At 43.1% G+C, this 57,671-nt stretch carries 53 protein-coding genes, 2 pseudogenes, 1 CRISPR repeat array and 1 other annotated feature (1 of these 57 running past the window's edge); of the genes and pseudogenes, 34 read left to right on the top strand and 21 right to left on the bottom strand.

All coding sequences use genetic code 11. The annotated features are described in order from the left end of the window. The 5 genes from Xedl_RS05470 to Xedl_RS05450 form a co-directional block, all read left to right on the top strand. Positions 1-820, top strand: partial view of a PTS transporter subunit EIIC gene (locus Xedl_RS05470; protein ID WP_074022821.1) — the 3' portion only. The gene continues 425 nt to the left of window position 1, outside the view; only the last 820 of its 1,245 coding nucleotides appear in the window; the start codon falls outside the window, past its left edge; its stop codon occupies positions 818-820. A 29-nt stretch (positions 821-849) separates the two neighbouring features. Beyond that, positions 850-1,191 carry a PTS sugar transporter subunit IIA gene (locus tag Xedl_RS05465; protein WP_074022820.1) on the top strand — a complete coding sequence of 114 codons (342 nt, stop codon included), beginning with the start codon at positions 850-852 and terminating at the stop codon, positions 1,189-1,191. A gap of 11 nt (positions 1,192-1,202) precedes the next feature. Next, positions 1,203-2,642, top strand: a complete 1,440-nt coding sequence (locus Xedl_RS05460; RefSeq protein ID WP_074022819.1) for a glycoside hydrolase family 1 protein — start codon at positions 1,203-1,205, stop codon at positions 2,640-2,642. Between the two features lie 72 nt (positions 2,643-2,714). Next, positions 2,715-2,975: an HPr family phosphocarrier protein gene (locus tag Xedl_RS05455; RefSeq protein ID WP_074022818.1), complete on the top strand. Its 261-nt coding sequence runs from the start codon at positions 2,715-2,717 to the stop codon at positions 2,973-2,975. A 46-nt stretch (positions 2,976-3,021) separates the two neighbouring features. Then, positions 3,022-3,411, top strand: coding sequence for a cytidine deaminase family protein (locus Xedl_RS05450; protein WP_208605027.1), 390 nt, complete (start codon positions 3,022-3,024; stop codon positions 3,409-3,411). A gap of 64 nt (positions 3,412-3,475) precedes the next feature. Here Xedl_RS05450 and exbD read toward each other — a convergent pair whose 3' ends face one another. Continuing rightward, positions 3,476-3,901, bottom strand: coding sequence for a TonB system transport protein ExbD (gene exbD / locus Xedl_RS05445; protein ID WP_074022817.1), 426 nt, complete (start codon positions 3,899-3,901; stop codon positions 3,476-3,478). A gap of 6 nt (positions 3,902-3,907) precedes the next feature. Continuing rightward, on the bottom strand, positions 3,908-4,918 hold the full coding sequence (exbB, locus tag Xedl_RS05440; protein WP_074022816.1) for a tonB-system energizer ExbB: 1,011 nt from the start codon (positions 4,916-4,918) through the stop codon (positions 3,908-3,910). Between the two features lie 357 nt (positions 4,919-5,275). Here exbB and metC point away from each other — a divergent pair, with 357 nt between their 5' ends. The 4 genes from metC to Xedl_RS05420 all read left to right on the top strand — a co-directional run bounded on the left by metC (position 5,276) and on the right by Xedl_RS05420 (position 8,993). Continuing rightward, entirely contained in the window at positions 5,276-6,469 is a 1,194-nt protein-coding gene (metC, locus tag Xedl_RS05435; RefSeq protein WP_074022815.1) for a cystathionine beta-lyase, read from the top strand. Between the two features lie 184 nt (positions 6,470-6,653). Beyond that, on the top strand, positions 6,654-7,325 hold the full coding sequence (locus Xedl_RS05430; protein ID WP_074022814.1) for a DedA family protein: 672 nt from the start codon (positions 6,654-6,656) through the stop codon (positions 7,323-7,325). 218 nt (positions 7,326-7,543) lie between these two features. Then, on the top strand, positions 7,544-8,374 hold the full coding sequence (dkgA, locus tag Xedl_RS05425; protein ID WP_074022813.1) for a 2,5-didehydrogluconate reductase DkgA: 831 nt from the start codon (positions 7,544-7,546) through the stop codon (positions 8,372-8,374). 301 nt (positions 8,375-8,675) lie between these two features. Next, the gene (locus Xedl_RS05420) at positions 8,676-8,993 is read left to right on the top strand and encodes a hypothetical protein (protein ID WP_074021224.1); all 318 of its coding nucleotides are present in this window, start codon (positions 8,676-8,678) and stop codon (positions 8,991-8,993) included. A 9-nt stretch (positions 8,994-9,002) separates the two neighbouring features. On the opposite strand, the gene Xedl_RS05415 is transcribed toward Xedl_RS05420, so the two are convergent. Further along, positions 9,003-9,668, bottom strand: a complete 666-nt coding sequence (locus Xedl_RS05415; protein WP_074022812.1) for a YtjB family periplasmic protein — start codon at positions 9,666-9,668, stop codon at positions 9,003-9,005. A gap of 116 nt (positions 9,669-9,784) precedes the next feature. Here Xedl_RS05415 and serB point away from each other — a divergent pair, with 116 nt between their 5' ends. From serB to Xedl_RS05395, 4 genes are all read left to right on the top strand, one after another. Next, on the top strand, positions 9,785-10,762 hold the full coding sequence (serB, locus tag Xedl_RS05410; protein ID WP_074022811.1) for a phosphoserine phosphatase: 978 nt from the start codon (positions 9,785-9,787) through the stop codon (positions 10,760-10,762). A 39-nt stretch (positions 10,763-10,801) separates the two neighbouring features. Beyond that, complete coding sequence (gene radA / locus Xedl_RS05405) at positions 10,802-12,184, top strand: DNA repair protein RadA (protein ID WP_074022810.1); 1,383 nt, start codon at positions 10,802-10,804, stop codon at positions 12,182-12,184. Between the two features lie 562 nt (positions 12,185-12,746). After that, a complete protein-coding gene (gene nadR / locus Xedl_RS05400) occupies positions 12,747-13,973 on the top strand; it encodes a multifunctional transcriptional regulator/nicotinamide-nucleotide adenylyltransferase/ribosylnicotinamide kinase NadR (RefSeq protein WP_074022809.1) in 1,227 nt (408 codons plus the stop codon). A gap of 669 nt (positions 13,974-14,642) precedes the next feature. After that, positions 14,643-15,371 (top strand): ATP-binding cassette domain-containing protein, encoded by a 729-nt coding sequence (locus Xedl_RS05395; RefSeq protein ID WP_074022808.1) that lies wholly within the window; start codon positions 14,643-14,645, stop codon positions 15,369-15,371. 89 nt (positions 15,372-15,460) lie between these two features. On the opposite strand, the gene ettA is transcribed toward Xedl_RS05395, so the two are convergent. Beyond that, complete coding sequence (ettA, locus tag Xedl_RS05390; RefSeq protein ID WP_074022807.1) at positions 15,461-17,128, bottom strand: energy-dependent translational throttle protein EttA; 1,668 nt, start codon at positions 17,126-17,128, stop codon at positions 15,461-15,463. A gap of 262 nt (positions 17,129-17,390) precedes the next feature. Here ettA and sltY point away from each other — a divergent pair, with 262 nt between their 5' ends. Then, positions 17,391-19,316: a murein transglycosylase gene (gene sltY / locus Xedl_RS05385; protein WP_074022806.1), complete on the top strand. Its 1,926-nt coding sequence runs from the start codon at positions 17,391-17,393 to the stop codon at positions 19,314-19,316. A 54-nt stretch (positions 19,317-19,370) separates the two neighbouring features. Further along, on the top strand, positions 19,371-19,694 hold the full coding sequence (trpR, locus tag Xedl_RS05380) for a trp operon repressor (protein WP_074022805.1): 324 nt from the start codon (positions 19,371-19,373) through the stop codon (positions 19,692-19,694). An 83-nt stretch (positions 19,695-19,777) separates the two neighbouring features. Here the strand turns inward: trpR and yjjX are convergent, their stop codons facing one another. Next, positions 19,778-20,305, bottom strand: a complete 528-nt coding sequence (gene yjjX / locus Xedl_RS05375) for an inosine/xanthosine triphosphatase (RefSeq protein ID WP_074022804.1) — start codon at positions 20,303-20,305, stop codon at positions 19,778-19,780. 54 nt (positions 20,306-20,359) lie between these two features. On the opposite strand from yjjX, the gene gpmB reads away from it, so the two are divergent. Next, positions 20,360-21,007, top strand: coding sequence for a 2,3-diphosphoglycerate-dependent phosphoglycerate mutase GpmB (gene gpmB / locus Xedl_RS05370; RefSeq protein WP_074022803.1), 648 nt, complete (start codon positions 20,360-20,362; stop codon positions 21,005-21,007). Here gpmB and robA read toward each other — a convergent pair. Further along, on the bottom strand, positions 21,004-21,885 hold the full coding sequence (robA, locus tag Xedl_RS05365) for an MDR efflux pump AcrAB transcriptional activator RobA (RefSeq protein ID WP_074022802.1): 882 nt from the start codon (positions 21,883-21,885) through the stop codon (positions 21,004-21,006). The genes gpmB and robA overlap by 4 nt on opposite strands. Before the next feature lie 436 nt (positions 21,886-22,321). On the opposite strand from robA, the gene creA reads away from it, so the two are divergent. Then, entirely contained in the window at positions 22,322-22,798 is a 477-nt protein-coding gene (gene creA, locus Xedl_RS05360; RefSeq protein WP_074022801.1) for a protein CreA, read from the top strand. A 111-nt stretch (positions 22,799-22,909) separates the two neighbouring features. On the opposite strand, the gene arcA is transcribed toward creA, so the two are convergent. Both arcA and Xedl_RS25075 read right to left on the bottom strand, forming a co-directional pair. Continuing rightward, complete coding sequence (arcA, locus tag Xedl_RS05355) at positions 22,910-23,626, bottom strand: two-component system response regulator ArcA (protein ID WP_074022800.1); 717 nt, start codon at positions 23,624-23,626, stop codon at positions 22,910-22,912. Between the two features lie 611 nt (positions 23,627-24,237). Next, positions 24,238-24,486: a hypothetical protein gene (locus Xedl_RS25075; RefSeq protein WP_143187386.1), complete on the bottom strand. Its 249-nt coding sequence runs from the start codon at positions 24,484-24,486 to the stop codon at positions 24,238-24,240. After that, positions 24,344-24,459, top strand: a sequence feature (Thr leader region). It overlaps the preceding gene by 116 nt. On the opposite strand from Xedl_RS25075, the gene thrA reads away from it, so the two are divergent. From thrA to thrC, 3 genes are read left to right on the top strand one after another with little or no spacing between them, the layout of a single operon-like run. Further along, the gene (gene thrA, locus Xedl_RS05350) at positions 24,485-26,959 is read left to right on the top strand and encodes a bifunctional aspartate kinase/homoserine dehydrogenase I (RefSeq protein ID WP_074022799.1); all 2,475 of its coding nucleotides are present in this window, start codon (positions 24,485-24,487) and stop codon (positions 26,957-26,959) included. The genes Xedl_RS25075 and thrA overlap by 2 nt on opposite strands. Beyond that, positions 26,941-27,891 carry a homoserine kinase gene (gene thrB / locus Xedl_RS05345; RefSeq protein ID WP_074022798.1) on the top strand — a complete coding sequence of 317 codons (951 nt, stop codon included), beginning with the start codon at positions 26,941-26,943 and terminating at the stop codon, positions 27,889-27,891. Before thrA ends, thrB begins: the two co-directional genes overlap by 19 nt. Positions 27,892-27,893: 2 nt before the next feature. Further along, the gene (thrC, locus tag Xedl_RS05340) at positions 27,894-29,186 is read left to right on the top strand and encodes a threonine synthase (RefSeq protein ID WP_074022797.1); all 1,293 of its coding nucleotides are present in this window, start codon (positions 27,894-27,896) and stop codon (positions 29,184-29,186) included. 24 nt (positions 29,187-29,210) lie between these two features. Here thrC and yaaA read toward each other — a convergent pair whose 3' ends face one another. Next, a complete protein-coding gene (gene yaaA / locus Xedl_RS05335) occupies positions 29,211-29,993 on the bottom strand; it encodes a peroxide stress protein YaaA (RefSeq protein WP_074022796.1) in 783 nt (260 codons plus the stop codon). 171 nt (positions 29,994-30,164) lie between these two features. On the opposite strand from yaaA, the gene tal reads away from it, so the two are divergent. Continuing rightward, on the top strand, positions 30,165-31,118 hold the full coding sequence (tal, locus tag Xedl_RS05330; RefSeq protein ID WP_074022795.1) for a transaldolase: 954 nt from the start codon (positions 30,165-30,167) through the stop codon (positions 31,116-31,118). Positions 31,119-31,288: 170 nt separating this feature from the next. Beyond that, positions 31,289-31,781: pseudogene (locus Xedl_RS05320) on the top strand (IS1 family transposase); the annotation flags it as partial. A 6-nt stretch (positions 31,782-31,787) separates the two neighbouring features. Here the strand turns inward: Xedl_RS05320 and Xedl_RS25070 are convergent. Next, entirely contained in the window at positions 31,788-32,039 is a 252-nt protein-coding gene (locus Xedl_RS25070) for an IS1 family transposase (protein WP_167366714.1), read from the bottom strand. 10 nt (positions 32,040-32,049) lie between these two features. On the opposite strand from Xedl_RS25070, the gene Xedl_RS05315 reads away from it, so the two are divergent. Then, positions 32,050-32,544, top strand: coding sequence for a TIGR00645 family protein (locus Xedl_RS05315; RefSeq protein ID WP_074020009.1), 495 nt, complete (start codon positions 32,050-32,052; stop codon positions 32,542-32,544). A gap of 65 nt (positions 32,545-32,609) precedes the next feature. Here the strand turns inward: Xedl_RS05315 and Xedl_RS05310 are convergent, their stop codons facing one another. The 5 genes from Xedl_RS05310 to Xedl_RS05290 form a co-directional block, all read right to left on the bottom strand. Continuing rightward, complete coding sequence (locus tag Xedl_RS05310) at positions 32,610-33,095, bottom strand: tellurium resistance protein TerW (RefSeq protein ID WP_074022792.1); 486 nt, start codon at positions 33,093-33,095, stop codon at positions 32,610-32,612. 141 nt (positions 33,096-33,236) lie between these two features. Then, positions 33,237-34,160: an HpcH/HpaI aldolase/citrate lyase family protein gene (locus tag Xedl_RS05305; RefSeq protein WP_074022791.1), complete on the bottom strand. Its 924-nt coding sequence runs from the start codon at positions 34,158-34,160 to the stop codon at positions 33,237-33,239. Beyond that, positions 34,160-35,239 carry a cysteine protease StiP family protein gene (locus tag Xedl_RS05300; RefSeq protein ID WP_074022790.1) on the bottom strand — a complete coding sequence of 360 codons (1,080 nt, stop codon included), beginning with the start codon at positions 35,237-35,239 and terminating at the stop codon, positions 34,160-34,162. The genes Xedl_RS05305 and Xedl_RS05300 overlap by 1 nt, the downstream gene beginning before the upstream one ends. Then, the gene (locus Xedl_RS05295; RefSeq protein WP_074022789.1) at positions 35,232-36,005 is read right to left on the bottom strand and encodes a hypothetical protein; all 774 of its coding nucleotides are present in this window, start codon (positions 36,003-36,005) and stop codon (positions 35,232-35,234) included. Before Xedl_RS05295 ends, Xedl_RS05300 begins: the two co-directional genes overlap by 8 nt. Further along, complete coding sequence (locus tag Xedl_RS05290) at positions 35,998-37,176, bottom strand: phosphoribosyltransferase domain-containing protein (protein WP_074022912.1); 1,179 nt, start codon at positions 37,174-37,176, stop codon at positions 35,998-36,000. Before Xedl_RS05290 ends, Xedl_RS05295 begins: the two co-directional genes overlap by 8 nt. 344 nt (positions 37,177-37,520) lie before the next feature. Between Xedl_RS05290 and Xedl_RS05285 the strand changes: the two genes are divergently transcribed. The 5 genes from Xedl_RS05285 to Xedl_RS05265 are packed head-to-tail and all read left to right on the top strand — an operon-like array spanning position 37,521 to position 41,439. Then, on the top strand, positions 37,521-38,108 hold the full coding sequence (locus Xedl_RS05285) for a TerD family protein (protein WP_074022788.1): 588 nt from the start codon (positions 37,521-37,523) through the stop codon (positions 38,106-38,108). After that, the gene (locus Xedl_RS05280) at positions 38,108-39,268 is read left to right on the top strand and encodes a TerD family protein (protein WP_074022787.1); all 1,161 of its coding nucleotides are present in this window, start codon (positions 38,108-38,110) and stop codon (positions 39,266-39,268) included. Before Xedl_RS05285 ends, Xedl_RS05280 begins: the two co-directional genes overlap by 1 nt. Positions 39,269-39,299: 31 nt before the next feature. Continuing rightward, positions 39,300-39,755 carry a tellurite resistance TerB family protein gene (locus Xedl_RS05275; RefSeq protein ID WP_074022786.1) on the top strand — a complete coding sequence of 152 codons (456 nt, stop codon included), beginning with the start codon at positions 39,300-39,302 and terminating at the stop codon, positions 39,753-39,755. 26 nt (positions 39,756-39,781) lie between these two features. Beyond that, positions 39,782-40,810, top strand: coding sequence for a TerC/Alx family metal homeostasis membrane protein (locus Xedl_RS05270; protein ID WP_074022785.1), 1,029 nt, complete (start codon positions 39,782-39,784; stop codon positions 40,808-40,810). A gap of 50 nt (positions 40,811-40,860) precedes the next feature. Further along, positions 40,861-41,439 carry a TerD family protein gene (locus Xedl_RS05265; protein WP_074022784.1) on the top strand — a complete coding sequence of 193 codons (579 nt, stop codon included), beginning with the start codon at positions 40,861-40,863 and terminating at the stop codon, positions 41,437-41,439. Between the two features lie 114 nt (positions 41,440-41,553). Here Xedl_RS05265 and tnaA read toward each other — a convergent pair whose 3' ends face one another. Further along, positions 41,554-42,960 (bottom strand): tryptophanase, encoded by a 1,407-nt coding sequence (tnaA, locus tag Xedl_RS05260; RefSeq protein WP_074022783.1) that lies wholly within the window; start codon positions 42,958-42,960, stop codon positions 41,554-41,556. Between the two features lie 520 nt (positions 42,961-43,480). On the opposite strand from tnaA, the gene Xedl_RS05255 reads away from it, so the two are divergent. Then, entirely contained in the window at positions 43,481-43,831 is a 351-nt protein-coding gene (locus Xedl_RS05255; protein WP_074022782.1) for a SymE family type I addiction module toxin, read from the top strand. Positions 43,832-43,958: 127 nt separating this feature from the next. Here Xedl_RS05255 and Xedl_RS05250 read toward each other — a convergent pair whose 3' ends face one another. Then, on the bottom strand, positions 43,959-44,708 hold the full coding sequence (locus Xedl_RS05250) for an SDR family oxidoreductase (protein WP_074022781.1): 750 nt from the start codon (positions 44,706-44,708) through the stop codon (positions 43,959-43,961). 124 nt (positions 44,709-44,832) lie between these two features. Between Xedl_RS05250 and Xedl_RS05245 the strand changes: the two genes are divergently transcribed. From Xedl_RS05245 to Xedl_RS05225, 5 genes are all read left to right on the top strand, one after another. Then, entirely contained in the window at positions 44,833-45,168 is a 336-nt protein-coding gene (locus Xedl_RS05245) for a DUF3761 domain-containing protein (RefSeq protein ID WP_244149670.1), read from the top strand. Positions 45,169-45,730: 562 nt separating this feature from the next. Then, positions 45,731-46,504, top strand: a complete 774-nt coding sequence (locus Xedl_RS05240; protein ID WP_074022779.1) for a protein bax — start codon at positions 45,731-45,733, stop codon at positions 46,502-46,504. Between the two features lie 159 nt (positions 46,505-46,663). Continuing rightward, positions 46,664-48,085: an MBOAT family O-acyltransferase gene (locus Xedl_RS05235; RefSeq protein WP_074022778.1), complete on the top strand. Its 1,422-nt coding sequence runs from the start codon at positions 46,664-46,666 to the stop codon at positions 48,083-48,085. Then, the gene (locus tag Xedl_RS05230; RefSeq protein ID WP_074022777.1) at positions 48,072-49,208 is read left to right on the top strand and encodes an SGNH/GDSL hydrolase family protein; all 1,137 of its coding nucleotides are present in this window, start codon (positions 48,072-48,074) and stop codon (positions 49,206-49,208) included. The genes Xedl_RS05235 and Xedl_RS05230 overlap by 14 nt, the downstream gene beginning before the upstream one ends. Then, positions 49,195-50,406, top strand: coding sequence for an SGNH/GDSL hydrolase family protein (locus tag Xedl_RS05225; protein WP_074022776.1), 1,212 nt, complete (start codon positions 49,195-49,197; stop codon positions 50,404-50,406). The genes Xedl_RS05230 and Xedl_RS05225 overlap by 14 nt, the downstream gene beginning before the upstream one ends. Before the next feature lie 73 nt (positions 50,407-50,479). Here the strand turns inward: Xedl_RS05225 and gntU are convergent. From gntU to Xedl_RS05205, 4 genes and pseudogenes are all read right to left on the bottom strand, one after another. Next, positions 50,480-51,818: pseudogene (gntU, locus tag Xedl_RS05220) on the bottom strand (gluconate transporter). Beyond that, complete coding sequence (gene gntK / locus Xedl_RS05215) at positions 51,815-52,372, bottom strand: gluconokinase (protein WP_074022775.1); 558 nt, start codon at positions 52,370-52,372, stop codon at positions 51,815-51,817. Before gntK ends, gntU begins: the two are co-directional and overlap by 4 nt. A 220-nt stretch (positions 52,373-52,592) precedes the next feature. Then, entirely contained in the window at positions 52,593-53,588 is a 996-nt protein-coding gene (gene gntR, locus Xedl_RS05210; RefSeq protein WP_074022774.1) for a gluconate operon transcriptional repressor GntR, read from the bottom strand. Positions 53,589-54,044: 456 nt separating this feature from the next. After that, positions 54,045-57,428: direct repeats of the CRISPR family, unit length 29 nt; unit sequence GTGTTCCCCGTGAGTGCGGGGATAAACCG. A gap of 6 nt (positions 57,429-57,434) precedes the next feature. Beyond that, positions 57,435-57,671, bottom strand: a 237-nt coding sequence (locus Xedl_RS05205; RefSeq protein ID WP_208605026.1) for a transposase, incomplete at its 5' end; no start/stop codon positions are given.

Raw genomic sequence — 57,671 nt, 5'->3', positions numbered from 1 at the left:
TCTCTTTCATTTATATACCAAGCTAGGATTATTGAAAGAGAGTGCTTTACCTGATTTCGTTGTCGGCTGGATACATGCGATTATTCCCATACTGATTTCCATTGGCAGCGGAACATTGTTGGTCTTCACTTTTGATATTGATGTTTTTTCCAAATTGTTATCGCTCTTTTCTCCCATCGCTGCATTCGGGCAAACCCTGCCCGGCTTTATTCTCATGGCGCTGATTCCTGCGATAGCCATGTCGATGGGCATTTCTGTCTGGACATTTACAGGTCTGCAAATGCCAATCTTCATGCTTGGGATCACTGCCAATATTGCGCTGGTCGCTGCTGGTCAACCAGCCACAAATATCGTGACTTACGAAACCCTATTTACCGCCGCGTTAATTACCATGGGAGGAACCGGTGCAACACTTGCATTGAATCTTTTAATGCTGTTTTCAAAATCCAGAGAACTAAAAACAACAGGCTATATCTGTATCGGCCCTTCTTTTTTCAATATTAACGAACCGTTGGTATTTGGTACGCCAATTGTCCTTAATCCACTCTTGATGCTACCAATGTGGATTAATGCAATTACCAGTCCAATTATCGTATGGATTTTCATGCGCTCAGATTGGCTGAATATACCGTCGAAAATGATTCAAGTTGGTCAAATACCAGCTCCATTTTCCAGTGTCATCATTACGGAAGACTGGCGAGCGATTATTTGCTATGTGGTACTTATGGCCGTTTTCCTTATTACCTGGTATCCCTTCTTTAAGGTTTATGAAAAAAAACGTATTGAGGAAGAAATTGCTAATACAAGTAAGCAAGATTGAATTGTTTAATTTCATCAGGAAGTTTAAAAATGAATCGTGAGGACAATATTTTAACCCCCGTTGCTCTGGAAATTATTCTCAATGCAGGTAATGCAAGAGAAAAAAGTGAAGAAGCCATTAAATATGCTCATATTGGTGATTTTAAGAATGCCTATTTATATCTGGAGAAAGCCAAAAAAATGATGCTCTCTGCTCATCATGCACAAACTGAGATTATTCAAAAAGAAACTCAAGGTGAAAATTTTTATTTAGATTTACTTTTTATTCATGCTCAGGATACGTTAATGACCATACGAAGTGAGCTTAATCTGCGAAAAGAGATAATTGGCCTTTATGAATTTATTCATAATATCACTAACAAAAGTCAATAAAGGAAAACACCATGATAAAAAATAATGAGTTATTTCCAGAGAATTTTCTTTGGGGCGCATCAACCAGTGCTTATCAGGTTGAAGGTGCTGCGGAAACATACGGTAAAAAACTTTCACAACAAGATGTCATTAATAATAATCCAGGCTTTGCCGATACCCATATAACCAGTGATCATTACCATCGCTATAAAGAAGACATTGCATTAATGAAAGAGCTTGGTTTGAAATCTTACCGTTTTTCTATTGCATGGTCGCGTATTTTCCCTGATGGTATCGGAAAAGTTAATGATAAGGGAGTGGAATTTTATCATAACCTTATCGATGAATTGTTAAAAAATGGAATAACGCCGATTCCAACACTATACCATTATGATATGCCGATGGCGCTGGTCGAGAAATATCATGGCTGGATTAATCGGCAAAGTGTAGCAGATTTTGCTTATTACGCGGAATTTGTGATCAAAGAATTTAGCAAGAAAGTTCAATATTGGTTAACCATCAATGAACAAAGTATTATTGTGCAATTCTGGACGAAAAAGTGTCTGATTCCAGAACACTTTCTGCATGATGAACAACTCAAATATCAGATTAATCATCATATGAATCTTGCCCATGCTATCGCCTGCAAATTGGTTCATCAATGGGTGCCCAACGGCCTGGTTGGTGCTGCCTTAGGATATTCCGCCATTTATCCACTCACCAGTAAACCGGAAGATAATTTAGCTGCTCAAAATGCCAATGATCTGCGTAATTACTACTTCACAGATATCTACCTGAAAGGGCACTATAATCAATCAGCCCTAATTTATCTAAAAAATCATGGCCTGGCACCGCATATCGAAGTCGGTGATATGGAGTTGATTAAAGAAGGTTATTCTGATTTTCTGGCAATTAATTACTATTGCAGTCATGCTGCTGCCGCCGCAGAAAAAGGTGCTCAACGACGCATGGATGGATTTAATCCAACAGGCATTAAAGGGCAAATAGATGGGCATGAAATTCAGCCGGATTTCTATCAAATCCATAAAAACCCACATCTTGATACAACAGACTGGGATTGGGCAGTTGACCCCATTGGATTGGAATATCTTTTGCGTGATTTATACACTCGTTATCAGAAGCCATTGATGATCACAGAAAATGGCTTTGGTGCCGATGATAAGCTGGAATCTGATGGCGCTATTCATGATGATTATCGCATTAATTATATTCAACAACATATTAATGCCATTAAGCGAGCAATGGATTATGGAGTTAAGGTGATTTCCTATAACCCGTGGAGCTTTATTGATTTGCTTTCCACCAGCAATGGTTATAAAAAAAGATATGGTTTTGTCTATGTTAATCGGACAGACAAAGACATTAAAGATCTCTCCCGCTATAAGAAAGATTCGTTTTACTGGTATCAGAATGCTATTCAAACCCGTGGTTGTTCGTTAAAAAAATCCTGATCTTATTTCTATACCTAATAAATTGCAAAATTATCGCTTGAAAGATAGAGAATATATAAACAGGTAATTTTTATGATTGAATATCCGGTGGTTGTTACTGCTCCTTCAGGGTTGCATACGCGGCCTTGTGCTCAACTCTGTAATTTTGTCAAAAATTACACTGGCAAAATTGAAATTATCAGAGGAGATAAAAGTGCGAATCTAAAAAGCATGTTTAAATTGATGTCGATGGGAATCAAAAGTGGTATGGAAGTGATTATTCGGGTTGAAGGTGATAATGAGGAGGCGATGGCACAATCAGTTATTGAGTTTATTCGTAATATAAAAGACTGAGCTATCTACTTTATTAATCCATTTAATCATAAGCAAGGAGTATTTTGTGATTTCTTTTGACAAAATGGAGCATATGGCACATCGCCTAATATCCCCAACTCAATTAAATAAATATATTAAATATGGTCATGTAGGTGCTGTTATTCAAAGTAAATCTGGTCATATTTATACTGGAATTAATATTGATACTGCTTGCTCTATGGGATTTTGTGCAGAGCACTGTGCCATCGCTGAGATGATAAAGCAGGGGGAAACACAGATAATCAGGATTATTGCTGTTAATCGGCATGGTAATATTATTCCTCCCTGCGGCCGGTGCCGAGAGTTTATCAGCCAGATAAATCCAGAGAATATCCATGCAGAAGTAAAAGTCTCGCAAGAAAAGGTTTTATCTCTTAGTGAACTATTACCTTTTGACTGGAAGAATCAATATTAGTGCTTTCCCAAAACTGCCCGATTAACAATTCGGGCAGTTCATATTTTGGGTAAGCAAAGAAAAGTTATTGTGCGGAAACTGATTCCATCCCCACTAATCCCACTTTGAGATAACCCGCCTTGCGTAGAGAATCCATGACACTCATCAGAGTTTCATAATCCACAGTTTTATCAGCCTGGAAGAAAATTGTCGTGTCTTTGTTGGATTGCGTGGTTTGATCCAATACCAGAGACAAGTTATCACGATCAATCGCCTGCTCTCCCACATACAACTGTTTATCTGCTTTCACCGTCAAAAATACCGGTTTTTCTGGTCGTGGTTGCGGTTTAGCGGTGGATGCTGGTAAATCAACTTTAATATCTACCGTGGCCAATGGTGCTGCTACCATGAAAATAATCAACAGCACTAACATCACGTCAATAAACGGCGTTACGTTAATTTCATGCAGCTCGCCGCTATCGTCCAAATCTTCATTAAGACGTATTGCCATAATTTATTACCTTGCTTCTGCTTTTTCTGTTTTGCTTTCAGCCAGATCAAGATCACGTCCCAGCAACAGGATTGCCTTAGCTGCCATGTCACCCACCTGACCACGGTATGATGAAATAACGCGAGCAAAGACGTTATAAATCACTACCGCAGGGATCGCAGCTACCAGCCCCAATGCTGTTGCTAACAAGGCTTCCGCAATCCCTGGTGCAACAACGGCCAGGTTAGTCGTTTGTGAATGAGCAATGCCGATAAAACTGTTCATGATCCCCCAAACAGTACCAAACAGTCCCACAAATGGAGAAATGGCACCAATGGTTGCCAGATAACCGTTACCACGCCCCATATGGCGGCTAATTGCTGCGACGGCACGTTCCATGCGGAACGAAGTTCGCTCTTTGGTTCCAACCTTGTCAATGCTTTCAGCAGACAGGACGCGCTCCGATTGTGCTTCACTCAACAACAGACGGCTGACACTGCGATTGCCAAAATCTGCGGCAATTTTCACTGCTGCATCCAGATTGGCAGCCTCAACCAAAGCCAGTTGCTCCTTACGTAAACGACGGCGAGCCATTAAGAGTTCTGTACCTTTGGAAAACAGCAGTGCCCATGTAATGACAGAAGCGATCACCAGTCCCACCATAACGGTTTTTACTACTACGTCTGCGTTTTGGTACATGCCCCAAACAGACAGATCCGTTGCAAAGCCACCGGACTGGTTGCCAGAAACATCTTCAATTGGTGCCACAACGGTTTCTTCAGTCGTTACGGTTTCTGTCGCCGTTACATTTTCTGTTGTATTAGCCGTTATGGTTTGTGCATCTGGCACTGATAGTGCATCAGTTTTCTGCTTGTCGGTTATGGATTCAACCGTTTGCGGAGCTGCGGAAGATGCTGGTGTTGCCGGAGCGGCTACCTGAGCAGCAGCCTGATTTTCTGGTGTGGCTGGTGTTGTATCAGCCCATGCTGAACTTGTTAATCCGAGTGCCAATAGAATAGAAGCTGTCAAATTACGCATCAGTTAGCCTTACTCTCTTTCTTATAAATTTGTTACTTAGCAGTGAATCACGTTTACTCATCTTGCTAATCCTAATAGTTCCATGCTTCTTACCTCAGGAGAGGAAAAAGTTCGCTACAAATGATATCAGACATTTGGCGATTTGATAGTAATTATCATTACTATTTAACAAAAAAGTACCACTTAATGATGTTCCTTCGTTAATCGATCCTGATTGACTCTCACCAGTTCACCTTGAATTTTCGTCAAGTTGCGCGAATCTCTTTGGTAAAACCGCGCTAAATCTTTTAACTTTCTAATCATTATTTGAGCGATTCTATTGAGATATAAGCAGGAAATAACTTGGGGAATGATGCCATGACAGAAAAAAAACTAGAAACTTTATTGGTTAGTGCCGGAAGACAAAAAAGATATACGCAAAGTGCCGTTAATCCACTGATTCAACGCACTTCATCTGTCATTTTCGATACCGTTGAAGACTTAAAGCAAGCTTTGAAGAACCGTGCTAAGGGCGAATTATTTTATGGACGCCGTGGCACACTGACTCATTTTTCCTTCCAGGAAGCGATGGCTGAGCTGGAAGGCGGCGCGGGTTGTGCTCTATATCCTTCCGGTACGGCAGCTATTACTCATTCAATTCTGGCGTTTGTAAAAACCGGTGATCATATTTTAATGACAGGTACAGCCTATGAACCCACACAGGAATTTTGTTATCACGTTCTGAAAAAAATGGGGATTTCCACCGATTATTTTGACCCCATGATCGGAGAAAACATCACTTCACTGATTCAACCCAATACCAAAGTTATCTTTCTTGAATCACCTGGTTCTTTGACGATGGAAGTGCAGGATATTCCTGCCATCGTGCGGGCTATTCGACAAGTCAATCCTGAGATTGTCATTATCATCGATAATACATGGGCGGCTGGCGTACTGTTTAAGGCTCTGGAGTTTGGTATCGATATCTCCATCCAATCTGCCACCAAATATATTATTGGCCATTCAGACGGAATGCTGGGTACAGCGGTTGCCAATGCACGATGTTGGGATCAGCTTAGGGAAGGATCTTACCTGCTAGGGCAGATTGCCGATCCTGATACGGTGTATATGGCAAACCGAGGGCTACGCACGTTAGCGGTTCGTTTAAAACAACACGAAGAAAACAGCATCAAAATTGCTAAATGGCTTGCGCAGCGACCGGAAGTTGCCGAAGTTTATCACCCAGCCCTGCCTTCTTGCCCAGGGCATCAGTTCTTTCAGCGCGATTTCACTGGCTCCTGTGGGTTATTTTCTTTTCTCCTGAATACCCAGCTTACATCTCAACAACTTGCTGATTATCTCGATAACCTGAACCATTTTAAGATGGCCTTCTCGTGGGGCGGTTTTGAGTCATTAATTTTAGGTATTCAACCAGAAATGCTGCAACGACTGCGTCAATACCCTGTGCCGCAAAAAACGGGCACCTTATTCCGTCTCCATATCGGGCTGGAAAATCTACAAGACTTGATTGATGATCTGGAAGCCAGTTTTGCACGTTTGGCAATTTGTTAACTTTCACCTTTAAAATTCGTTAACATCCACCTTCAAATTGTGGCTATCTCTTTATTGCAGATTGGCAGATAGCCACGGTTTCCCTTGATACTGAATCAAATCCCCCCCTATTTCATTATTTTGCGGTACACTGAGGCAGATCGGTTTGTTAATTATTTTACTCGCAAAAGTCACAGGATAAACAATGGAAACGTTAAGCGAGATCGTGCATGCACTCTGGCATCACGATTTTAACCAACTTGCCAATCCAGATGTCATCTGGGTTATTTATGGCGTTCTTTTTGTCACACTAGTGTTGGAAAATGGACTACTGCCAGCCGCCTTTTTACCCGGCGATACTCTGCTGGTGCTTTCCGGTGCTTTAATTGCCAAAGGCGTCATGAGTTTCATTCCCACGGTAATTCTGCTCACCATCGCAGCAAGCCTGGGTTGTTGGCTCGGTTATTTACAGGGACGCTGGCTCGGCCATACCCGTATTGTCAAAAACTGGCTGGCTCAACTTCCCTTGCAATATCGCCAACGTGCCGATACGTTATTCTCTAAACACGGTCTGTCTGCCCTGCTTATCGGACGCTTTTTAGCGTTTGTTCGCACTCTCCTGCCAACGTTTGCCGGTATTTCTGGCCTAAATAATAAACGCTTTCAATTTTTTAACTGGTTAAGTGGCTTCTTATGGGTCATTATTATCGTGGGTTTTGGCTATATCCTAAACCAAATCCCTTTCGTTAAAGCACATCAAGATATGGTCATGAACATTTTGGTGATTCTGCCTGTCATTTTGTTGATCAGTGGCTTGTCCGCTTCTCTGCTGATGTATTGGCGTCACAAGAAAGGAGTAGCAAAGAAAAACAAATAACGGGCTTATCGTTTTAACACGAACGTAAAAAACGCTATTTTTCTACTTACTTTTACTTGACTATCATCTGACTGGATTATCAACTCAATAATTGAACAACCAGAGTCCATTCCAACAGGCACTGTCACTACCAACTATTTAAGCTGTGCTCAATTTTTACATGCTGAATAACTTCCCCTGAATGGAATGGACAACCTCATTAACTAAAGGAGGTAATAATGGGTCAGCAGACAATTATTAAACTCGCTGATGGGAATCACATGCCACAATTGGGGCTTGGCGTTTGGAAAGCGAGTAATGAACAGGTTGTTAAGTCTATCCATACCGCATTAGAAGCCGGTTATCGCTCCATTGATACAGCAGCAATTTTTCATAACGAAGAAGGTGTGGGGAAAGCCTTGCAGGAAACTGATATCCCACGCGAAGAAATTTTCATCACTACCAAACTTTGGAATGATCGCCACCTGGATGCCCGTGCGGCATTACAAGAGAGCCTGAACAAACTACAGTTAGATTATGTTGATCTCTATCTCATTCAATGGCCAGTTCCCGAACAGGATCATTATGTTGATGCATGGGAGCAACTGGTTGAACTGAAAGAAACTGGCCTGACTCGCAGTATTGGAGTGTGTAATTTTCATATCGAGCATTTACAAAAAATAATCCAGGAAACCGGTGTCGTTCCTGTAATCAACCAAATTGAATTACATCCCTTACTGCAACAGCGACAACTTCACTCATGGAATGCTACCCATCATATTACAACCGAATCCTGGAGCCCGTTATCACGGGGCGGAAAAGGCGTTTTTAATTCTCCACTGGTTGAACGTCTGGCACTTAAATACGGCAAAACACCAGCGCAAATTGTCATTCGTTGGCATCTTGAATGCGGCATGATTGCCATTCCTAAATCTGTTACACCTGCCCATATTAAAGAAAATTTTGATGTATTTGATTTCCGGCTGGAAAAAGAGGATTTAACAGCCATAGCTGAACTGGATATTGGGAAACGGATAGGTCCAAATCCCGATACTTATAATCAATTTTAGTTAGGAAAATCATCCCATAGGTTCATCTATCCATTTCATTCAATCCATTTCAATGGGTCTGAACTCTGTGCTTCAGCAGGGTTCAGACCATGTACATAAAACACTATAATTTATCGGACAAATCAAAAATATAAATAATAACTATGTTTACTATTTATATATGAACTATGTTATAGACTTACTTCACAACGCTAAATAACAGGCATATTAGATAGATAATTGAAACACGCCACATGTTTATGGCAGCGTTCAATCTATCTATTTACATCAACATCCCAAATAAAAACTTAAGGAAATGATAATGGTTTACGTAGTTATTTCTTTATTAATGCTTATTCCTTTTTTCTTCACCTTAAAGTGGTTTCTGCTATCACCCCGAACCCACTACAACGCAGTGGGGATCTTACTTGCAATCGCAGCTATGGCTTTTCATATGTACATCTTTCGTTTTAATAATATTCCGATTGTACATATTAATGTTGCCCATCAACCGATTGTGTTTTATGGCGCAGTCATGATTACACTTCTACACGGCATACTCTATTCCATTTGTTTCAAGCGGTACTATGGAAAGAATATTGATAATGAGGAAAGTCATCTACACAACAACCAACGGTAATGTTTCTCATTACCGTTGGGAATCATCACCTTGCTCTTTATTTTCTGCTTCGCCAGAAGGTTTGGTATTGGCAGTCAGCAGATAAGGGGATTGTTGCCAGCGACTAGGGTACAGTTTCAGCAAGTTATGCGCCAGAATAAATCCAATCGCCAAAGATAGCAGGAGCATTATCCTAAGTAAGTTAGTTGTGTTATCGACCTGTTTGGCTTCAGTTGCCAATCGGTGTGTATCCAGTGTCAGACGAAGAAAACCTTTTGGATGATTTTTCCCTGGTATCGGCACAACAATTTGTTGGTTGAAATAACTACTGGATTTTTTGCCTTCCAACGATAATCGTTCACGAACAGAAATCGGTTCACCACTGCGTGCTATCTGTGTGCCATTCTCCAGATAGACACTGGCATCTAAAATGCGGCTGTTGTTAGTCAAGTAATCTAAATTAGCAACAATCTTTTTATTATTAAGATCTTTGCTACCATTCTCCATATAATCAGACAAGCTGAATGCGACTTGTTTTGCCAATGTTTGCGCCAAATCTTCGAATTGATCCATATGTGCCTGTTGTTGAGAACGGCTGAAATAGGAAACTCCCTGCATCAGCAACACCAGCAGTGCTATACATATTAATATAATCGCCGTCTTGTGCAGTCTAATTTTCAGCTTTGGTTTTATCATAGTTATCTCATCCCATGCTCAGAAAGCACATGTTGCCAGATGCAGTAATGATAGGATAGTTTGAAAAGCGTTTTTTGCCTGCACCAAATTATATGGAATTACAGGAGTCAATGTTCATGTCTAATAATCTGGCCTATCGTTACTTACCGGATGAGCTCCATAAATGGCCCGGATTACCCTTATCCCTCAGTGGTGATGAAGTCATGCCTCTGGATTACCGGGCAGGAGATAGCGGCTGGTTGCTGTATGGACGTGGTTTGGATAAACAGCGTATCAGCGAATTCCAGCACCGACTAGGAGCCGCCATTGTAGTCGTCTCTTCATGGCGGATCGATGATTATCAGGTTGTCCGCATTGCCGGTAGCCTTTCGCCTCGCATTAAACGTCAGGCAGATGAGTGCCGTTTGGATGTCGTTCCCTTGGGGCAAATTCCTCGCCTCCGTTCACCTGGCTTATTGGTGATGGATATGGATTCTACTGCTATCCAGATTGAATGCATTGATGAAATTGCCCGCCTGGCCGGAGTTGGGGATAAAGTGGCGGAAATCACCGAACGGGCGATGCAGGGCGAACTGGATTTTTCAGAAAGTCTGCGCGAGCGGGTTGCTCAGTTGGCAGGTGCCGATGTATCAATCTTGCAGCAAGTGATGGAAACACTGCCGCTTATGCCAGGGCTAACCAGCCTGGTTCGCAAGTTACAATCATTGGATTGGCATGTTGCGATTGCTTCCGGTGGTTTCACTTTCTTTGCCGATAATCTGCGCCAGCAATTACGCCTTTTTGATGCGGTCGCCAATCAACTGGAGATAAAAGATGGCAAGCTGACCGGTAAGGTCAAAGGGACGATTGTCGATGCAAAATACAAGGCAACCACTCTGATAAGATTGGCAAAATCACTGAATATTCCTCTGAGCCAAACCGTCGCTATTGGGGATGGTGCCAATGATCTGAAAATGATCCGCAAGGCAGGGTTGGGGATCGCCTATCATGCCAAGACAAAAGTTTACGCCCAGGCCAAAGTTGCTATCCGACATGCAGATTTAATGGGCGTCCTGTGTGTGTTAAGCGGTGGTCTGAAACACGAAGAACGCTAATGTCCACAGGTAAAAGTCATTACATTAAGGGAGTACAACGTGGCAAAAGCAGCAAAACGGGCATTTGTCTGTAACGAGTGTGGTGCGGATTATCCCCGCTGGCAGGGGCAATGTACCGCATGTCACGCATGGAATACCATTACGGAAGTGCGTTTAGCCTCAGCTTCATCATCCCGTAATGAACGCCTTAGTGGCTATGCCGGGAACGCTGGGATCAGCAAAGTACAAAAACTCTCTGATATCAGTTTGGAAGAACTGCCCCGTTTTTCAACTGGCTTTAAAGAATTTGACCGCGTTCTTGGCGGTGGCGTGGTTCCCGGCAGTGCCATTTTGATTGGCGGTAACCCAGGCGCCGGAAAAAGTACCCTGCTCTTACAAACCATGTGCCTACTATCGACCCAGATGAAAACCCTGTATGTAACTGGGGAAGAGTCATTGCAACAAGTGGCGATGCGAGCACATCGGCTGGGTTTGCCGACAGATCAACTGAATATGCTATCGGAAACCAGCATTGAGCAGATTTGTCTGGTCGCAGAGCAAGAACAACCTAAACTCATGGTGATTGATTCAATTCAGGTCATGCATATAGCAGATATCCAATCATCACCAGGCAGCGTTGCACAAGTCAGGGAAACCGCAGCCTACCTGACACGATTTGCTAAAACCCGTGGCGTTGCCATTATCATGGTCGGGCATGTAACAAAAGATGGCACTTTAGCTGGTCCCAAGGTGCTCGAACACTGTATAGACTGTTCCGTCATGTTGGATGGTGAAACTGATTCCCGTTTCCGCACCCTGCGCAGCCATAAAAACCGTTTCGGTGCTGTTAATGAGCTAGGCGTTTTTGCAATGACCGAACAGGGGTTACGGGAAGTCAGTAACCCTTCTGCCATTTTCCTGAGTCGTGGTGATGAAATTACCTCAGGGAGTTCAGTCATGATTGTGTGGGAAGGTACTCGCCCTTTGCTTGTTGAAATTCAGGCATTGGTAGATCACTCCATGATGTCAAATCCACGCCGCGTAGCAGTAGGGCTTGAACAAAACAGGCTGGCGATTTTACTTGCCGTCCTGCATCGGCATGGCGGTTTACAAATAGCAGATCAAGATGTTTTTGTGAACGTCGTAGGTGGAGTAAAAGTAACCGAAACAAGTGCTGATCTGGCGTTATTACTCTCTTTGGTTTCCAGCTTCCGCGATCGGCCTCTGCCTCGTGATCTGGTGGTATTTGGCGAAGTAGGATTGGCAGGAGAAATTCGTCCCGTTCCCAGTGGACAAGAACGTATTTCAGAAGCCGCTAAACACGGTTTTAAACGCGCCATTGTCCCCCATGCTAACATGCCGAAAAAATCGCTACCTGAAATGAAAGTATTTGGTGTCAAAAAACTGGCTGATGCGTTATCTGTTCTGGATGAGCTGGATTAAGAAATAATCTTTTATTCCTTTTAAATATATATAATCAATAGATTTCAAGTTACCGCTTGAAATCTATTAAACAGCAACCTAAGTATTTTTCCTAATTTGTCAGAATATTTGCTCGCCTGCCATCACATCCCAAATAAGGCGAATAATAAAGTTATGGGTAACTATTTTTATTCATCTTACTTAAATAAAAAATCAAATAGTTCCGCATTATATTATTTAAAATTTTTCTATTCTCACCACACTCTATTACTTATTGATGGCAAATATTGATGAAATTTAAACCGACAATGGTTATGTAAATATTTATACAGCGAATAAAGCCAAGCAATTTGCTCAATAAAAATTGAACAAACACTATTGTCATTCATTTTATTGTTTAACTATCAATTTAGCATTTGGTTATTTTATTTAAAATAAATATCCAATTACTCAATTTTAAACACTTATTATAGTCAAGATAACGGCATTTAATCCCAAATAATCAATAAACAACCAATTTTATTTTTACCTTTCACAGCAAGCATGCTATTTTGTTTAGTATACTAAACACAAAGGAGGTCTTATGAAGCAATTTGACTATTTGAAAGAGGCGATCAAACAGGCAGGTTACACATTACAACAGGTTGCTGATGCCAGCGGAATGACCAAAGGCTACCTAAGCCAACTTATTAATAACAAGATAAAAAGTCCCAGCGCACACAAACTGGCTTCTCTTCATCAATATTTAGGGTTAGCGTATCCTGTGGAAAAGAAAACAGTCGGAATTGTGTTTGGTAAATTTTACCCATTACATACTGGACACATTTATTTGATTCAACGGGCATCCAGTCAGGTTGATGAGTTACATGTTGTTCTTTGCTGTGACGAAGTGCGGGATCGGGAGCTATTCATCAACAGTTCGATGTCTCAACAACCTACTGTAAGTGACCGTCTGAGATGGTTGCTGCAAACATTCAAGTATCAGAAAAATATTCATATCCATGCATTTGATGAGCAAGGAATGGAGCCTTATCCAAATGGCTGGGAAGCATGGAGTCAAAGTGTTCAGTCGTTTTTGACAGCAAAAAATATCCACCCTCATTACATCTATTCCAGCGAAGCACAGGATGTTCCTCGTTATAAAGAATATTTCGGTATTGAAACTGTGCTTATTGACCCACAACGCTCATTCATGAATATTAGCGGTAGCCAAATCCGTCAGGCGCCTTTCCGTTATTGGGAATATATCCCTACAGAAGTAAAACCATTTTTTGTACGTACAGTGGCTATTCTCGGCGGAGAATCGAGCGGAAAATCGACATTAGTGAATAAGCTAGCCAACATGTTTAACACGACCAGTGCATGGGAATATGGGCGCGAATACGTATTTTCTCATTTGGGAGGCGATGAAATGGCTTTGCAATACTCAGATTACGATAAAATTGCATTAGGCCATGCTCAATATATTGATTTTTCAGTTAAATATGCCAATAAAGTTGTGTTTATCGATACTGATTTTGTGACAACACAGGCATTTTGCAAACGCTATGAAGGCAAAGAACATCCTTTTGTACAGGCGATGATTGATGAATATCGCTTTGATTTAGTTATTCTTTTAGAAAATAACACCCCGTGGATTGCAGATGGTTTAAGAAGTTTGGGCAGTGAGCAAGATCGCAGAGAATTTCAACGTTTACTTGAAAGCTTGTTGAAAACAAATAATATCGATTATGTTTGTGTCAATTCACCGGACTATGATCAACGTTTTCTACGTTGCGTTGAATTAGTTCAACAGATGTTAATGGAATAACTAACTTTTTTATATAAAATAGATTATACTTATATTATTATCACGATTGATTGATAGTAATTTATTATTCAGTGTAATCTTTATCTTCTTATACTTCCCCTACCTTAACAATGAGTCAAATGTTTACTTTGGTTATTTTAACAAATGTAATAAAATAAATTGTGATAATAATATTTTTTGATACTTTAATTTTACTGTTTTGACTTGAATTACAGGAAAATAAGTCATTTAATGAACAGGTATATTTATTTATATAAAATTTAAGTTACCCAAAAGACCACAAATATTCTAGGTGATTTTATCAATAACGGAGGTAATAACAAGTAACATTAAAATATTAACAAAATATAAAATGACTTTTCCCTTATTATAAAAGTGGAATAAAAATAGAAGAAGTTATGCTATTTTTATTTTTTCATTATTATCTTAAGCATAATTTATTAATATTATTGATTTTTTATTCCAAAACTAAGAAACATCTCATTTATTAGATAGTCATAGTAAATAATAATTGACATAAGATGAGTATATCCTTGGTGAAGATGTTTCACATATAGACTATTTTTATTCTTACAATACCATAAGGATATTAGTGTTATTACGAATAAATTTAGGCAGCATATGTTTAAGGAAAAAGCTTTAATCTTTTAACCTAATTGTGTTGAGAATATGAACTTGAATCAATTTAAATCGATTGAGGTTATCAATATTTCATATGGTTTAACTGATGCTACAGTTAATCATGAAATGATTTCAAATATCACATTTTCTATTATACCAGGTGAAATTACTTTGATAACAGGGCCGAAGGCAGCGACTAACCGTACAGTGTTGTCGATTGCATCGGGTATGTTACAACCAGATCAAGGAGATGTATTAATTAATAATAACAAATTGAAACTAATGAATGATGTAGAGTTAGGAAAGTTCCATCATGAAAATAGCGGGTTTATTTTCCAAGACTTCAACTTATTTAGTGAACTCACTCTATTAGATAACTTGTTATTATCAACCTCTTACGGATTATCACTTGCCCGCGAGCAAGCCGAAAAAATCGCGCAAAAATCGCTGGATATTGTGAAGTTAGGCGATAAAAGCCGTTATTATCCAGGGGAACTGTCTGAAAACGAGAAACAATTGGCTGCAATGGCAAAAGCCATAGTCAGAAGACCTGAATATTTATTTGCAGATGACCCAACACGCAATTTAGAGAATCGGGCATTTCAGACATTCATTAATATCTTTAAATTTATTGCTCATGAACAGAAAGGCACGGTTGTCATTGCCTCACAAGATAGACGCCTGATTCAACATGCAGATAGCGTTATCACTTTAGCCAGTGGAAAAGCAATTAAGACTTATGAATCCATGCTGGATAGACGAGTTTTAGCGTCTTAATATATTAGAAATAACTGCTCATTAGTTACCATCAACAAAAAACGGCCTGATATCAGGCCGTTTTTTCTATCAAGTTTTTTCTGGCTGGCTTATTTGGTGATCTTTTTATATTTAATGCGGTGAGGCTCCAGTGCTTCAGCCCCCATCGTCCGCTTCTTGTAGTCTTCGTATTCGCTGAAGTTTCCTTCAAAGAAGGTGACTTTCCCTTCATCTTGATAATCAATGATGTGGGTTGCAATACGGTCAAGGAACCAACGGTCATGGGAAATAACCATCGCACAGCCTGGGAATTCCAGCAGGGCGTTTTCCAATGCACGCAAAGTTTCGACGTCTAAATCGTTGGTTGGTTCGTCAAGCAGTAACATGTTGCCGCCAACTTGCAGCAGTTTGGCTAAATGCAGACGACCACGCTCACCACCAGACAACTCACCAACACGCTTACCTTGATCTACGCCTTTGAAATTAAAGCGTCCAACATAGGCACGGCTTGGAATTTCAAAGTTGCCGATGCGCATGATGTCTTGACCACCAGAAACTTCTTCCCAAACGGTTTTGCTGTCATTCATGTCATCGCGGAACTGATCAACAGAAGCCAATTTAACCGTCTCACCCAGTGTAATTGAGCCAGAATCTGGCTGCTCTTGACCGGATAACATACGGAACAAGGTTGATTTACCCGCACCGTTCGGGCCGATGATCCCAACAATCGCCCCTTTCGGCAGGGAGAAGCTCAAATTGTCGATCAGAACGCGATCACCGTAAGATTTGGTTAGATCAGTGATTTCCAGTACCTTATCACCCAAACGTGGTCCTGGTGGAATGAACAATTCGCTAGTTTCATTACGCTTCTGGTAGTCGACGCTATTCAGTTCTTCAAAGCGAGCTAAACGTGCCTTGCCTTTTGCCTGACGTCCTTTCGGATTTTGGCGGATCCACTCAAGCTCTTTCTCAATGGATTTACGGCGAGCCGCTTCTGACGCGGCTTCCTGTGCCAGACGTGCATCTTTCTGCTCCAGCCATGAAGAGTAGTTGCCTTCCCACGGAATACCTTCACCACGGTCAAGTTCCAAGATCCAACCAGCAACGTTATCAAGGAAGTAGCGGTCGTGGGTGATCGCAACCACTGTGCCTTCGTAATCGTGCAGGAAGCGCTCCAGCCATGCAACAGATTCAGCATCAAGGTGGTTAGTAGGTTCGTCAAGCAGCAGCATGTCTGGTTTTTCTAATAACAGACGGCAAATTGCCACACGACGACGTTCACCACCGGACAGGTGTTCAATCTTTGCATCCCATGCAGGCAAACGTAGGGCATCAGCCGCTCGTTCAAGCTGATTATCCAGATTGTGCCCGTCATGAGATTGGATAATCGCTTCCAGCTTTCCTTGCTCTTTTGCCAGCTTATCGAAATCCGCATCTGGATCAGCATAAGCAGCATAAACTTCATCAAGACGAGTCAGGGCATTTTTAACTTCACTAACCGCCTCTTCCACCGCTTCACGAACAGTATGTTCAGGGTTGAGCTTAGGTTCTTGCGGCAGATAACCGATTTTAATACCCGGTTGTGGACGCGCTTCTCCCTCAATATCTTTATCAATACCCGCCATGATGCGCAGTAAAGTAGATTTACCGGCACCATTAAGGCCGAGAACACCGATTTTTGCTTCAGGGAAAAAACTCAGAGAAATATTTTTCAGAATATGCCTTTTAGGGGGAACAACTTTTCCCACCCGATGCATACTATAAACATATTGAGCCAATGTCGTTTACCTTTTGATTAATCAAGAAATTTTAAAAAACGTTTGCGTTTATCGAGTTTGGATAGCCTATTTTACCTATCCTCTTATCAAATAGCACTTTTTCAGCGTTTTCTATTTGGTAGAACAATTGTAATAATTCACATCAATAATATGATTATAATTACATAGCATCTTAACAATTCACTTGGACAATGTACCTGAGAAGCATGTAAACACAGGGCATTTGGACACTGATAGTAGTCTTCCGAAGGGGTATGTGGCAATGAGTAAGTGGCAGCATTGTGTCATGGCTGTGAGTATGGTTTTTGTTGTTGCTGGAGCGGCACCGGCACATGCTGATTCTCTGGATGCCCAGCGTCAGCGATATCAAGAAATAAAGCAGGCATGGGATACCAAAAATAAGGCAGAAGTGGCGCGCCTGATGCCAACGCTGAAAAATTATCCCTTGTATCCATATCTGGAATATCGTCAATTATCTCAAGATCTGGCAACTACCACTCCTCAGCAAGTTCAGCACTTTATTAATACTCACCCTACCCTGCCACCAGCACGCTCGCTGGCATCTCGATTTATCAATATACTGGCAGACAATGGTGATTGGAACGGCCTCCTTGCATTCAGTCCCACCCCGCCAAAGACAGTGGCAGAGCGCTGTGATTATTACTTTGCACAATGGGCAACGGGGCACCAACAAGTCGCTTGGCAAGGCGCCCAAGAAATTTGGCTCAACGGCAGCTCATTACCCGATCGTTGCAACAAGCTACTCACTGCCTGGGAGCAGGCTGGATACCTATCTGCAAATTTAATTTTGCAACGTACCGAATTAGCAATGAAAGCCAATAATGCCACACTTGTTGCCTATCTTGCCAAACGCTTGCCATTGCGTTATCAGAGTCTGAGCGCGAATTTACTGAAGCTACAACATGATCCAGCATTAATTGAACAATTTGCCATAACTGTCACACCTACCGACTTCACCCGCTCGGTTATCATAACGAACTTTTCCCGATTTGCCCGCTCAAATACTGAACTTGCCAGAGTAAGCATCCCTACACTTGTCCGCTCACAAAAGATGAATAGCGCCGAAAGGCAGCAATTAAAAGATATCGTTGCATGGCAATTGATGGGAGATATCTCTCCAGAGCAAGCAAAATGGCGGGATGATACCATTCGCCATTCACACTCTATCAAATTGATTGAGAGACGTGCCCGCTTGGCATTAAGGGATGGTAATCATTCTGGACTTGAAGAATGGATTTCGCTGCTGCCGCAAAAAACGTTGCACCAAGATGAGTGGCAATATTGGAGTGCTATTATTCTGCTCAATCAAAGGAAAAACACAGAAGGCAATGCCATCTTACGTAAGCTGACCGAACATCGTGGTTTTTATCCCATGGTAGCAGCCCAGAAATTACATATTTCCTATCCTCTAATCATCAATAAATCAGAGAGGCCCGATCGTTCCATTACCAATATGCCGGAAATTAAGCGTATCCAAGAGTTGCTGTATTGGAATATGGATAATTTGGCTCGCTCAGAATGGCTCCTTCTGGTTTCTTCGCAAGATCGCGTGAAACAAGAACAGTTGGCTCGTTATGCATTTGAACAGCACTGGCCCGCATTCAGTGTACAAGCTACCATTACGGGAAAAATGTGGGATCACCTTGAAGAGCGTTTTCCGATGGCGTGGAAAAATGAATTTGCACATTTCACGTCAGATAAAAATATTTCACCAAGTTATGCAATGGCAATTGCCCGTCAGGAAAGTGCCTGGAATCCCCAGGCTCGTTCTTCCAAAGGGGCTAGTGGATTAATGCAGATCATGCCCAAAACCGCTGAGCATACTGTGAAGAGTAAGAAAATTCAGGGTTATGCCAACAGCAATCAATTAATGGATCCGATTACGAATATTAAAATTGGCACCGCTTATCTGGATTCTGTCTACCAGCGTTTTGACAATAATCGTATTTTGGCCAGTGCCGCCTATAATGCTGGCCCTGCAAATGTTGATCGTTGGTTGGCTAACACGGCTGGCAATATCGATCCCATCGCCTTTATTGAGAGCATTCCTTTCGCGGAAACGCGCTCTTATGTCAAAAATGTTCTTGCCTACGACATGTTCTACCATAATTTCATGGGAAAAATGCAAAATGTGCTGACAAATGCGGAATGGCAAAGACGTTATTAATTTAAGATAAATATGGTATGCTATTGTACTAGTTAAATAGTATGGTAGTTAATTATGGCACAAAATCATTTGATTGATCCGGCGCTTTCCCCGGAAGATGGTGATGACTGGCTCACTTTTGTTGAGTTGTTAAAAATAGCATTTGAACAAAATTTGCAACATTCTATTTTACAGCTATTATTGACTCCCGATGAACGTACCGCTTTATCGACACGGGTTCGGATTATTCAGGAATTGATGCGTGGGCAAATGAACCAACGCGAACTGAAAAATGAGCTAGGCGTTGGTATTGCGACAATTACGCGTGGTTCTAATAGTTTAAAGAACGCACCAGCTCATGTTAAGAAATGGCTGGAGGCTCAGTTATTAGTTGATTGACAATAACCACGATAAAATAACAAATTAAATAATGCAGCGGGGGCCGTCCAATCGTGCCCCCAAACAACTACGTACCGTTAAGGTCAGTGATTCGACTCTTTGTAAATTTCATGATGGATAGGCACAAGAGCCAGTATCAAAGCTTGGTGATAAACGCTGGTACGCGTCAGAATACCATTGGTAAAAAAGCCAATCGCACCCCCTTTTTGCTTGATATTATCGACGCCGGTTACATCAGCCATTTCATGGCCAAGTTCGCGTCCTTTACGAATGCCTTCCAAAACCTTTTCTGGCAACATCAAGCTGGCGGAACGCGATTCTCCCCGAATTTGTTTATGTTCAACAACCATCCAGGCAAACGTCATGTCATCTTCAATTCCTGCTTCAACCCCAACCCAGAAATCAGCCTCTGGCCGAACTTGGCGAGCAGCCATAACTCGATGGCGAGCACCTGTGCGAGTTTCAGTATTACCAATAGGCTGCTGAGGTACGCTACTGTCTACATTGACATCTTCTATATGGTAAGTGCCTGGGCCAAAAACATCATCGAATGCAAGGCTAATCGCTTTTATCTTCGCAGGGTTAGTTGTTGCTGCAATAACGTGGTACATATAAATAAATTATCCTTTGAACTATTTCATGATGCAGTATAACGGAAAATAACTATGTTACAGGTCTATCTTGTTCGTCATGGCGAAACCGAATGGAATGTGGCTCGTCGTATTCAGGGGCAATCTGACAGTCCTTTGACTGCAACGGGTCGGCGCCAAGCTCACTTAGTCGCGCAGAGAGTTAAATCAGAAAACATTACCCATGTTATCACCAGTGACCTTGGTCGGACACGCCAAACAGCAGAAATCATCGCGAAAGCCTGTGGCTGCGATGTCATACTGGAACCACGCCTGCGAGAGTTACATATGGGCGTTCTGGAAAATCGCGAACTAACCTCCCTCACACCAAAAGAAGAATCTTGGCGTAAAAGTCTTGTTGATGGTACACCAAATGGGCGGGTTCCAGAAGGTGAATCAATGTATGAAGTGTCTACCCGTATGCGTGCCGCTCTGGAAAATTGCCTTAGCCTGCCAGCGGGTAGCCGTCCGCTGTTGGTCAGTCATGGAATAGCTCTCGTCAGTTTGATTTGCTCTATCCTGGGTCTTCCCGCTAATTCAGAGCGCCGTCTACGATTGAGAAACTGCTCCATCTCACGGGTAGATTATCAGGATAGCCCGTGGCTGGCCCCAGGCTGGATAGTTGAAACAACGGGCGATATCACTCACTTGGATATGCCCGCCTTGGATGAATTACAAGGTTAACGTTCAATTGGGATGAGATACTCAAATTCCACAACATGACTTTGTGTCTCATCCCCCAAATTTTTACATTCAAGATTAGTGAGGTAATATCGCTCGACATCGTATCCCTTTCTGCGCGTTATGTTGAGTGTTGGCAGACAGATGCCATAAACAGTAAAGAGAAACTCTTGTAACTGCTCTTTATCACCAAAATAACTGAACGAAATATAATCCCCACTTGGCAAGGCGACTGGACGGCTATCTTTGGTATCAAAGGTAGCATATTCTGGTTCTATGGCTGTGGTATAGAACACGGTCTGTTCATCTTCACTCTCCATACAAGGGATTGTATGGTGTAATCCATAAAGTCTCGGTGGTAATACTTCCGCATCTTGTAGATAGTTAATCCAAAACTCATGACGCATATTCTTGCAATCTTCTGACCACTGCTCAAGCGTGTAACTGCAAGTGTGTTCAGTGCCGATAAGTGACTTCTCTTCCAACGTGACAAATTTGTGCTTTGGCAAAGGTTTGTTATCGAGCAAGATGGGAGGGCATATTCCTTTTGCGTGCCACTCTTCGCTGCGACGATAAGCTGCTGGCGTTCGGTCAAACTGTTTTTTGAAAGCTCTGGTAAAAGTTTGTTGAGAATCAAAACGATATTGCAACGCAATGTCTAATATGGGACGGCTGGTTAAACGTAACGCAACGGCGGCTTTGGATAATCTTCTCGCACGGATATAAGAACCTATTGCCTGACCTGTTACCTCCTTGAACATGCGCTGCAAGTGCCATTTGGAGTAACCTGCTTTTGCTGCAACGTTATCAAGAGACAATGGACGATCCAGATTATTATCCACCCAATGCAGCAAGTCTCGAATGATGTTGGTTTGATCCATACATCTCCCTCAGTCATTAAGACAAAAAGAAAATCATATCAATGTAAAAACAACTTATGCCAAGATTATTCCATTAGGCATATTAATTATTACATTGATGTTATCAACAAATTATCAATGAATTAAACAAGTTTTTTCTTGGAATAAATTAATGGTAGAATTGGTAATATGTCAAGCATTGTCTTGTGGAATAACTCAACACATTGAGTTTTAATAAAAAATATTTACGCTGATGTGCTGGATCGACCTCATTTCAATCGCATCACTTTTTAAAGACCATTACTTACTCATCTTAGGTGCATCTTCAGCTATAATGGCATGATTTTTCATTACAGATACATTCATAATGGAAATGATTTAATTAAATTCATTGCGTTACATTATATGTGAATGATAGATATTTTCACTGTATTTATTTAATTCAAATGGACTAAATATGGCAACAATGAAGAAAATAGTGATAGCGGCTACCTTGCTCTTTTCTCCTGTAGTTTTACATGCTGAAGAAATTGGTTCTGTTGACACAGTGTTCAAATTTTTTGGCCCTGACAACAAGATAGTGATAGAAGCCTTTGATGATCCTGACGTTAAAAATGTCACCTGCTATCTGAGCAGAGCCAAAACGGGAGGGCTTAAGGGTGGATTGGGATTAGCAGAAGATACCTCTGATGCCGCGATATCTTGCCAGCAAGTAGGCCCGATTGAACTAGCAGATAAGATAAAAAAATCTGCCAAGAAAGGACAAGTCGTCTTCCAAAAACGCACTTCTTTGGTATTTAAAAAATTGCAGGTTGTACGCTTCTATGATCCGAGTCGTAATTCGTTAATTTATTTAACTTATTCTGACAAAGTGATCGATGGTTCCCCTAAAAATGCGATCAGTGCTGTACCGATTATGCCGTGGAAAGAGTAAATAACTCATCACTAAAGCAAGTACCCGCCCCAAAAAGCCCTGATGCCATAAGACATGCAGGGCTTTTTACCAGATACACGATGTTGAATATATACCTATAAAAAGGTTCGATCAGTCTTCTAAATCACCACAGAAACGGTAACCTTCACCGTGGATGGTCGCAATGATTTCTGGAGTATCTGGTGTCGATTCGAAGTGTTTACGAATACGGCGAATAGTTACATCAACAGTACGATCGTGAGGTTTCAGTTCGCGGCCCGTCATTTTTTTCAACAATTCTGCACGGGTTTGGATTTTTCCTGGATTCTCACAGAAATGAAGCATCGCACGGAATTCGCTACGCGGCAGTTTGTAATGATCTCCCATCGGGCTAACCAAAGAGCGGCTATTGATATCCAGCTCCCATCCGTTGAACTTATAACTTTCAACTTGGCGACGCTCTTCACCTGGATGACTCAGGTTCATTGTCCGCGAAAGCAAATTACGTGCACGGATGGTTAATTCGCGTGGGTTAAATGGCTTAGTTATATAATCATCAGCACCGATTTCGAGACCAAGAATTTTGTCCACTTCATTATCACGGCCTGTTAAGAACATCAACGCAACATTTGCCTGCTCACGTAATTCACGGGCAAGCAGTAAGCCATTTTTACCAGGCAGATTGATATCCATAATGACTAAATTGATATCGTTATCTGACAGAATATTGTGCATTTCTGAACCATCATTGGCTTCATAAACAACATACCCTTCCGCTTCAAAAATACTCTTAAGGGTATTACGCGTGACAATTTCGTCTTCAACAATCAAAATGTGCGGGGTTTGCATGGTTGCTACCTAAAATCGCTAAAAAACAGAATCTGTATGACACAAGCTGTTATTATTAAAAGAAAATATGCTGATCTTGTTCTGAGTGACAGAAAACCAGCTTATGCCCGAAATAAACGTTTTGCTATGTTTTACGCTAAAAACTAGCGTCGCTTTCCTAGAGGGTACATACCCGAAAAAAACCAATTTAAATGAGGCTTCTATATTAGTCTATTAACAGCAATATAACAGCTAGTAATGCATTTGCCTTCTAAAAAAACCAACTTTTGTTGATACATATCAAAATCAATTGTAGCACGTTAACATTAATTGTAATTGTTAATTTTAATCCAGGCCATCTGTTATTAAATTAAATAAATTATGTTAATGGATGTTAAAATGCCGTGAATGCTTACAGAGATTCTCTCGACACTAAAATATCCAGATGATACGTTTTTATCATAAAGACAAAATAATTACAAAATATGTTTTTTGTAAAATTAAATGCTAATAAATAACCTAATTAACCAAATAATGATTTGCCATTTGGGTTATATTTTGAATAATTTCGATACGGAAAATGACGTTTTTTTCTTCTTTTGCCATAAAAAATATTTGACATTGACCACAATTTAATTTAACCAATAGGGGGTCAAGCGAATTAAAAAGACAGACAGGAAACTATGCACTACATCAGCCCGAAAAAAATGGTTCTTGCAAACACGACTATAACCGTTACTACAACCATTACGACAACCACGATTACCACCGGAACCTTGAGTTGCGGTGCGGGCTGACGCATACACATAAAACGACAATGAGCCCGTATCCCACAAGATACGGGCTTTTTTTTGGACAGAAATCAGGAGAAGAACGTTCATGCGAGTATTGAAATTTGGTGGAACCTCAGTTGCGAATCACCAGCGTGTACTGAGTGTTGCCGATATCGCCGAAAATGAGTTATCCCTTGGGCAAGTTGCCTTAGTTCTCTCTGCACCGGCAAAAATCACCAACCATCTGGTAGCGATGATTGAAAAAACGGTTGCAGGACAAGATATTGTTTCCAATATGAGCGATGCTACCCAAATCTTTGTTGAACTGCTGTCAGGGTTGAAAGCACAACAACCAGGATTTGATTATGAACGCCTGAAAGGGCTAGTAGAGCGTGAGCTTGCCAATCTTAAACAGACTTTGCACGGCATCTCTTTGTTAAAACAATGCCCAGATAGCATTAATGCATCTCTGATCTGTCGTGGTGAAAAACTGTCGATTGCTATCATGGAATCCGTGCTACAGGCTCGTGGCCATAAAGTGACTGTCATTGATCCGGTCAAAAACCTTTTGGCACATGGGCATTGCCTCGAATCCACTGTCGATATCCATGAATCTTCCAAACGCATTGCAGCGCTTAACATTCCTGCTGACCACATCATTTTGATGGCTGGTTTCACTGCGGGCAATGAAAATGGCGAATTGGTTGTGTTGGGGCGCAATGGCTCTGACTATTCAGCCGCAGTACTGGCAGCATGCCTGCGTGCAGATTGTTGCGAAATTTGGACTGATGTAGACGGTGTCTATACTTGTGACCCAAGGGCGGTGCAAGATGCACGTTTGCTAAAAAGCCTGTCATACCAAGAAGCGATGGAATTGTCTTATTTCGGTGCGAAAGTTCTGCATCCCCGAACCATCGCCCCGATTGCTCAGTTTCAAATTCCTTGCCTGATAAAAAACACCGCCAATCCTAATGTGCCTGGTACTTTTATTGGCGATGCACTCATTGATGATGGACAAAAAGATCAAGACATGCCGATCAAGGGCATCACCAATCTGGATCATATGGCGATGTTCAACGTTTCCGGCCCTGGCATGAAAGGTATGGTCGGGATGGCGGCACGGATCTTTTCCGTCATGTCACGCAAAGGTATTTCTGTTGTATTAATCACGCAATCCTCGTCAGAATACAGCATCAGCTTCTGTGTACCACAGAAAGAATGGGTAAAAGCACAGAATGCACTGACAGAAGAATTTTATCTGGAGCTGAAAGATGGTGTGCTTGATCCCATTGACGTTATCGACAATCTTGCCATTATTTCTGTCGTTGGTGATGGTATGCGTACTCAGCCAGGGACTTCTGCCCGCTTTTTTTCCGCATTAACACGTGCCAACATCAACATCATTGCCATTGCGCAAGGCTCTTCTGAACGTTCCATTTCCGCCGTTATTGAAAATGATGCCGCGACTACGGCGGTTCGTCTCTGCCACCAAATGCTGTTTAATACCGCTCAAGTTGTTGAGGTCTTTGTTGTCGGTGTGGGGGGAGTAGGCAGTGCGTTGATCGAGCAAATACGCCGTCAGCAAACCTGGCTCAAACAGAAACATATCGATCTACGCGTCTGTGGTATTGCCAATTCCCGCGCTTTATTGACTGATGTACAAGGCATCGGTCTGGATAACTGGCAACAAGCACTCTCAGAAGCAACTGAGCCTTTTAGCTTGAGTCGTCTGATCCGTCTTGAAAAAGAGTACCATCTCCTGAATCCAGTCATTGTGGACTGTACTTCTAATCAGTCGATTGCGGAACAGTATGCGAGCTTCCTCAGCGATGGCTTTAACGTTGTCACCCCAAATAAAAAAGCCAATACCTTATCGATGGCTTATTATCGCCAAACCCGTCAGGCCGCAGAAAAATCGAAACGTAAGTTCCTGTATGACACTAACGTGGGTGCTGGATTACCTGTTATCGAAAACTTACAAAATCTGCTTAATGCCGGTGATGAATTAGTACAGTTCAGTGGCATCCTGTCGGGTTCTTTATCCTATATTTTCGGGATGCTGGATGAAGGTATGACGTTGTCACAAGCGACCATGCTAGCCAAAGAGAAAGGCTTTACTGAACCCGATCCACGCGATGATCTCTCTGGTATGGATGTTGCCCGCAAGCTGCTGATTTTAGCGCGCGAGGCGGGTTATGAACTGGAGCTGGAAGATATTCATGTCGAACCCGTTTTACCCATATCGTTCGACGCCAGTGGCGATGTTGACAGTTTCCTGCAACGTTTACCACAACTGGATCAGGAATTTAGCCAACGTGCGGAGCAAGCCGCAGAACAAGGAAAAGTCTTGCGTTATGTTGGCTTGATTGAACAAGGCCGTTGTACAGTGAAAATTGTCGCTGTTGACGGCAACGATCCACTTTATAAAGTCAAGAATGGCGAAAATGCTTTGGCTTTCTATACCCGTTATTATCAACCCATTCCGCTGGTATTGCGTGGCTATGGCGCAGGAAATGATGTAACGGCCGCCGGCGTTTTTGCTGATATATTACGCACTCTGTCATGGAAATTGGGGGTTTAATGGTTATCAGGGTTTATGCGCCTGCCTCTATCGGGAACGTTGGCGTCGGATTTGATGTGCTTGGTGCAGCAGTTTCTCCCATTGATGGCTCGTTACTTGGAGATTGTGTCTCCATAAATGAAGCTGAAAGTTTCAGCCTGAATAATAAAGGGCGATTTGTGGGCAAATTGCCTGCCGATCCCAAACAAAATATTGTCTACCAATGCTGGCAGCTTTTTTGTCAACGGTTGGGAAAAGCACTGCCCGTTGCCATGACACTAGAGAAAAATATGCCAATCGGTTCGGGATTAGGCTCTAGTGCCTGTTCTGTCGTCGCCGGTTTAGTGGCACTGAATGAATATGCAGGCCGACCATTTAACCAATACCAGTTGCTGGACATGATGGGAGAATTAGAAGGGCGTATTTCCGGTGGTGTTCATTATGATAATGTCGCCCCCTGCTATTTGGGGGGATTGCAACTGATATTATCTCAGGAAGAGACCCCCTGTTTGCCTGTCCCCACATTTGATGATTGGCTGTGGGTAATGGCTTATCCTGGCATCAAAGTACCGACAGCAGAAGCCCGTGCCATCCTGCCCAATCACTATGCCCGTAAGGATATCATTGAGCATGGACGTCACTTTGCGGGTTTTATCCATGCCTGCCATACCCAGCAATCAGAACTGGCTGCCAAATTAATGCAAGATGTTGTGGCAGAACCTTATCGCACACAACTCTTACCCGGATTTGCCAACGCACGTGATACAGTCAAAAAATTAGGGGCGCTGGCGTGCGGCATTTCCGGCTCCGGCCCAACACTTTTTGCAATTTGCAATGAACTAGCTGTAGCAGAAGAGGTTGCACACTGGTTGCAACAACATTACGTACAGAATGATGAAGGCTTTGTACACATTTGCCGTCTGGATCTCGCAGGCGCACGACAGGTAAAGTAACCATGAAATTATATAACTTAAAAGACAACAGCGAGCAGGTTAGTTTTTCACAGGCGGTAAAACAAGGGTTAGGTAAACAGCAAGGCCTCTTTTTTCCACAGGATTTGCCAGAATTCAGCCATAATGAAATTGATGACTTATTGCAATTGGATTTTGTCAGCCGCAGTCAACGCATTCTCTCTGCTTTTATCGGCGATGAAATTCCCGCAGAGCAATTGGCCGACCGCGTGAAAAATGCGTTTGCCTTCCCTGCTCCTGTAGCAATTGTCGAAGATAACATCGCTTCACTGGAGCTTTATCACGGCCCAACACTGGCGTTCAAAGACTTTGGCGGCCGTTTCATGGCACAAATTCTTGCCCAGATTGCAGGAGAACAGCCCGTCACTATTTTGACTGCCACATCCGGTGATACTGGCGCCGCAGTTGCCCATGCTTTCTATGGCTTGAATAACGTACAGGTTGTGATCCTTTATCCCGAAGGCAAAATCAGTCCATTGCAGGAAAAACTCTTTTGTACTTTGGGTGACAATATCCATACGGTTGCTATCAAGGGGGACTTCGATGCTTGTCAGGCATTAGTCAAACAGGCTTTTGATGACGAAGAATTGAAACGGGCTTTACATCTCAACTCGGCTAACTCAATTAATATCAGCCGCCTACTGGCACAAATCTGTTATTACTTTGAAGCCGTTGCGCAGCTCCCGGCAGAAAAACGTGAGCAATTGGTTATTTCCGTCCCAAGTGGCAATTTTGGTAATTTAACCGCGGGGCTGCTGGCAAAATCGCTGGGATTGCCAGTAAAACGTTTTATCGCAGCAACCAATGTTAATGACACCGTTCCTCGTTATTTAGCGGAAGGTAAGTGGCTGCCACATCAGACCATTCCAACACTGTCCAATGCTATGGATGTCAGCCAGCCCAATAACTGGCCGCGCATTGAAGAACTGTTTAAACGCAAAGGCTGGGCACTGAGTGAACTGGCAAACGGTGTTGTGGATGATGCAACCACTCAAAGCACAATGCGCGAACTGGCGGCAAAAGGCTATATTTCTGAACCACACGCTGCCGTCGCGTATCGTGTTTTGCGTGATCAACTACAAGAAGGGGAATATGGCTTGTTCCTGGGTACTGCTCATCCAGCCAAATTTAAGGAAAGCGTCGAAGCAACACTCAGCCAACCATTGTCCTTGCCACAAGCGTTAGCTGAACGTGCAGATCTGGACGTGTTATCCCACGTTATGCCCGCTGATTTCTTCACATTACGTGAATTTTTGATGGAAAAAGCATCGAAATAACGCGTCACTTATCACTCCACCCATTTATAGGTGGAGTGACTCCATACGCTTAAACACCAATTCATCTCCCTTAGAGAGAGAGTCATCAAAAGCGTATCCTTCCAGATTGAACTCCACCAGCCGTGCTGGATCGGTCAGTTGATTCTGAATAATAAAACGGCTCATCAAGCCACGAGCTTTTTTAGCATAGAAACTAATGACCTTGTATTTGCCATTTTTTTCATCCAGAAAAACAGGTTTGATAATTCTGGCTGCCAGCTTTTTGGTGTTCACCGATTTGAAATACTCATCTGATGCCAGATTGACCAGAACATCATCACCTTGCTGTTCCAGTGCTGCATTTAAGTTTTCAGTAATACAATCACCCCAAAACTTATACAAATCTTTACCGCGTGAATTTTCCAGCTTAATTCCCATTTCCAAACGATAAGGCTGCATCAAATCGAGAGGACGCAAAACCCCATACAAGCCAGATAGAATTCTTAAATGTGTTTGGGCAAAATCAAAATCGTTAGCAGAGAACGTTTCAGCCTGCATACCGGTATAAACATCACCTTTAAATGCCAAAATCGCCTGACGTGCATTTTCCGGCGTGAAATCGGGCTGCCATTCTGCAAAACGAGCAGCATTTAATCCCGCCAATTTATCACTAATACTCATCAGACTGCTGATTTGCGCGGGGGTTAAAGTACGGCAAATCTCGATTAGCTGTTGAGATTCTGCCAATAGCAGTGGTTGGCTAAACTTTTCTGTTGCGAGTGAACTTGCATAATCGAGTGTTTTTGCAGGTGAAATGGTAATAAGCATTATTTTTTCCTAATAATCCAGACCTTCCCCACTTTAGCAAAAAAGAACGAAAAGGGGAGAATCTCAGCGAGAGAATTTTCCTACCTTACAGCCGCGCTTGACCATGTTATTATCACAAGATGGCGAGGCAACGTTGCCAAAGATTTTACGTATAACGATGAGATATTAAACATGACCGATAAACTGACTTCCCTGCGTAAACTGACAACAGTAGTAGCAGATACCGGGGATATCGAGGCGATGAAACTGTATCAGCCGCAAGATGCAACCACCAACCCTTCCCTGATTTTGAATGCAGCTCAAATACCAGAATATCGCCAACTGATCGATGAAGCCGTTGAATGGGCGCGTGGTCAAAGCGACTCCCGTGAACAGCAAGTTATTGATGCCGGCGATAAATTGGCTGTCAACATTGGCCTGGAAATTCTGAAACTGATCCCTGGCCGTATCTCTACTGAGGTCGATGCACGCCTGTCTTATGACACCGAAGCAAGCGTAGCGAAAGCAAAACGTCTGATCAAACTGTACAACGAAGCAGGTATCAGCAATGATCGCATTCTGATCAAATTGGCTTCCACCTGGCAAGGTATCCGTGCTGCGGAACAACTGGAAAAAGAAGGCATCAACTGTAACCTGACATTGCTGTTCTCCTTTGCCCAGGCACGTGCTTGTGCAGAAGCCGGTGTCTACCTGATTTCTCCATTTGTTGGCCGTATCCTTGACTGGTACAAAGCAAACAGTGGCAAGCAAGAATTCGCACCGCATGAAGATCCAGGTGTGATTTCTGTTTCTGAAATTTATCAGTACTACAAAGAGCACGGTTACAACACGGTTGTTATGGGGGCAAGTTTCCGTAACTCAGGTGAAATTCTGGAACTGGCAGGCTGTGACCGCCTGACAATCTCTCCAGCACTGCTGAAAGAACTGACTGAGGCAGAAGGTGAAGTTGAGCGCAAGCTGGGTTACGAAGGCGAAATCAAAGAGCGTCCAGCGCCAATGACTGAAGCTGAGTTCTACTGGAACCACCACCAAGATGCAATGGCAACTGAAAAACTGGCGGAAGGTATCCGTAAGTTTGCAGTAGACCAAGGCAAACTTGAGAGCATGATCGCTGATCTGCTGTAATCTAGCGAGATACTATTTTTTCTTGTACAAAGGCGATTCACAGGTCGCCTTTTGTTCTTTAGCTATTCGTTCCTTCGGGGTTTGTTCTGCTCAAGAAAAATCAGACACTTTTTTGAAGGCTATTCCATATTCCACAGGCGTTAAATAACCATTGGCTGTTGTAAAGTCTTTATCGCGCATGCCAGGCAGGAATTAAAGAATAAGTCGTTGATCTTGCTATGAACAACGCCGGTATTCGTGATACTGCCCGTGCATTACATATCAGTATCAATGCTGTCATACGTGTTTTAAAAACTCAAACCACGGTGTGTAACAACACTTCCGCTGGAGAATGTCAACGTTCAGCTCATCTGTACTCGACTAAAGCGTATCATCGCTCACACGTTTGGAAGGCGGAGCAAAAAAACGCTTAAAAAGCTTCTGAAAAAATTATCGCGATTCAGTGTTGCTTTTTGGTGTACCGATAAGTTTAAAGCTGACAATATGTTACCTGAAAATACACACCTCGTCGGGAAAAGTTTCACGCAACGTATCGAGCGTGAAAATTTTACACTTCGCAACAGAATTAACCGATTGAACCGTAAAACACTCGGCTATTCAAAATCCCCTGAGATGCGTGACAAAGTTATTGGGACTTTTATTGAAAGAGAATACTATCTTTAAAGCAGATCAACGGATTGAATACATGACCAGATAATTATTCTCAATCGCATTCTTCTCTGTCTGTGTCAGGTGGGTTCTTTCTATCCGGTGAGTGTCATACTTCCTGACAAGGTGTTTTTCTTCAGGAAGTCGATTGTAAGGGGTAAAAGCATCCGTACAGTAAAGCCGCGCCAGATAGGGTGGCGAGCAGTCACCTGTGATATGTATTTCATAGCTTTCACATTCTTGATCTATACTATCGCCCCTTTTGCAACACATAAAAAACACAATGGAACGCTTTCTCGAAAACACAATGTATGCCTCTCGCTGGCTACTTGCACCGGTTTATTTCGGTTTATCATTGGCATTATTTGCCCTTGCGGTTAAATTCTTTCTGGAAATCATGCATATCCTGCCACACATGCTTTACATTACAGAATCCGACCTAATCCTGACGCTGCTTTCCCTGATTGATATGGCTCTGGTTGGCGGATTGCTGGTCATGGTGATGTTTTCTGGCTATGAAAACTTTGTTTCTAGCCTGGATATCCACGAAAGCAAAGAGAAATTAAGCTGGCTGGGGAAAATGGACGCGACCTCACTCAAAAATAAAGTTGCAGCCTCAATTGTTGCCATTTCCTCCATTCATTTGCTGCGCGTTTTTATGGATGCCAAGAATGTGCCAGACAATAAACTTATGTGGTATGTCATTATCCATCTCACCTTTGTTCTATCCGCATTTGTAATGGGATATCTGGATAAACTTACGCGCCACAATCATTAAGCAATCAAACAGTAAGCAAACCAACACTCATCGCCCTGATGCCAGTTGAACTCAACCGGCTGGCATTACGGGAGCCGTCGCTTTGCGGAACTCCCTTTCACGGCTTCTTTTAGCAATTTTTCAATAAACCTATCCACCACCATTTCAACAACATCACTTCGGGTTGTCCCCAAATGATTAGCCAAACTATCAATTTTTCTGATGACAGACATTCTTAGAGAAAGAGAAACCGGCTTTTTTTTCTCTTTATCAAGAAAGACATGGCGGGTGGCTTCCTCAGATTTTAGACTGAGATGCTGAACAAGTAGTTCTTCAATCCTTCTCACATCTTTCTTAGTCAGAACCCCCTTATCAACTAACTGATACGTATTTCCCATTTTGCTAAACTGGATATCTGCACAGTAAAAATCTCTCAATTCCCGTAATGCACGTGTTAATGTTGGCTCCGAACAATTCAGTTCTTTAATGATCCTAACTTTGCTAACCGGTTTACCATGTGAAAGTAATAAGGTTAATTTGAAATTTCTAAATTGTTTGGGACTAAGCAGCATTTTTTATTACCAAGTCAGGGATAACAAGCCCCTAAGTTCTCTACTGTAACCACAAAAGTAACTTTCAGCATAGCGACTATCACAGGTAAATCAATATCAAAACGAATGAAAAGCTTAGCAAATTTTCTTCCGTTTAAAATCCTATGCCGCTTCAGGTTCTATACCATAATGCTCTGCCCGTTCGAGAATATTCACTGCCCAGCGTTGATGGGTAGCAGGTTCACACATCGTTCCCTGTGATTTGAAAACAGCTTTACTGGAATTAAGAATGGTCAGCGCCTCAGCATAATCATGGGCACTCACCATCAGTGCCCGCTGGATGCATGTAATCTGTTTTGGGTGTATGGCCGTTTTTCCCACCAAACCGTGAGCAATATCCAATGCCAGCTCTTGCTCAAGTAATCTCAAATCATCAATATGCTCACAAACCGGTGCTGTCAGGGCAAATCCCCGCGCAACAAAAACGGCAACCAACATCTTAATGACGTATCCCATCGGCCCATCATACAGAGTGAAATTACGGGAGCGCCGCAGGGACACAATATTCATCAAATCATTACCGCCAATACGCAAGGCAATAATGCGATCCTTGCAAGGGTGTTTTTTGAGAGTATCCGCAAGCTGGTTCATTTTCCGAACATCAAACACCTCATCACTTTCCAATGTTGGCATAATATACAAATGGGTTGCATTAATAACATCCCACCAGCCGGACAACGAAGCATGGGTAAATTTGGGCAAAACCAGCCCATCAATGGCACTGAGATTCACATTGGCAACCAGATAATTCGCCATCTTTTCATCACGCGGACGGATAAAAATCAGCGGACGATGGCGGTCGATATTGGAAGAAGAGATATCTGCTGCTGCCAATGTTTGTATTACCTCTCGCAGATTCTCGATAGCAATGGGAATATCCTGCTCACTGACGGCATCTTCCAGACAAATAACCAGCGAGCGCAGATCAGGGATCTTATTCTGTAACACAATTTCTGCAATATCTTGGCGGGTGGCTGGCATATACAGCGTTGCACCGAGTCGATGCGGAGAAGGGATGGGTTTCATCACGCCACCTTCTTAATAATAGTTACAGCACGATATTGACCGATTAGATCACCGACTTCCGTAATAACGACATTTTTCTGCCGCGCCAAATGAACTAACAGACCGACATCAGGATCATCCTGGGAACGCACGAGTACATGTTCTGGTACACGTCGTAATACTGCACGAGTTGCTTCTGCAATGCCAGGTTTAATGCGGTTAATACTGTCAATCTGGTATTTTTCAGCAAGATTGGTAATCACCGTTTTGCTCAATTGCTGCAAAGGGGCTTTTTCCTGCGGCAACCAAACCGCTTCTGGTATAGCCGCCCAATCTAATCGCTCACGACAGTCAGCAACCGTATCCACCAACAAGCGGCTGCACTCAAACTTGAGCAAGTGATCACACTGCATGCAACCGTGCACCCCCTCTTCACGCCAGATCGAACGTGATATCAATCCCGATACCGGCGCCCCCATAATACCGAAAGGGATCAACCAATCATCATCGCTGGCGGCCAACCACGAACAGCCACAAGGATCAGCCAATACCACCAGACGTGGGAGACCTGAATAACCCTCTCTCCCCGCTAAAGATCGCGACAATTCTGTGGTAATCGCCCCCTTGCCTGTCCAGCCATCAACAAATACCACGCCATCCGTTCCATGTTGCTGCTCAATATACGATAGCGCTGTATTATCAATACCCCGATCCCGAATAATGCTGATGCCATAATGATAAGAACGCTTACCCATTTTTCTGAGCGTTTGATGCAACATTACTCCCAAAGGAACGCCAGCCCTGACCAAGCTGACTAATACAATCGGCGTATCACCAAAGCGGGATACCAGCGCTTTGGCGAGCATCACAACTTCCGTCGCCAGACGAACTGCCCCTTGTCCAAGTGCTTTATCAAACAGTTCAAGGTGATAAGACGTGGGTTCTGGCTCCTGACTTAACATATCCGAATAATGACGAGCGCCAGACTGGATCAACTGCTCCTTAATATCCACGGGTGTCATCTCAATTTGAACGGGTTTTAGCAGGAATTGAACATCATCAGAAGCATAACTCCCAGAAAAAAGGGGAAAGCTATTCATTACTTACAGCTCCAAATAAAGCAGTCATTAATGTGTCAGCAAACTGGCTTTGCTGCGGCATACCAAACCAATCACACAATTGCATAAACCGGTGATCACTCAGACTATCGCCTAAACCGATAACCGGAAAAACGCCTCTTTCAGCACGAAGTTTTTGCAAAAGGTGATGGGTGGCTCGTCCCTTATCAACACACTTTGGCAACACAGTTAGATTGTTATTGTTTTGATGAAAGTAAAAGTTTTGATGGAAATGACTTTCTTGAGCCAAAGATTCAGCCAGTATATTAAGCTCATTCAACCTATCGTGATTGCGGTGCTTGATGATCAGGAAAACAGGTACATCACTGTATTCATAATCAATGCGTACCCACGCATCCATACCATAAGTCACAATCAAACGCTGGCTCAGACGCGCCAACTCATGCAATTTATCCTGATATGACAACAATTCTGACAACATGCACGACTGCCAAAGCCTATCAACAGAACCTGCTGGTGTGAGGATCAACGCACCGTGAGAGACAATACGCCAGGAATTGAAAGGGATCTGCACGCGGCTAAGCTGTTCTGTATTTCTGGCTGTGACTGGAATAACCTCTGCATGAGCCAACAACCAATCAACCAGCATGGTCTGTTTTTCTGTCATATAGCTGTGGGGAGAACACTTTCGATCCAAGGCGCCCACGCGAAAAGATATTTCTTTCAGCTTGCGACGAGATTGAAATAACGTGTCATCAAGATCAGTCAAAAATACCGGCTTAATCATATCCAACGATCTCGACAACCGGAGAAATATGGACAAGCTGCGCTATCAACGCCGGGTCAGCGGACATTTTAGGGGTTTCAAGACAGAGTAATATCCGATCAAATTTCTGGTGCGCAACATTATAGAGAAAATTCGGGATGCCAAGCCCGTAATTATCCATAAAAGCCATAACAGATTGGATGGCATGACCGCAGGAGATGGGAGAGCGAGTTGTCGAACCAAATACGACTGATGCCCCTTCCTGCTCAAGCCGTTCGGCCAGCAAAAATGGCTGCCAGACAAATTCATTGGAACCCAAGACCAACATGTTTTCGCCAGCTTTGGCATTGATTGCGGCGCCAATATCACACTGGATTTCATCTAATCCTAACCGTCCCCAACTCTGTTGGCCTATGATGTTGGTTTCTCCACGAGCCGTAATATTGACCTGAGGCATCACCGGCACAGGAGCAGAGACATCTGCTTCCCATTGCCAATTCCCCTCGATCAGGGAAACCTCAGAAACCGGCAATGGGCTGCGTTTCACAACCGCCTTCCCACTCCAGTCCGTCAATGTCACGGTGACAATATGTTCAATATGCCCAAGCCCTGCATGACGTAGTGCATCCAGCAAATTAAGGAACGTGTTACCCGTGGTTGCTTCATCATCAATCAAAACCAGAGTCCGGGCATTTGCCACCCTTTGGCGCAGACGGCTTTCTGCTGGCCAATAAATCAGATGATCCGTAGCATGGCTGTGATTTTCCTTAAACTCACACAATAAATCCCCATCAACCGGATGGCGTGTCGAAGTCAGAAATACGGGCTTATCGACTTTGTGTTTCGTTTCCTGAAATACGCCTGCTGCTAGCCCGACCGCTGTTTCTGCCATGCCAATATATAGGACTGGGCCAGGAAGATCAGTGGGGAACCGTTCAGATAGTTGCTGATAAACCGAGCGCATGATCGATGGCTTAACCGGAATATGTCGCCCCAACACCTTACTGACAAATAAGAATGCTCTTTTAGGATTACGCCGTTCAGCGATATCAAACAGGGTTTCCAGAGATGCCGAGCCACGCGATGCTGTCACCGTCAATGTCCCGCTGTTTAACTTTTTTTGGTAAGTCCGTTTTTGGTAAACCTGTTTTTCATCAGCTTGTTTTTTATCAACATCGATATCACTCAACATTGTCATGGAGACGCCTTTTCAAAAAAAATCTCAGCCTGAGCCAACACGGTAACGTTCAGCATTTGTTCTTTATTCGTGGAATATACGTCGCAGTCTAGAGTCTCAAATAATGGCATGTCAATCATATTATGATTCTTTAGATCAAAATTTGGTTGACTTTTCCGCATGGAGAAGAAATCATACCAAACGAAATTAGATTGTTTTCTATCATACAGTTAACAACAAAACCTGCTGTTTATGGGAATCATAATATGACAGATTCAAGCTATCTATTTGTCATATTATGATTTTTTAATACGTGAAATTACCGTGATTCACCGACGAACAGAATAGAGGTGTCATTAATGGTTTCGTTAAGCAAAAATCAGTCAGTTTCGCTCGCCAAACAGAGCGCATCACTGGCTAAAGTGGATTTTGGTCTGGGATGGGATCCTGTGACCAAAAAGAAAGGCTTTCTGGCGAGTTTATTCGGCGGTGGCAATGATGAAATTGATCTGGATGCAAGCTGCATTCTGCTTGATGAATCTGGCAACGCCATCGATACAGTGTGGTTCGGTCAACTGCAATCAAAATGTGGTTCTATCCAACACACTGGCGATAACCTGACTGGGGAAGGTGATGGAGATGATGAGATTATCCGCGTCAATCTAATCAAACTACCCACCAATGTCGAATACCTTGCATTTACTGTTAACAGTTTCCGTGGACAAACCTTCAATGACGTTGACAATGCCTTCTGCCGCGTTGTTGACCAAAGCGGCAAAGAACTTGCTCGCTATCAGTTGAATGAACAAGGCGCCCACACTGGCATTATCATCTCTTCCTTGCGCCGCAACAGTGGTCAGTGGGATTTCACGGCACATGGCGTTCCTTGTCTTGGACGCACTATTGATGCGATGTATCCGCAGATCGTTGAGGCGGTGGTGCGCTAATGAATCTGACACCGGGGGGCAATGCCCCCGTTCCCAATCAAACGCTTACTGTTCGGGTTCTATCGGGTTCAGCCGTTGATGTTTCTGCTTTCCGTCTGTATTCAGACGGCAAAGTTAAGGGTGATCCAGATATGGTGTTCTACGGCCAGCCGGTCAATGATGACAACACCATTTGCCTGACTGGCGGTAACATCAATACTTCATTCAATGTCAACTTGCCTGCATTGAGCCAGGATGTCCAGAAAGTTGCGTTCACCACGACCTGCGACGGTAACCAAACGATTTCCAATCTACGCCACCTTACCATTCAGGTCGAACTGAACAGCAGCGTGATTTTGCAGGGAGATGTTGCAGTACAAGGCCGTCCAGAGGCGGCCTTGATCCTCGGCGAACTGTATCGCCGCAACGGTGAATGGAAATTCCGCTTTATTGCCCAAGGCTTTAATGGTGGTCTCAAACCATTAGCAGAACATTTTGGCGTGGATATTATTGATGATGCGCCAACCTCAACACCTGCTCCGCCATCCAGTTCACCAGCGTCCAATACTGTTAATTTAAGTAAGGTTTCTCTGACCAAAGAAAAACCAACTATCAGCCTTAACAAACGCGACAACTACGGTGAAATTCGCATCAATCTGAACTGGAGTCAAAATACCTCCTCTTCAAAAGGTCTGTTGCAAGGCATGTTCGGTGCAAACAAAAATGTGGATTTGGATCTCGGCGCATTCGTCCGACAACAAGATGGAGAAAAGGACGTTATACAAGCACTAGGAAATGGCTTTGGTGATTATCGTTATGAGCCGTATGTAGAATTACAGGGCGATGATCGCACCGGTCAAGTGCGTGACGGTGAATGGCTCCACGTCAATGGGTTTGAATGGAAAAACATCCGTGAAGTTTTGATCTACGCCTTTATCTACGAAGGCGTGCCTAGTTGGGACAAAACCGACGGTATAGTCACCATTTATGTCCCTGACCAGCCCCCTATTGAAACGCGTATGACAGAAGGCAACAACCGCAAAGGTATGTGTGCTATTGCCCGCCTTGTCAATGAAAACGGCGCCATCAAAGTAGAACGCATCAATCAATATTTCAACGGGCATAAAGAGATGGACAGGGCGTTTGGCTGGGGCTTTAGCTGGACATCCGGCAAAAAATAATTCTCTATTTTACCAATAAGCGGAGGGACTGATGTCCTTTTTAAACAAAATCAAATCAGCGTTCAACGCAGGCCGCGAAGAACTCACCACCCAAGTGAGTCGCTTCAAGAACAGAAAGTTCATGGAAGGTACAGTAGCAGTATGTGCACACGTTGCTATGGCGAGTAATGGTGTCAGCGCAGAAGAAAAGCAGAAAATGATTGGGTTCATCAAAAATTCTCCTGAACTGAAAGTGTTCGATACCTCCGAGATTATCGAATTCTTTAACAAACTGGTCAGCAGCTATGAATTTGATGCTGACATTGGCAAGGGTGAAGCCATGAAATTCATCATGGCTCTGAAACAGCAACCAGAAGCAGCACAACTGGCTTTACGCGTCGGGATTGCCGTTGCCAAGAGTGATGGTGACTTTGATAACGATGAAAAACAGGCTGCCCGTGAAATTTGTTTAGCCCTTGGCTTTGCACCGGCTGATTTCGAACTGTAATCGCAGATATTTAAGAGGCTTACTTCATGGTATCCACGCACATTGGTTTTCCGATGGAAACTGTTGCTGTATTTATTCTTCTGTCGGTTGGTGCGCTCTTTATCGACCTCTTTATGCATCGTCATGATAAGCCGATTTCGCTGCGCAGTGCTGCCCTTTGGTCTATTTTCTGGGTCGCAATTGCCTTTGTTTTCGCGGGCTTTCTGTATATCCATCACGGCGCAGAAGCAGCGAGTCTGTTTGTCACGGGCTACGCACTGGAAAAAGTTCTTTCCGTCGATAACCTGTTTGTCATCATGGCGATTTTCTCTTGGTTCGCCGTCCCAGACCGCTATCGCCACCGCGTCCTGTATTGGGGGATTATCGGCGCGATTATCTTCCGTGGTATTTTCGTTGCCATTGGGACAAGCCTGCTGGCGCTTGGGCCGTGGGTTGAGATCGTATTTGCGGTTATCGTTGGCTGGACAGCGGTCATGATGCTGAAAAGTGGTGATGATGACGATGAAATCGAAGACTATTCACAGCACCTTGCTTACCGTCTGGTAAAGCGTTTCTTCCCAATTTGGCCGAAATTGAGCAACCATGCTTTTGTACTGAAACAAAAGGAAGTGGATAAGGAGTTGGCTAAACCAGAAAACGCCGATGTGAAAGTGGGACGGGCGAGCAAAGCCGCACTTTATGCTACGCCGTTAATGCTGTGTCTGGCAGTGGTTGAACTGTCTGATGTGATGTTTGCCTTTGACTCTGTACCTGCGGTGATTGCAGTCAGTCGGGAACCATTAATTGTGTACAGCGCTATGATGTTTGCTATTTTGGGTCTGCGCACGCTCTATTTTGTGCTTGAAGCATTGAAAAAGTATCTGGTGCATTTGGAAAAGGCGGTGATCGTTTTACTGTTCTTTATTGCCATAAAACTCGGTCTAAATGCTTCTGAGCACATATTCCACCACGGCTATTCGATTTCATCCACAAGTAGCTTATTTGTGGTGATTGGCGTACTGGCAGCCGGCATTCTTGCCAGCCTGCTGTTCCCATCAAAAGAAAACGCAAGTTAAGTCTGTAAAATCTAGATAACTAACACGACGTAATAAATGAGGAAATAACAATGGGTGTATCTCTTTCTAAAGGCGGTAACGTTTCTCTGAGCAAAGAAGCGCCAAGCATGAAAAACGTTCTGATCGGTCTCGGTTGGGATGCCCGTGCGACTGACGGGCAAGACTTTGACCTTGATGCCTCAGCTTTTCTGCTGACAGCAAACGGCAAAGTTCGTGGTGATGCAGATTTCATTTTCTACAATAATCTGAAATCATCTGACGGCTCCATCATGCACACTGGCGACAACCGTACCGGTGAAGGGGATGGCGATGATGAATCACTAAAAATCAAACTGGATCAAGTTCCTGCTGATGTAGAAAAAGTGGTGTTTGTAGTGACTATCCATGAAGCACAAGCTCGTCGCCAGAGCTTCGGACAAGTTTCCGGTGCCTTTATCCGTCTGGTTAACGATGATACACAAGTTGAGGTCGCTCGCTATGACCTGACTGAAGATGCATCTACCGAAACTGCTATGCTGTTCGGTGAACTGTATCGCCATAATGCAGAATGGAAATTCCGCGCAGTAGGCCAAGGCTATGCTGGCGGTCTGGCTTCTGTTTGTGCCCAGTATGGTATTAATGCCGCTTAATTTGGTGTTATTCAATTAAGCCTTCCAGTGTAGATTTTGAATTCGACGCACTGAGATTAAAAGCCCTGCTTAATACATAGGCAGGGCTTTTTTTGTCGTCTTCTCATCTAATGGCTATATTTTTTCTATCGGTTTTAACCTGGCCGTGAAGTGGCGTAATATTGGTGGCTCGTAAGTAAAGGTTAATCCCCTGATATCAGCCGCTCGCTGCTTCAACCCAATAAAAGCGTCAACGATATAATCCATATGGTCATTGGTATAAACTCGACGAGGAATAGTCAGTCTCGTCAATTCCATTGGTGAATCTTTTTGTTTACCTGTATCAGGATCACGCCCCAATAACAAAGAACCAATTTCCACACTTCTGATGCCTGCTTCCAAATATAATGCATTGCTCAACGCTTGAGCCGGAAATTGATCGCAAGGAATATGGGGCAGGAATAATTTTGCATCAACAAAAACAGCATGTCCCCCGATGGGATACTGAATAGGTATTCCTTCTTTTCTTAACTTTTCCCCCAAATAAGTGACTTGGTTGATACGATAAGATAGAAAATTTTCATCCATTCCCTCTTCCAGCCCAACTGCCAACGCTTCCATATCACGCCCGGCAAGCCCTCCATAAGTCACAAACCCTTCCATTGGAATACAACGAACGCATACTTCATTAAACAGTGTTTCATCATCACGAAAACAACAAAGGCCGCCAATATTCACCATCGGATCTTTTTTCGCCGACATCGTCAGCATATCGCCATATTGATACATTTGTTTGACGATCTCTTTGATGGATTTATTTTCGTAACCTTTTTCCCTCTGTTTAATAAACCAGGCATTTTCACAAAAGCGGGCAGAATCAATTACTACGGGAATATCATGCTGTTTTGCTATTTCATATACTGCTTTCATATTTGCAAGAGAGACCGGTTGCCCTCCCGTACTATTACAGGTAATTGTCGCTATAATGGCGACAACATTATCCTGGCCATGTTGTTTGATGGTCTGCTTAAGTAACTCAATATCAAAGTTACCTTTCCAATCATAATAATTCCCTGTTTCAAAAGCTTTATTTGTAACGACATTGATGGCTTTGGCACCATTTAATTCCACGTGTGCCATTGTCGTATCAAAATGGAAATTAGAAATAAATACGGGACTTTTAGCTCCGCCTTTCAACTTTTTTCGCGCAACTAAAGTAGGAAATAAAATCTGTTCTGCCCCACGCCCTTGATGGGTAGGAATAGTATATTTATAACCAATAAGTTCCTTAACCTTATCCGCTAAATGATAATAGCTGCGAGACCCTGCATATGCCTCATCCCCTATCATCATACCGGCCCATTGACGATCACTCATTGCCCCAGTACCAGAGTCTGTCAGCAAATCAATGTAAACCATATCAGAAGGCAGCATAAAAGGGTTATATCCCGCAGATTCCAGTGCAACTTCACGTTCAGCGCGGGTTGTCATACGAATATTTTCTACCATTTTAATTCGGAAAGGTTCTGGAATGCGTTTCATTGCAATATTCCTGTTTAAAATTAAAAAAACGACATTTTCACAAAGAAATGGACAAATATTTCTTGCCAGCAAATGAAATCTACCAAAAATAACTTAATTAAAACAGATACAATAACTAATAAAATATAATCACCAGAAATATTTAAAACACCGGTATATAATTTCAATATTTATAAATAAACAAGCATAAGCTAAAAAATATATCCTCTTCAAAACCACAGATTAAAATCCTTATCTATATTTTTGATAATCCAAAAATTTCATGATTATTCACAGAATTATTTTTTGCTCGAATTTTAGATATGTATTTCAAAATGGATGAATATCCAGTCATTTTTTGCGAGTTGCTTCGCAAAGAACAACATTACCGATGGCATATTAGCCAACTAACCGCTAGGGTAGATGTCGATTATTAACAATGAATGCTATTTAGATGAAAAACACGTATGAATTCGCGGTGCAGTGCGGGCGAAGTGCTGATAGAGTATCGCAGTATATCCATAACACAAGGAACGTACAAATGAACCTTCATGTTTCATTTCGTCATTCTGACATTGATACCCCTGAATTAATACTGAACGGCAGTGCACTCAGCGATGCGGGATTTACCGCAAATGAATTATTTCATATCTCACAGTTTTCCAATGGTGTTATTATTTCTCTTGTTGATCCTAACGCAAATTTAGCTAGTTTAATCAACGAAGTGGAAAATAACCCATACCAAGGAATCGACAATATTCGTGAAAATGGTGAACTCTATATTGCAGGGGACTGGCTAACGATCAGCAATTTAGTGGAACAACCTATTAACATAGAAATGCAACCTGGCAAAATTATTCTAAAACCTAAGTTGATGGAAATATTGGATTAAGATCAATTGTCACTACAAAAATAGTCTTCCATCAATTAGCCGGAAAAATATTAAAAAGCATTCCGGCTTTTAAGATTATCTGGTATTAACTGCCTGCTTATTCAAACGGCATTTCAAACTCTATAATCTATTTTCCACCCGCTAAGTCAATGAAATTGCCTGTAACATACGATGCGTCATCAGATAACAGCCATGCAATGGCCTGAGCAACTTCTTCCGGTTGTCCACCCCGTTTCATAGGCAAGGAATCTTTGATTCTTTCAACTCGCCCAGGCTCCCCACCATCGGCATGCATTTCGGTATAAATGAATCCAGGACGCACAGCATTTACCCTGATTCCCTGTGCAGCCACCTCTTGCGCCAATCCAATTGTCAGCGTATCAATGGCACCTTTCGATGCTGCATAATCAACGTATTCATGGGGAGAACCCAGTCGAGCGGCAGCGGATGAAACATTGACAATGACTCCACCTTGCCCACCGTGACGCAAAGCCATTCTCTTAACCGCTTCACGCGCACAGAGAAAGGCTCCAGTGACATTAGTAGCAAAAATTTCATTTAGCCGCTCTGCCGTTAACTGTTCAATGGTAGCTTGAGGCTTTAAGATCCCAGCATTGTTCACTAACCCAGAAATATTCCCCAACTCTTTTTCCACCCTTTGGAACAGAGCTATCACTTGTTTTTCATCCGCAATATCCACCTGAACCGCAATTGCTGACTGCCCAAGAGCACGGATCATATCCAACACTTCATAAGCACTGTCTTTACGGTTACGATAGCCAATGCAAATATGGTGCCCCTGTTTTGCCAAACAAAGCGCCGTGGCCTTGCCGATACCACGGGAACCACCAGTAATGATCGTTACTTTTTTCACAATACCTCCATAGTTGTTGCGTTATTTTTTTATTCTCTATGTTAAATTTGCAATCATAACATTCAAAACTATACTCCAAACTGCAAGAGTAGATTTCAGGTTTCAGTACTCTAATCAGAGGAACTATATGATGAAAAGCTTGAAGTTATCAGTTGCAGCATTACTGGTGTTGTTTTCAAGTGCAGCGCTTGCAGCGCCAGCAGTATCAACCTCAGCCGACGTCGCCTCAAAAACGGTAACGGCAGTAGAACAAAATGTTAAATCAGCAAAAAACAAAGCTAATTCATTAGAGAAGAAAGTTACCAAAAAAGCAAAAAAACAAAAAATATCAAAGAAGAAAAACAGAAATAGCTTAGCTAAAAAAGGCGCTAATACAGCTCTTTGTAAAGATGGTAGCTATAGTAAGAGCAAATCCCGTAAAGGAGCTTGCTCTCGCCACGGTGGTGTTGCTAAATGGCTGTAAAGTTTTATTGATTTTTTATCATATACAATTAGGGGGCTTCGGCTCCCTAATTCTTTTAAAACAATTCACTCTCCAACCAGAAAATAATCTCACCATCATGATGTTAATTGACATATTTTCTTCAGCAAAAAAAACATTACCTTTTATGATATTAATATCATTTCCTAATACTGAAATTCAGATGAAAAACTTAAAATAAGCCAGAAAAATAGATAATTAAGTATGAACAATAAAATAATTTACAATAACTACAACAAAGCAAAAGTTCACACCCCGATGATAGCTAAGTTAAACTGGGTAATATTAAATTAATAACATATGGTTAAATAAAAATCAGTCATTAAATTAAGTTAAATAAACAACACAATTCACCAGATAAAATCATAATATTTATTACACTAATTTACTCTACAAAGTAAAAAAATATAGATATTTGTCAGTAGGGTACTAATATTAGTTACAGAAACGAAATTTATGAATGACGAATAACAGTAGCTATATCTTCCTTATTCTGCTAACATTCGTCTAATTTTTATCCAGAGTAATAAAAAGAGGAGAAGCAATGCCCTCTCTAATGGTGAGGACAAGTGTGGTCTTCGCTTTCTTTATCTCATTAATTTTTACCGGTCTGAGCTATGCCTCGACCAGTACCTCAAAAGTGCAAGAGTATTCTCACAATGGCATGCAAGTAAGTTTGCCTGACTTGCGACAATACCCTTCAGGTACACCTCGAAAGAAAGCGTTTTTAAATATTATTGTCCCTGTAATTGATCAACATAATCAAAAGATTATGCAAGACCGCAAATGGCTCCTGACACACCAAAAGAATCATCATTGGTCTGTACAGGATAGTCATCGATTGAAAAAGATCTGCATGGATTACAAAATGACTTGCAATTCACCAAAACAGGTCAATTGGAATAAGCTGTTAAGTCGAGTTGACATTATTCCCACCCATTTTGTTGCCACTCAGGCAGCGACTGAATCGGGTTGGGGAACGTCAGAACTTGCCAAAAAAAATAATAATTTGTTTGGAATGCGTTGTAGCTCTTGCAGTAAAAAGAAAGGAAAAATCAAAGGTTATTCAGTTTACCCTACCATTAATGCTTCCATTATTGCCTATATGAAAAACCTGAATACGCACCGTGCTTATGAGTCACTGCGTTCTTCACGTGCAAAACAGAGAACAACACAGGAACCACTGAATACCAGTAAGCTGATTGATAATCTCAATGGTTATTCTGAACTGGGATCTGACTATAATCGCTATTTACATCGGATATTTAAAGGTAACAAGACGTTGATTTCACAGGCTCAGGAATTAGCTATTCAGTAACCCCCTTCCAACAATCCACTTTGTATTCATGACAAGGTGGGTTCTTTTTTAGAATCTATCTCTATATTATCTACTGTAAACATCGACAAATTCCATACTATAATACCCTTCAGAATTACATCCCTTCTCCCAACAATGAATGGTTAACCAGAGCCTGATATGAATTTCTTCTCTTTTGAGTTCCTTGGATCGTTTGTTATTCTGCTGGTTGTCTATTGGCTTTTACAGAAAGCGCCCAGACTACAGAATGGCGTGTTAATTTTAGTTAGTTATTTATTTGTATTCTCTTTTGCAGCAAAATTCGCTTATATTTTATGCACCTATACCCTATTCATTTACTTTTTGGCGAATATTCTTAACCGTTATTTATCTAACAAGATCATATTCACTCTATTGACATTCTGGATCCTAGGCTGTTTTACGGTTTTCAAATATTACTCTTTCTTTCAGGAGTCGATTCAACAAACATTGGCTAGTGTTGGGATCAACGTGGAACTGCCTGTACTTGAGTTGCTGATGCCGCTAGGTCTGTCATTCTATGCGTTCCATTCGGTCAGCTATGTTGTATCGGTATGTAAGAAAGAACTGCCCGCAGCACCATTGCCTGATGTTATTTTGTATCTTTGCTTTTTTCCCAGCATTATCGCCGGACCGATTAATCGAGCGAAAGATTTTCTGCCTCAGATTCAGGCAACATCCAGAGTTATGCAGGAACCATTGAAGGCACTATTATTGATTGCTCTCGCCATCGCAAAACTCTTTTTGCTCAGTTCTACACTTTCTGAATATCTTGTAAATCCTGTTTTTGAAGATCCGAATAGTCATCATGCAGGACAAATCCTTGTGGCAATTTATGCTTATGCCTGGAATATCTACTTTAATTTTTCTGGTTATACCGACCTTGTCACAGGTATCGCCCTGCTATTAGGCTACAAAGTGCCACGCAATTTCGATGCCCCTTATCTGGCTGAAAACTTACAGGTATTTTGGCGACGCTGGCATATCAGCCTGTCAACATTCATCCGTGATTATGTCTACATTCCATTGGGCGGTAACCAAAAAGGCGTATTGTGCAAGAACCTGAATATGTTCATTGCTATGGTGATTTCTGGCCTATGGCATGGTGCTGGTCTTAGTTTTATTCTCTGGGGTGCTATTCATGGATTGGGATTAATTCTGCAAAATATTAAAAATGCCCTATTCTCTGCTTCAAAGAAACAGAGTGAATCACAAACCAAAAGCCCGATTGCATTATTTTTATCTCGTGTGGTGACATTCCATTTTATCTGCTTTGCCTGGATCTTTTTCCGCAGCCCGACATTTAATGATGCTGTGGCGATATTAAATCAACTGTTCTCTGGTGAAACATTTGCATCCCTGTTATCCAGCAGTTCTCTCTTAATGGTTTTCTGGGGATTCTTTATTATCTATCCCTGGTTGGTGAATTTAAGAAACAAAATTGAAAAAAATTATGGCCTGATTTCATGGGGTTATTACCCAATTCCCTTAGCCCTGATCCTTACTTTGGTCTTTATTTTGTCACCTTCAGGAATGCCAGGATTTATTTATGCCAACTTCTGAATTTATATCTAATCTTAAAAAAGTCGGACAAGTGATTTTTATCACAGCATTAACCAGCTTAATGCTCATTTGGCTTAATCAGAGTTCATTAGATAATTTCTGGCAACAGAAATATCACCGTGATAGCCCCTGGATGTCTCTCAAAGGGGAATCATGGTGGGATTTGGGCAATAATGTACAGCAAGGAACAATTGCTGCCAGTAAGACATTTGTAGCGTATGCACAGGGCAAATTTCAGAATAGCCCGTCAGCAGCTATGAATATTGATAACAGGCAGACAGTATTTCCCCCTGATTTTCAGGTTGGCCTGCGCTTTCTCAAAGGTTACGTGTATCCCATCGAAAATCTCTCTTTCACCTTTCCTGAGCTGCTGAACAAAAATATTAAGCTCGTTCAGTCTTCTTTACCACCAAATAGTTCAGGAGAAAATCCGGTTGTTGAAATCGTCCAGAAAACCCACGTTAATCTGAGCCAAAAAGATAAGGTGTTATTTGCCGGTGATTCAATGATGCAGGGCGTGGCTCCACATTTAAAACGTCGGCTGTTTCAACAATATGGCATTTCCAGTATTAATTTAAGTAAACAAAGTACAGGATTGTCTTACCCTGGTTTCTTTAATTGGCCAAAAACCATCAGTGATGCATTGAAAACCCACCCTGATATTAAATTGGTAGTGATATTTTTAGGCCCAAATGATCCGTGGGATATGCCCTCAGGGCGCGGAGGATTTTATTTAAAATTCGCCAGTGAAAATTGGGAGGATCTTTATCGCCAAAGAATTGAAGCTATCTTAAATGACGCACGCCAACATCAAGCTGATGTTATTTGGGTTGGCCCACCTCATATGCGTCAGAAAAAACTTTCCAACAGTATGTCTTACCTGAATAAATTGTATCAAAACGAGGTAGAAAAAAGAGGTGAGATCTATGTTGCAGTTAATGACATATTCAAATATCAATCAGATAATTATTCAGACTATATTGGCGATGGTAGCAACACCATCAAACTCCGCAGCGAAGACGGTATTCATTTCAGTTTTAAAGGGCAACAAACCATTGCGGATTATCTATTTTCATTGATCACATTCACTCAGGAGCCAGTTAAAGAAAATGCAGCCATTTAGCCTGTTCCGTGGATTTTACCGGATTGTGGGGGCAGGTCTGGCTGTCGCGCTCTCAATCAGCCTATTATCGTGCCGAGGGGAAAAATCCACACCTTCATCGGAACACCAAACAACACGCATGCATCATCAGCAACAATTGACAAATTTTGGTGATCCCAATTTCGCATTATTGACAGATAAATTGCATCACAGCGATACTCGCCAACTCCATTTTGTTCAATTGGGTGATTCACACACTGCTGCTGATTTCTTTACTGGTAAGTTGCGTAGCTTATTGCAGGATCGTTATGGCGATGCTGGGCCAGGTTTGGTTTCCCCAATGAGCATTCCCGGCCAGCGTAACGCCTTAATACAATTTACTGAGGATAAAACCGGTTGGTGGCTGTCAAGCAGCCGCAAGGAGAATCGGGCAGATTATCCACTGGGTGGATTTATCGCTATTCCAGAAAGTGCCAGCAGTAAAATACAGCTCAATTCTTCTTCCGCTCGTGGCAAGTACTGGCTGAGTGTGCTCTATCAGTCCCATACCGCAACTCAAATCAAAACGCCATTTAGCGCCATCAACTTACCTGCGACCCAAAGTGAATGGCATTTCTCACCGGAACAGAGTATCAGTTTTCCCATCAATCTCTATCCACAGGATACACAATTAAAAATTGGTGGCTGGCTGATAAAAAGCCAAACCCCTGGCATTATGTTATCCGCATTGGGGATTAATGGCGCCACCATTAATATGCTGGATAAATGGCAACCACAATGGATTGATACGCTGGCACAGACAAAACCGAATATGGTCATTCTCGCCTATGGCACCAATGAAGCCTTTAACGATTCACTGGATTTGGTTGCTTATCAGCAGGATTTGACAGCTAAAATACAAGACATCCGTAGAGCCATACCGCAAGCCGTTATCCTGCTGATTGGGCCGAACGATTCGCTGAAAAATAAAACCGCAGTAAGCTGTGAAGAACAACAACCAGCCTTACTTGAGAATGTGATTCAAATTCAAAAAACCGTAGCTAAACAACAACATACTCTATTCTGGGATTGGCGGGAATATATGGGTGAACCATGTTCAGTCCGAGAATGGGAACAGCAAAACCTCGCACGTCCTGATTACATTCACCTCTCCGCAGCCGGTTATGAACGCAGTGCTGAAGCGCTTTATAAGCAGTTTATGGGGTTGGTTGAACAGTAAATCAAAAGTACAAGAGATACGAGAGGCATATTGAGAGTTTTCTATATGCGTCTCGTCCCTTATTTTTACCCTATCACAACATAGCGAAATAGATCATACCAACCATCGCGCCGGTTGTGCCGAGAATAGTTTCCATGATTGTCCAGGTTTTCAGGGTTTGTGCTTCTGTCGCACCGGTAAATTTACCAAACAGCCAGAAGCCAGAATCGTTCACATGACTAAAAACCAAAGAGCCACCGGCAATACATACTGACAACGCCGCCATTTGCGCACCAGAATAGCCCAGTTCGCCAATCACGGGCAGAACCAACCCTACCGTGGTTAAACATGCGACAGTTGCCGAACCCTGGATCACACGCACCGCACCCGACAAAATAAAACACGCCAGCGCGATTGGCAGGCCGGCACCGACCAACGCATTACCTAACGCAGGGCCAACCCCTGAATCCACTAACACTTGTTTAAATACCCCCCCCCGCGCCTGTTACCAGCAGAATAATTCCCGCAGGTTGAATTGCCGCAGAGCAGACTTCCATGACTTTCTCTTTGCTCATACCGCGACGGATCGCCAGCCCGTAAATCGCCACCAGACAAGCAAGCAAAATTGCCGTGAAAGGATGACCAAGAAATTCCAGCCAATGGTATAGCGTAGATTGTTGTTCAACAAAACGCGCACCAATAGTTTTCAAGCCCACTAATATCAATGGGAATAATACCAATGATAAACTGAAACCAAAGGAAGGCATCTGGCTTTTGCCAATACTTGGTGTGCTCAGGTCTTTAGGTAAATCCAGCGTCACATATTTGCTGATAAAGTTACCGTATATCGGGCCAGCCAATAACATGCCGGGAATGGCGGCACTCAGGCCAATCAGGATCATCCAACCAAAATCAGCTCCCATTTGGGAAGCCAGCACCATCGGCGTTGGCCCCGGAACCAAAAACGCCGCCGCCGCCGCAACACCGGCAAACAATGGAAGCGCCAGTTTCACAACATTACCATTGGTACGACGCGCAACGGCAAATACCACGCCAATCAACAACACAACTGCCACATCAAAAAACAGTGGCAACGCACAGACCAGTCCGGCAACACCCAATGCATAATTAGCGCGCTTTTCACCAAAGCTACCCAACAGTTTCACGGCAATCTGGTCAAGCGCACCTGTTTCATGCAGGATTTTGCCAAACATTGCGCCAAGAGCCACAACAATAGCAAGGAAGCCCAACGTACCTGCCATACCGTTTTGCATTGTTTGGGTGATTTTCTCCAGCGGCATACCGGAAAAAATTCCCGCCCCCATAGAAACCAGCATCAAGGCAATAAAAGCGTGTAATCTGGCTTTCATCACCAAAAATAGTAACAGGAGGACAGAGCCGACGGCTGTCAGAACCAGAGTTGCAGTGCTCATGAATGTTCCTCACTAATACGATTAATAGATTGAATATGCTCAATAGCTTTAATCGCATTTTTGATGACGTTATCCAGATCTGGTTTGATATCAATGTGATGAACATCTTTTTCATCACTGGTCGGCTCTTCCAGTGTCTCAAATTGAGAAATTAGCATTTGTGGTTTGAAGAAATGCTCTTTGCGTGCTTTCAGGCGGCTCTCAATTAAGTCAAAATCGCCTTTCATATAAAGAAACGACAGATTTTTATTGCCATCACGCAGCATATCCCGATAGTTTTTTTTCAAGGCAGAACACACAAGCAGAGAGATAGGATTGGTGCGCTGCATGGCAAAAATAGCGTCATTGAGTGCCTTCAACCACGGCTGACGATCATCATCATTCAAGGCGTCACCCTGTGCCATTTTTGTAATATTGGCGCGGGGATGAAGGAAGTCCCCATCCAGAAACGCAGCCCCTAGTTCACGGGCAACACCACTGGCAACTGCGGATTTACCACTGCCGGATACCCCCATCAATATAAAAACGTGGTTTGGTTGTTGGGTATCACTCATATCAAACTCCTTTACACTGATCTTGCTGCTTATATATCTATTTGATTTATATTAAAAAATATAAAATTGAATATTAGCCATCATAAGTTACCGGTAACTTATTGCCGGTAACATTAACAGTAGAGCAGGATAGTGAGCAATCAATCAGGATCACCAAAAAAGGAAAATGTGAGATTTATCGCAATTGAAAATGGGAAAGCATCATTTTAAGCTACAAAAATTAAACACTTTCCCCCAATGAAAGGGTAAACCCAACATCAATCAGAGTTTGTTGTAACCTCTCTCCCCTCAAACGAACAAGCAAGGATTCTGCTGCCTTGCGCCCCATTAAATCACGAGGAGTCAGCACGCTGGCAAGTCTGGGCGTCATTACCTGACCGACATCATGACCATGAAAGCCAGCTATCGCAATCTCTTCCGGTACTTTAATCCCTTGTCGCTGGCACTCGAAAATCGCCCCGATGGCGATATCATCATTCGTACAAAACAGGCCATCAATTTCAGGGTATTTCTGGCAGGATTCCTGCAAAAGCTGCGCACCTAATGAATAGGAAGAACTGACTGGTGTCATCATTTTTCTCGGTTGAAGCCCAGCGCTGTACATCGCTTTTTCAAACCCTTGTAAACGGATCATCGTTCGCTCATCTTGCCGTGCACCAAGATAAATAATGTTTTTACAGCCACGTTCGATTATCGCCATTGTCATCTGACAAGCCGCGGCAAAATTATCGATCCCGACTGCAATATCAAGGCAAGGCGATACGCTGTCCATCAATTCGACAACGGGTATTCCAACTGTCTGTAACACCTTCAACGTTTTGGGGGTATGTGTGCGTTCAGCCAGAATCAAGCCATCAATATTGTAGGCAAGCAAGGAAAGCAAACGTTCTTCTTCTTTCTGTGCAGAATAACTATAGTGGGCGAGCATAGTCTGATACCCATTGCGATCAGTCACATACTCGATGCCACGAATAACCTCAGCAAAAACCTGGTTAGTCAATGAAGGAAGCAAAACACCTATCGCACGACTGGTGGAATTGGAAAGAATATCGGGTACTCGGTTTGGGATATAACCTAGCTGCTCCACAGCTTCCGCTATTCGTTTTCCCAACGCTTCAGAAACCTGATCGGGATTACGTAAAAAACGGCTAACCGTCATTTTTGTGACCCCAACGAGGTCGGCAACATCTTGTAAAGCTGGGCGTTTCTTTTTCATTATTTTCAACGTAATGTAATCAGCTATTGATAGGTACAGAGGAATAACTCGCGGTTTTAACATATTTATACATCATTACAACACGCTTTCTAGTGAAAAATGCTAATACACTCGCATCTCGTTTATCAGCAATTGCTAAAATTGTGATGGCTTACACGCTCTTGGATGAATATTCCAAGGCTTGTAGATATCCCCATTGTTCAATGCAATTGAATAGTTTTCATAGCCTTATTCTCTTGGTTGGTCAATTAAGACCAACTGTTATTTTGTTATTACCGTGATATGAATCTCATTAATTGATAAATAAGAATTAAAAATACGAGTTAAATAAGACCTGCATCACAGATAGCAAATCAGAAGAATAAAAGGAAAAATTTGGCTGATTTTAGAGGCTAAAAAAATGGTAGAATTTTTCCGCTCTAAAAAGATCTTCTAAAACAGATGGATAAAATTAGGGTGTTCCCCGTGAGTGCGGGGATAAACCGTTCAGGCGTCGGCGTCAGCACGCCATAGAGCGGTGTTCCCCGTGAGTGCGGGGATAAACCGCGCAGCAGGCGATACAGAGCGATGTTGACGCAGTGTTCCCCGTGAGTGCGGGGATAAACCGTGTTAGGAAGGACCCGAAAAAATATAGATATGGTGTTCCCCGTGAGTGCGGGGATAAACCGAGGACGAAGAGAAGGAAGGCAAAAAAGGGAAAGTGTTCCCCGTGAGTGCGGGGATAAACCGCGGCGGAATTGTGGGTGCTGCCACTGAAAGACGTGTTCCCCGTGAGTGCGGGGATAAACCGGTATCTTGCATACTATTTTCAGCAAAGGCAGGGTGTTCCCCGTGAGTGCGGGGATAAACCGGAATCGTTGAGATCACCTCTCAGTCAACCCATGTGTTCCCCGTGAGTGCGGGGATAAACCGTAATAAAAAAGGCCACTGAGTGACCTTTAATTGTGTTCCCCGTGAGTGCGGGGATAAACCGGGGCGCACGGCAACGGTATTGATATAAGCCTCGTGTTCCCCGTGAGTGCGGGGATAAACCGAACAATTGCGGAAGACATCGGAACTGGACACAGTGTTCCCCGTGAGTGCGGGGATAAACCGTGAACGCCCATAATCCTAACCGGCTGGATGTTGTGTTCCCCGTGAGTGCGGGGATAAACCGTAGTCCAACTCAGCAATCAGATTGAAAGTAACGTGTTCCCCGTGAGTGCGGGGATAAACCGTCTTACATGCACGCTTGGATATTTACAGCGGCGTGTTCCCCGTGAGTGCGGGGATAAACCGGCTGCAATGTGGTGAAACGCCTTTTGATTCCAGTGTTCCCCGTGAGTGCGGGGATAAACCGAAAAGCCGAGCTTGGTTAACTTGGCCTGTACGGTGTTCCCCGTGAGTGCGGGGATAAACCGACCTCTGGCAAACTCCAACCCCATTATTCCTAGTGTTCCCCGTGAGTGCGGGGATAAACCGTGTGATTTTCGTCCGGTCATCCCGCAAATTGGGTGTTCCCCGTGAGTGCGGGGATAAACCGAATGAGAGATAATGATGCCTCAACTTTAGCTAGTGTTCCCCGTGAGTGCGGGGATAAACCGAATATTCGATTGTGTTTGACGCGGGGAGCCGGGTGTTCCCCGTGAGTGCGGGGATAAACCGATAATCTTGAATCAATTTTCGATAATTTTTTCGTGTTCCCCGTGAGTGCGGGGATAAACCGTCACCGAGGAGTACTCGGTTTTCATCTAGTGGGTGTTCCCCGTGAGTGCGGGGATAAACCGCGTTAGCCCTGCCAATTTGTATTTCAATCCATGTGTTCCCCGTGAGTGCGGGGATAAACCGGATAAATCTTATGTCGCAACAGTCATCAATAAGTGTTCCCCGTGAGTGCGGGGATAAACCGCCACAACATTAGCAGGCTCTGCCCCATATCGAGTGTTCCCCGTGAGTGCGGGGATAAACCGCGAAGCGATTAATTGGTGAGTGCAGTGAGCCGGTGTTCCCCGTGAGTGCGGGGATAAACCGCCGGTGATGAGTGTCTTGTTGTCCTTGCAGAAGTGTTCCCCGTGAGTGCGGGGATAAACCGCCTGTTTGATGGCAATGAGCTACAGCTATGAGGTGTTCCCCGTGAGTGCGGGGATAAACCGCGACGCTTGCCGGGCTGGGTGTCTCAGATGACGTGTTCCCCGTGAGTGCGGGGATAAACCGAATGTGGTCTTTCCTGCTTTCAATGAGCTGCGGTGTTCCCCGTGAGTGCGGGGATAAACCGATTCTATGGCTGCACTGAGTGTGCATGTTTTAGTGTTCCCCGTGAGTGCGGGGATAAACCATCTGAGTCATAAGGGGTAATTTATTTTTCCCCGTGTTCCCCGTGAGTGCGGGGATAAACCGCCTTGATCACAGTGAACAGGGGGGATAATGCAGTGTTCCCCGTGAGTGCGGGGATAAACCGGACTCAGCATTCATGGTGTATCAACCGCGAGTGTGTTCCCCGTGAGTGCGGGGATAAACCGGATTTAATTACTGTATTGAATAAACAGACCAAGTGTTCCCCGTGAGTGCGGGGATAAACCGGGTAAATTTAAATTCGAGGTTGAGTGCTTTAAGTGTTCCCCGTGAGTGCGGGGATAAACCGCCGTATCAGAACTGAAATCCGCAGGTATTGAAGTGTTCCCCGTGAGTGCGGGGATAAACCGGTGCCATCGGGGTAGATTTGGATGATAGGGGAGTGTTCCCCGTGAGTGCGGGGATAAACCGCTGATGTTATTTTCATGGTGTATCGTGATGAAGTGTTCCCCGTGAGTGCGGGGATAAACCGGGACAAGACAGGCCGATATGCAATGATGATGAGTGTTCCCCGTGAGTGCGGGGATAAACCGGAATTTAGCGTCTACGGGAGCACGTTCTTTGTGTGTTCCCCGTGAGTGCGGGGATAAACCGGCGACAGGATGCATGTGAATTTTTGCCCGTTCGTGTTCCCCGTGAGTGCGGGGATAAACCGTCAGCAGAGCGCCCAAAATTCACCAATTTCGTGTGTTCCCCGTGAGTGCGGGGATAAACCGGGTTATCATCAGCCCGATGTCAATTGATTTTAGTGTTCCCCGTGAGTGCGGGGATAAACCGAGATAATTTAACTAATCCTATCGGGGGTGATAGTGTTCCCCGTGAGTGCGGGGATAAACCGGAATGAATGACATTAGTTGATGCCCAAAAATAGTGTTCCCCGTGAGTGCGGGGATAAACCGAATGGCAGCACTGGAGTTTCTGCGAGATAAAAGTGTTCCCCGTGAGTGCGGGGATAAACCGTTTTTCTAACCCACGAATATAGAGGGGTAGTAGTGTTCCCCGTGAGTGCGGGGATAAACCGCAAAATTAGAAGCAATATGCGAGCGATTAAAAGTGTTCCCCGTGAGTGCGGGGATAAACCGGGATTGGTGAAGGGAAACAATGCCTGACCATTGTGTTCCCCGTGAGTGCGGGGATAAACCGATACGTCTGACCGTAACCGATACAGAACGAAAGTGTTCCCCGTGAGTGCGGGGATAAACCGTTCTTTATAGAAAGAGAGACTGATATAAAAACGTGTTCCCCGTGAGTGCGGGGATAAACCGGTATAGATTCAGGATAAACATACACGTTATTAGTGTTCCCCGTGAGTGCGGGGATAAACCGAGTGATGCCATCCAAAACGACTTCAATAACAAGTGTTCCCCGTGAGTGCGGGGATAAACCGATAATCCAGAAAAATATAGCATCACGGATATAGTGTTCCCCGTGAGTGCGGGGATAAACCGGCGACACAAGAAGGCACATCCGGCGCTGTCACGTGTTCCCCGTGAGTGCGGGGATATAGCAGAATCATCATAATTTGACATATTCAATATGCTCCGTAAATAGCTCATCAACTGAACATCTTTTTTGCCTCCTGATCGCTTTTGCTCCTCCCCATTTGTGTTCTATTGGGTTCAAATCCGGACTATAAGCGGGAAGCCATTCCCGTTGACATCTGCTGTCTGCTATCGCTTGTGTCGTATCATTCCGTTTATGGAAAGATGCATTATCCATCACTATCACGGCGCCGTGTGGAAGCTTTGGCAG

This window comes from Xenorhabdus eapokensis, from assembly GCF_001908105.1.
Note: the sequence above shows the minus strand (reverse complement) of the source record. Positions and strands in the feature narration are given on the sequence as shown.

Bases quoted from the DNA above. Each gene is read 5' to 3' on its own strand.
- exbB (WP_074022816.1), bottom strand. From the start codon at position 4,918: ATGCGTAATTTGACAGCTTCTATTCTATTGGCACTCGGATTAACAAGT.
- Xedl_RS05290 (WP_074022912.1), bottom strand. From the start codon at position 37,176: ATGTTGAGTGATATCGATGTTGATAAAAAACAAGCTGATGAAAAACAG.
- yjjX (WP_074022804.1), bottom strand. From the start codon at position 20,305: ATGTACCACGTTATTGCAGCAACAACTAACCCTGCGAAGATAAAAGCG.
- Xedl_RS05415 (WP_074022812.1), bottom strand. From the start codon at position 9,668: ATGATAAAACCAAAGCTGAAAATTAGACTGCACAAGACGGCGATTATA.
- Xedl_RS05245 (WP_244149670.1), top strand. From the start codon at position 44,833: ATGATGAAAAGCTTGAAGTTATCAGTTGCAGCATTACTGGTGTTGTTT.
- gntK (WP_074022775.1), bottom strand. From the start codon at position 52,372: ATGAGTGATACCCAACAACCAAACCACGTTTTTATATTGATGGGGGTA.
- Xedl_RS05280 (WP_074022787.1), top strand. From the start codon at position 38,108: ATGAATCTGACACCGGGGGGCAATGCCCCCGTTCCCAATCAAACGCTT.
- trpR (WP_074022805.1), top strand. From the start codon at position 19,371: ATGGCACAAAATCATTTGATTGATCCGGCGCTTTCCCCGGAAGATGGT.
- Xedl_RS05225 (WP_074022776.1), top strand. From the start codon at position 49,195: ATGCAGCCATTTAGCCTGTTCCGTGGATTTTACCGGATTGTGGGGGCA.
- Xedl_RS05295 (WP_074022789.1), bottom strand. From the start codon at position 36,005: ATGATTAAGCCGGTATTTTTGACTGATCTTGATGACACGTTATTTCAA.
- Xedl_RS05430 (WP_074022814.1), top strand. From the start codon at position 6,654: ATGGAAACGTTAAGCGAGATCGTGCATGCACTCTGGCATCACGATTTT.
- Xedl_RS05255 (WP_074022782.1), top strand. From the start codon at position 43,481: ATGAACCTTCATGTTTCATTTCGTCATTCTGACATTGATACCCCTGAA.
- Xedl_RS05235 (WP_074022778.1), top strand. From the start codon at position 46,664: ATGAATTTCTTCTCTTTTGAGTTCCTTGGATCGTTTGTTATTCTGCTG.
- Xedl_RS05310 (WP_074022792.1), bottom strand. From the start codon at position 33,095: ATGCTGCTTAGTCCCAAACAATTTAGAAATTTCAAATTAACCTTATTA.
- thrC (WP_074022797.1), top strand. From the start codon at position 27,894: ATGAAATTATATAACTTAAAAGACAACAGCGAGCAGGTTAGTTTTTCA.
- Xedl_RS25075 (WP_143187386.1), bottom strand. From the start codon at position 24,486: ATGAACGTTCTTCTCCTGATTTCTGTCCAAAAAAAAGCCCGTATCTTG.
- Xedl_RS25070 (WP_167366714.1), bottom strand. From the start codon at position 32,039: ATGTGTTGCAAAAGGGGCGATAGTATAGATCAAGAATGTGAAAGCTAT.
- nadR (WP_074022809.1), top strand. From the start codon at position 12,747: ATGAAGCAATTTGACTATTTGAAAGAGGCGATCAAACAGGCAGGTTAC.
- robA (WP_074022802.1), bottom strand. From the start codon at position 21,885: ATGGATCAAACCAACATCATTCGAGACTTGCTGCATTGGGTGGATAAT.
- thrB (WP_074022798.1), top strand. From the start codon at position 26,941: ATGGAAATTGGGGGTTTAATGGTTATCAGGGTTTATGCGCCTGCCTCT.
- Xedl_RS05465 (WP_074022820.1), top strand. From the start codon at position 850: ATGAATCGTGAGGACAATATTTTAACCCCCGTTGCTCTGGAAATTATT.
- Xedl_RS05265 (WP_074022784.1), top strand. From the start codon at position 40,861: ATGGGTGTATCTCTTTCTAAAGGCGGTAACGTTTCTCTGAGCAAAGAA.
- gpmB (WP_074022803.1), top strand. From the start codon at position 20,360: ATGTTACAGGTCTATCTTGTTCGTCATGGCGAAACCGAATGGAATGTG.
- sltY (WP_074022806.1), top strand. From the start codon at position 17,391: ATGAGTAAGTGGCAGCATTGTGTCATGGCTGTGAGTATGGTTTTTGTT.
- arcA (WP_074022800.1), bottom strand. From the start codon at position 23,626: ATGCAAACCCCGCACATTTTGATTGTTGAAGACGAAATTGTCACGCGT.
- Xedl_RS05395 (WP_074022808.1), top strand. From the start codon at position 14,643: ATGAACTTGAATCAATTTAAATCGATTGAGGTTATCAATATTTCATAT.
- Xedl_RS05315 (WP_074020009.1), top strand. From the start codon at position 32,050: ATGGAACGCTTTCTCGAAAACACAATGTATGCCTCTCGCTGGCTACTT.
- Xedl_RS05460 (WP_074022819.1), top strand. From the start codon at position 1,203: ATGATAAAAAATAATGAGTTATTTCCAGAGAATTTTCTTTGGGGCGCA.
- Xedl_RS05305 (WP_074022791.1), bottom strand. From the start codon at position 34,160: ATGAAACCCATCCCTTCTCCGCATCGACTCGGTGCAACGCTGTATATG.
- serB (WP_074022811.1), top strand. From the start codon at position 9,785: ATGTCTAATAATCTGGCCTATCGTTACTTACCGGATGAGCTCCATAAA.
- Xedl_RS05420 (WP_074021224.1), top strand. From the start codon at position 8,676: ATGGTTTACGTAGTTATTTCTTTATTAATGCTTATTCCTTTTTTCTTC.
- exbD (WP_074022817.1), bottom strand. From the start codon at position 3,901: ATGGCAATACGTCTTAATGAAGATTTGGACGATAGCGGCGAGCTGCAT.
- Xedl_RS05455 (WP_074022818.1), top strand. From the start codon at position 2,715: ATGATTGAATATCCGGTGGTTGTTACTGCTCCTTCAGGGTTGCATACG.
- metC (WP_074022815.1), top strand. From the start codon at position 5,276: ATGACAGAAAAAAAACTAGAAACTTTATTGGTTAGTGCCGGAAGACAA.
- creA (WP_074022801.1), top strand. From the start codon at position 22,322: ATGGCAACAATGAAGAAAATAGTGATAGCGGCTACCTTGCTCTTTTCT.
- yaaA (WP_074022796.1), bottom strand. From the start codon at position 29,993: ATGCTTATTACCATTTCACCTGCAAAAACACTCGATTATGCAAGTTCA.
- Xedl_RS05240 (WP_074022779.1), top strand. From the start codon at position 45,731: ATGCCCTCTCTAATGGTGAGGACAAGTGTGGTCTTCGCTTTCTTTATC.
- Xedl_RS05300 (WP_074022790.1), bottom strand. From the start codon at position 35,239: ATGAATAGCTTTCCCCTTTTTTCTGGGAGTTATGCTTCTGATGATGTT.
- Xedl_RS05275 (WP_074022786.1), top strand. From the start codon at position 39,300: ATGTCCTTTTTAAACAAAATCAAATCAGCGTTCAACGCAGGCCGCGAA.
- gntR (WP_074022774.1), bottom strand. From the start codon at position 53,588: ATGAAAAAGAAACGCCCAGCTTTACAAGATGTTGCCGACCTCGTTGGG.
- tnaA (WP_074022783.1), bottom strand. From the start codon at position 42,960: ATGAAACGCATTCCAGAACCTTTCCGAATTAAAATGGTAGAAAATATT.
- dkgA (WP_074022813.1), top strand. From the start codon at position 7,544: ATGGGTCAGCAGACAATTATTAAACTCGCTGATGGGAATCACATGCCA.
- Xedl_RS05270 (WP_074022785.1), top strand. From the start codon at position 39,782: ATGGTATCCACGCACATTGGTTTTCCGATGGAAACTGTTGCTGTATTT.
- thrA (WP_074022799.1), top strand. From the start codon at position 24,485: ATGCGAGTATTGAAATTTGGTGGAACCTCAGTTGCGAATCACCAGCGT.
- Xedl_RS05285 (WP_074022788.1), top strand. From the start codon at position 37,521: ATGGTTTCGTTAAGCAAAAATCAGTCAGTTTCGCTCGCCAAACAGAGC.
- Xedl_RS05230 (WP_074022777.1), top strand. From the start codon at position 48,072: ATGCCAACTTCTGAATTTATATCTAATCTTAAAAAAGTCGGACAAGTG.
- tal (WP_074022795.1), top strand. From the start codon at position 30,165: ATGACCGATAAACTGACTTCCCTGCGTAAACTGACAACAGTAGTAGCA.